This is a genomic window from Enterococcus sp. LJL120, assembly GCF_054871765.1.
Genome location: NZ_JBTXLV010000007.1, coordinates 230686 through 283654, shown reverse-complemented (window position 1 = coordinate 283654; position 52969 = coordinate 230686). Strand labels below are relative to the sequence as shown.

Sequence of the window (52969 nt, the reverse complement as noted above, 5' to 3'; positions counted from 1 at the left end):
GATTGCGACCATTGGCATCATGTTTGGACATCATAGGCTTTCTCTCCTTAAATTCGTTTTCATAATTCTATTATAAAAGAAAAGACTGTAGACTTCATCCAGAAGTTGGACTTTGTCTACAGTCTGAGCCTCTTCTTTCCAGAAGAGTTTTTTTTTTCGCTTTAAATGATAATAATTATCGTTACGTTTTTTCGGAAATACGACTAAAAAAGGATTTGTTCCTTGAGTGATAATCACTTTCATTCTCAATTACGATATTTTATTATCAATTAGACTTTTTATATGATATGCTTTATGTGTAAAGAGGAAATTGAAAAATTTATTGCATAAGGAGGAAAATCATCATGGGAAAAGCAGAAAAGCAAGCTGTGTTTTCGACAGTCAGCTGTCTAGTTTTTATGGTGTTGGGATTTATTTTAGAAAAGTTACAAATAGGTATTTATCCCCTGTTTTTCGCTGTGGCGATTTTTTCTGGAGGTTGGAAACAAACCACTGAAGGCATTAGTGAAATCATTCATGAGAAAACCTTAAATGTCGATTTATTAATGGCGCTAGCTGCAATCGGAGCCTGCATCATCGGCAATTGGTTTGAAGGTGCGATGCTGACCTTTATCTTTTGTCTCAGCGGCGCTTTAGAGGAGTATACAACCAATAAGAGCAAAAAAGAAATTACCGCCTTAATGCAATTGAAACCAACGAAGGCCTTAAAATTATTGGCAAACGGTCGTACTCAAGAAGTGGAAGTTTCTGAGTTAAATTTGGCTGATCAAGTGGTAGTACCTAAGGGCGCGGCGATTCCAATTGACGGTGACATTATTCAAGGTCGAACAACGATTGACGAAGCAGCCATCAGCGGTGAGTCTGTGCCGGTTGAAAAAAGTATTGGAGCAGAAGTTTTTGGCGGTACCACCAACACAGGAAACGCCTTTACCATGAGCGTTTCAAAAACTAGCGAGGATACTTTATTTGCAAAAATTATTCGGTTAGTCGAGGATGCCCAAAATACTCCTACGCAAACCGCTTCCTTCATTGAAAAAATTGAAAATATTTATGTTAAAGCCGTGTTAGTTCTGGTTCCCCTATCAATTATCTTAAGTCATTTTTTATTAGGCTGGAGCTTCCAAGAAAGTTTTTATCGGGGAATGGTGCTGTTAGTCGTAGCTTCGCCTTGTGCTTTAGTTGCGGCGGCAACACCAGCAACACTGGCGGCCATCTCGAATGGCGCCAGAAACGGTGTGCTCTTTAAAGGCGGCACCTATCTAGAAAATCTAGCCCAATTAAAAGCAATTGCCTTCGATAAAACAGGAACCTTAACCAAAGGGAAACCAACTGTCACTGACAGTCTCTTTTTAGGGGATAAAAAAACTGCAATTGATGTGCTAGTTGCCTTGGAATCTAAAACGACCCACCCACTGGCCGAAGCAATTGTTGACCACTTTATCATTGACCTGCCTGAAGACTTAAAACAAGTTGATGTGTCAGAGATTGCTGGCTTTGGTGTTCAAGCTGAAATCGACGGTCATTTATGGAAAATCGGTAAACATGCCTTTGATCCAAAAAGCACTCAAGTCTCAGCAGAAGTATTAGATAAGATTACTTATTTTCAAGATTCCGGAAAAACAGTTATTTACTTAGCTAAAGAAGATCAACTACAAGCTGTCATCGCCCTCTTTGATGTGGCTAAAGCTGAAGCTCGCCAAGTCGTTCAGTATTTTAATCAACAAGGTGTTCACACCACCATGATGACAGGTGACCATCAAGGTACTGCTAAGGTTATCGCTAAGGAAATCGGGATTCAAAAATATTACGCAGATTGTCTGCCGGAAGATAAAACCATTTTAATAGCTGCTGAAAAAGAAAACTATCAAGTCAACGCCATGGTCGGCGATGGTATTAACGATGCCCCTGCGCTTGCAACCGCCTCAATCGGAATTGCTATGGGAGAAGGAACCGATATAGCGATGGATGTGGCCGATGTTGTCTTAATCAAAAATGATTTAAGCAAATTACAAATGAGCCACCAGCTGTCAAAAAAATTGCAGCGAATTGTAAAACAAAATATTGCGTTCTCTTTAGTAGTCATTTTGTTGTTGGTGCTGTCAAACTTTTTCCAAATTATTAATCTACCCCTTGGTGTCGTCGGTCATGAAGGCAGCACAATTTTAGTTATTCTAAACGGACTGCGCCTGTTGCGGACAATTAAAACGCCCGACTATCAAGACAAACAACCTAAAAATATGCAAGATTGTCAAAATTGTGAGCTCTATAAACTAGAAAAATGTGCAAATTTCCACTGTTAAGGAAAAAAACTTGTCACATGTATTGCAAAGACATCAGCCTTTAGGTATAATGATTACTGTTGATTATGCCACGTGCATAAGATCCTACTTATCGGAGGTGAAAAAATGCCAAACATTGAATCTGCAATCAAACGTGTTCGTACAAGCGAAATCGCTGGTGCGAAAAATTCATCTCAAAAAAGCGCAATGCGCACTGCAATCAAGAAATTTGAAGATGCAGTTGCTGCTGGAGCTGACAACGTAGATGCACTATATAAAGATGCTGTTACAGCAATCGACAAGGCTGAGACTAAAGGATTAATCCATAAGAACAAAGCTGGTCGTGACAAATCTCGTTTAAGCAAACAATTAGCTAAATAAGGTTTAAAAAAAAGCAATCAATTTTACTTGATTGCTTTTTTGCTACCCTCAGCTATTCAAAAATGATTAACGCTACCTAAAAAAATTGAATAATTTTTAGTTGCCAAGAGTCATACGCCACTCTCCGCAACTAAATCATTTTTCTATTAGTTTTCAATTTTTTTCTGATTTACATTTTCAGCCGCAAGCACAAGCTCCTTTAAAACTTCTGTGAAGGTCCAAGATTCATTAAAGGGATGCAGATAGTCAAATAGTTCGCCACCATTCGCTAGAAAATATTGGCGATTCTCTTCTTCAATTTCCTCTAAGGTTTCCAAGCAGTCCGCCACAAATCCCGGGGTTACCACCAGCACTTTTTTAATCCCTTTTTTCGGCAGTGCCATCAATGTTTCGCTAGTTGCTGGTGTCAGCCATTTGGCAGGACCAAATTTTGATTGATAGGTTAATTGGTAGGGAATGTTTTTGACCAATTCCATGACCGCTTCAGTCGTCTTTTGGCATTGCCGTGCATACGGATCGCCTTTTTGGATGACGGAAACTGGCACGCCGTGATAGGAAAATAACAGCAGGTCGTAGTCAGTCCGACTTAATTCACCTTGAATATTCGCTGCTAATAAAGAAATGTACAGTGGATTGTCATGAAAGTCTTTGATTTTATTTAATTGATCAACATCCAATCCTCCAATCGTCGCCAATTGATCATAAATTGGCGCTACTGTCGTATCAGAATACTGCGGATACAGTGGCAATATCGTAATATCAGAACAATTCTTCTGCAGCTCGACAATTTTTTGGGCAATTGACGGCTGGCCATAGGTCATTGCGTAGGTTACCTGATAATCCGGCAAAAGCTGCTGCAAATTGTCAGCCTGAGCTTTTGTGTAAATTGCCAAAGGAGAGCCTTCTGGTCGCCAAATTTTTTTATAGAGCTTTGCCGACTTTTCTGGGCGAACCTTTAAAATAATGCCATGTAAAATTGGCAGCCAAATAAATCTTGGATAGTCTATCACCCGCTTGTCGCTTAAAAACTGCGCCAGATATTGTTTAACCGCTGGCGCCTCCGGTACTTCTGGTGTTCCTAAATTTACCAACAACACACCTTTTTTCATCTTTTGTCCCTTCACTCCTAAAAAATCGTTTGGATAGCCGCTTCTTTAATTTCAATCAAAAATCATTTTTTATAGCAACTAAACTTCAACTTACATGGTGTCTAACTGACTTTTTTCGCAGTATTTAAGACAAATAATTGAAACAGGATTTCCTTATCCCCCTGCCCTGTTTTAAATCGGTAGTCATTTTCCACCAATTGATCAAAGATAGTTTCCAAAGTCTCTAATTGAAACCGCCGCACTTCCTGCATCGCCAATTTCACTCGATAAGGATGAATCGCCAATGTGCTGGCAATATTTCCCTGCTGATAGCCGATGCCGACTAAAATTTTGGTTTGCAGATACAATCGAACCTGACTAATCAAAATGCTGTTAATCTTGATTGTTTCTTCCCCCTGTAGCAATAAATCATCGTAAAGCCGCAGAGCCGCCTCTGCTTTTCCCTGCAAAACAAAATTGGTCATATCAAAAATATTATGCTCCAAAGTTTTAGGAATTAAATCTTGGATAATTTCGCGAGTGATTTCACCATTGGCACCAACATTAGTGACTAATTTTTTAAATTCTCCCATGATTTTAGATAAACTTAAATCAGTCAGACGCAATATCAGCTCCAAATTTTCCGAACTGATTGAAATCTTTTCTGTGGCGAACAGCTCCTGCAGCTGTTTTTTCAATTCTCCTTCAGTCGGCGGTTTAGTCTCAATTAAAGTGGCGGCTTTTTTTAATGTCTTAGTGACTTTTTTGCGTTCATCAAGCTTTTCATAAGGAGCAAATATCACCAGCACCGTTGATTCCACCGGCTGCTGTAAATAGGCAATAAATTCTGCTAAGTTTTCCTGTTCTTTTTGATTTTTGGCCCCTGTTAAAAAATCAGGATTTTCAACAAAAACTAAGCGGTTATCGCCAAAAAAAGGCATGCTCTCTACTTCATTCATGACCTCAGCCAGCGTGTCTTCCCTTAAATCAAAGGCCGCAAAGTTTAAATCTGCTCCATCTGCAACTTGGGTCTTCTTTAAAAAAGCCTGTCGCACTTCATCCTGCAAATATTTTTCAGTTCCTAAAATTAGATAAACCTGCGCCAGCTTATCATTTATGGCCTTGATACCTTGTTGTGCATTCACATTAGTTCACTTCCTCATGTGTTATCCTATCATGACGACACAGGTTTGACTAGCTGTTAAATACCTTGACTTTATTCCTGTTGCACAACTGTTTGAATATCCTTTATACGAAAGTTTCGTCCAGAAAAATAAATCATACCATCACAATCGGTACGCAAGACCTTACTGTCTGTAAGAGTTGTTAAAATCTCCGGATGAGGATGCCCAAATCGATTATCTTGACCACAGCAAATAATTGCTAATGTTGGCTCTAGCTGATCAATAAATTCTGAAGTGGTTGAGGTCCGACTACCATGATGACCGACTTTTAAAATATCAGTAGACAAATTTGGATAATTTTTCAAAAGCTCCTGCTCTCCCTCAGCCTCAAGGTCCCCCGTTAAAAGTAGCGAATGCTCATGCAACTTCGTCCATAAAACTAATGAATCGTTGTTTTCTCCTAAGACATTTTTTAAGGGATACAGTATCTGAAATTTGAAATAATCGCCAATAGCGTCGCCAGCTTTAACCAACTTCAATTTTCCGTTTTGTTCTTTGAAGCTTTTTAAAAACTCTTGTAGTTTTTCATTATTTTGAACACCCTCTGCTAAATAAAGTTCATCCACAGAGAAGTTTTTTAAAAGATTTCCCGTTTCACCCATATGATCTTCATCAGCGTGGGTAATAATCAATTTATCGATGTTTTTCACACCTCGTGATTGGAGAAACGGGATTAAATTGTATTCTGAGGGGCTTTGGTTATGGCGCTCTTGCCAGCTTTCCCGAGAAAAATCCAGCCGCCCACCCGTATCAATTAGAATCGTCTCCTGCAGAAAAGGCGCTTCAAAGTAAATGGCATCTCCCTGGCCGACATCAACAAACGCAAAAAAATAATCGGTTCTGAAATAATGTTTGTAAGTGGGTAAAAGTAATACTAGCAAAATTGGAATAACAATTTGCCAATTAGCTTTTTTAATTGCAATTATGAAAAACAGACTGCATATCAACAAGAATAAAAGCGTTAGCGAGCTGATGTTACTCAAACTTAGCGAAAAACCAGAGAATACTTTTAAAAAACTTTCTATAATAAAGAGTAAAAGCTCCAAAAGTCCCTGAAAAAGCTCAAAAACTAAAAAATCTTTTAAAAGACTAAATGGCAAGCAGAATAGAAACGCCGGAAACAAGATAGTTTTAAATAGCGGAAAGAAAAGAATACTAAAAAAGGCTCCTAAAATTGGAATTTGATAGAAGCTTGCTGCAAAAATTGGGATTAGACAGGCTTGCAGAATCAAGTTTCTCTTTAACGGAGCATAAGCTTTGAATTCAATTTGGTTAAGCTCCAATAATAGAAAACTCAACGCAAATGAAATAATTCCTTATAGTGAAAGAAAGGCTAGCGGACGAAGCAATAAAACAAGAAAAAGTGTGATACTAAATGAATCCAACTTTGACAATTGCCAATTAAACAACTGTTTCAATCTTTGCAATAAGAAGGCGATCCCACCTCTCAAAACGGGAATACCAGCACCACAAAGGATCATAACTGAAAAGCCTACGATACATAAAGGAAAAATCGAGGCTTCTAAGGTCAAGTGACAACGACGCATAACCCAATAAAAAAGATTTAAGATCATGACAATATGGATACCCGACATACTGATTAATTGCGCCAAACCAACACCAGAATAAACCGCCCTCAATTCCTGAAAGCTTTGCTGCCGATAACCTAAAATTAGCGGTTCTAGATAGCTCCGGATTTTTTCTGAGAAGGTTTCTTGGACATATACTATCAATTGTCGTCGGATTTTACTTAAACCAATAGAATCTTTTTCTCCCTTGATTTGGTACGTCTCTATCGTTAAAATCCCAGCCTGCCCCATCGTCTTTAAATAATCTTGGTAATTAAAGCCACCTAAATTGCGCTGACCATCAGCCTTACTGAGTTCTCCTTCAACAGTTAAAACACTGCTTTGAGTGTGTCGCTGCCATTGTTCTTTTTCAGCTTCACTTTTAACCAACAGCCTTGTCAGATACTTTTTCTTAGTTGAGAAATCCTGACTAGTAAAAGTTATTAAATCACCGTTTACTTTGATGCTATCTGATTGAATTTGAACCACAAAGTAATTGGTCGCTAACTCTTTTTCAGACAAATGAGTTTTAGTCAAAGCGTTAGTTGTCAAACTGCACAAAAAAAAGCTGCAAACAATCGCAAGAAGCCATAACTTCCTGCTGTGTTTACAGCATAAATGTATCAATAAATAACTAGTGACTACAGCTAGCCAAAGACTTGGGGTAATTAAAAGGCCAGCTAAAGCAGCCGAAAAAATCACAGGAAACAGCCAATAATTTGTCAGCTTATTCCCCAAAAAAATCCTCCTCAACCCCTAAACGGATTTTTGAAAAGTATTTCTTGTCCAGTTGAACTTGATTGACCTCTGCTCCGACTTGCCGAATTAATTCCAGAGCATAGGGATCATTGTGATAATCATGGAGATAATGAATTTTCTTGATGCCAGCCTGTAAAATGGCCTTTGTACAAGGCAAGCAAGGAAAATGCGTGACATAAATTTCAGCACCCTCAGTGGCAATGCCGAATTTGGCACATTGCAAAAGAGCATTCATCTCAGCGTGAATCGTTCTTAAGCAATGCCCTTCCACCATATAACAGCCTTCATCAATGCAATGGACATCTCCTGAAACCGAGCCATTATAACCTCCGGCAATAATCCGTTTATCACGAACTAATGTTGCGCCGACTTCAAGGCGCTTACAGGTACTGCGCAAAGCTAACAGAATTGCCTGGGCCATAAAATATTGGTCCCAGGGTATTCTCTGTTCCTGTGATTTATTTACAGATTCATTTTCTTGTGTCATAAAATTCCTCTTTTCAAGTAGTAATTGAATAACAATTTATTACCATTATCCTATCAAATTTTCAATTGTTTGAACATCCCTTTTACAAATTCATCTTAGGAAGTTTTCCGCTGTTTAGTTTTCAAGGAACAGGCTGTTAAGGGCGACTGAAGTTGGCTGGCTATTTATAAATACGTAATTTTGTTAGAATTTCAAAAAAAGAGGCTGTGACATTAGTCTTTTTAACAGATGAAATCCCGAACTATATTATATTTGCTCCTGCGGTCCAGTAGGTCCTCGTCGCAAATCAGCAATATTCAGTGTCTTTACTAGATATTGTTCGTAAAGTTCGGCTCTGTTCTAACTAATTTCACAGCCTCTTGCAGATTTATTTTTCAAATTGAATGTCAAGCTTTTAAAAGTCTCGTAATCAAAGTTCCCACTATCACAAAGAAACCCAAAAGGACAACTGCTATGAATCCAACAATCAACACTAGAAATGCCCAAGAGCTTTGAAAAAGATTCTCTAGAGGGTCGATTAGAAATGTTTTTGTAAAGGCTGGAATAGCTTCAAACTGAAGGCTTTGCAAGGCTTGACGGATCTCAGATAAACCAAAATCAGGTCCTAAATCATAGGACCAAGGACCAGCGCTTTGATTTCCTAAAGCAAAAAAGCCCAACTCAAAATTACCTAGACTAAAATAACCAATAGCTAAATTACCAAAAGCTAGAAGTGCCAAAGCAAAGTTACCAAAAGAAACTATACCAGCTGCGAAATTGCCTAAAGTAAGGATTCCGACAGCTGCGACTCCACCTGCGACAATTCCAATTGAGGTAATCCCGAAAGAAAAAATCCCGCAGCTTAAAAGGCCAACTGAAAAAATCCCTTTTGAAATTAGACCAGCACTAAAAATGCCTTTTGCAGTAGGAAGATACCGGCTGCGCTTCTTAAAGTCCAACTGGCGATTAACAAACAGCAAACGATAACGCAACAGTTCCCCTAGATTGGGAATCACCAGATGTAATAGAGGCAACCCCCAAAGTAAAATTGAACTGCGGTATTCGTAATAAAAATTTGGTTCCCGCTCTTCTAATAAATCATCGACTGATAAATTTAGTAAGTCAGCCACGTTTTTCAACGTATCGATATCTGGCTTGCCTGCTCCCCTTTCCCACTTGGAAATAGTTTTATCCGATACAAATAATCTATCGGCTAATTGCTTTTGGGTTAATTGCTGCTCAAGTCGATAGCTGCGTAATTTTTCACCTAAGAAATTTTCCATATTTTCCGCCTCATACACCGTCATTTTTTTATTTCAAGCATAGCATTTTTTTAGGAAATAGAAAGAAAATTTAGCGGTTCTGTTCTCTACGCTGAGTAGAATACCGATGTAGCGGGCTTTATCTGAAAAGTAAAAGCCGCTATATCAGACAGTAATAAAGTCCTTGAGCTTTTCTAAAGTTTTTTCACCGATACCAGAAACCTTCGTCAGGTCGGCAATTTCGGCAAAGCTACCGTTAGCTTGCCGATAATTAATAATATCCTGAGCCCTTTTTTCGCCAATACCTGATAGAGTTTGCAATTCAGCTAAATCGGCCGTATTGATGTTTACTTTGTCAGCTTCACCAGAGTGGCCATTATTATGATCAAGTGATTGAAATGTGTGAGCAGCCTCTTCGCCAACTTTAGGAACATAGATTACCTGCTGATCCGTCAGTTTAAGAGCAAAGTTCAGCTGGCTCTGGTCGGCCTCTGCTGTAAAGCCTCCCGCAAGCTCAATCGCTTCAATCAATCGACTTTCTGGAGCAATTTGATAGAGTCCCGGAGTAAGAACTGCCCCTTTCACATCAATATAAATGGGGCTGCTAGAGGACTCTACGGTACTACTCTCTTTTTCAATCAGCTGAGAAAAATCGGTCTCGTAGCTAAGCTCTTCCCGTTGATTTCGAAGAATCAAAAAGCCGCCAATCGCTGCCAAGCTTAAAAACAAAAAAATATACAGTCTGAATTCTTTGATTTTCTCCCAAATTGCTGACATTTTTTTCCTCTGCTTTCTTTTTAAAATTTTAATATAGCTAAAAATATGTTTTTCTATATCGTTGCTCTTTAACAATAAATACGCAAAATTTTAAAATCCTGACAGAATTTCAGCAACTGCAACGTATAATAAAGTGAATAAGCTAAAAAGGAGGTGAGCTGTATGTCAGATGAGGAAATTATCAATGGTTTATTACAAGAGGATTACGCAGCCCTCGACCAATTAATTGATCGCTATAGCCGGCTCATTCTTTGGAGTATCCATAAAATTTTGAATCAGCCAAAGGAGTTTTTCTATCAAAAGGAAGCTGAAAATGAGACCTTTTTCAAGATTTGGCAAAATATTGCGGCTTACAATCCAGAAAAATCACAGTTTTCAACCTGGTTAGTTCAGATAAGTAAAAATGTTGCATTGGACATCAAAAGAAAATTGGTGCGCCTAAGAAAAGTTGAACCGGTTTTGTCCGTGGAAGACTTAACTTTACTCTACGATGAAGGAGCGCCTTTACTAAAGGAAAATTTTCTCGATTTACTTGCTTGTTTGACTGCTGAGGACCAATTGATCTTTCTACAGCGCTATTTTTATCAAGAGGCACCGGCTGACATTGCAGCAAGTCTAGATTTGAGTATTGAGACTATTTACAATCGTCTTTCACGGGGACGCAAACGATTAAAGGAGGTCCTACACAATGAAACTAACCTATCGTAAACTGATGCAGGATGTAAGTGCGAACCAACTAAATAATGAAACAGCCAGTAGCTCTTTAGATGGATTAAAAAAACGAACAAAACAGTACATCTTTTTGCAAAAAGTTCTCAGTCGTGTGGAGGAACTTTTAGCGCCAGATGAAACGATTCAGGCTTATTTGCCGCTAGGAAATAATCGAAACTCTGTGGTTGCTAGTAGCGGTTGGGCTGGTCTCGCATATGCCAGAAAAGATATCAGTAAAGAATATATTGCCATATTCCATGATACCCGTGGTAATCGCTTGTTAATTTTCACAAATCAGCGGCTGATTTTTTTAACGATTATTGATTTTTTAGAAGAAGATAGTTATTTTAGTCATCCCTATGCTGACATCAAACAAATAAAATTGGCACCTTATGAGCTGCGTTATTTTGATTGGCAAAAGAAACCAAAACGGCAAAAAATGACGTATTATATTTTGGACTTTCAAGCTGGCCAGCAAATTTTCCAAGAAATATTAAGCGAAGAAGATGCTCAAGTTTTTCAAGACAATCTGAAAAAAATTCCTTTATTAAACTTAGTTCCTGTCTCGAAAAAAGTTCAGCGGGAAACCATTTTTGACTATTTTTTTAGTAATACTAGTTTGGCCTACAAAATATTATTTGCAGTCTTTACAATTGGTCCCTTCTGTCTGTTGGTTCTCTTCATCATTCTTTTACTACAGGGGGCCCTTGGTGGCTCAGGTCCCTATGCTGAAATTTTTCGATATCTTCAGCCTTAAGTGATGAATATTTTTATTATGTAAACCAAGAAGTTCAAATAAAAAAATTCTCCAAAAAAAACTGCTACTCAGCCTCTTGCTTACACAAGGTGTTGAGTAGCAGTTTAGTTTAATCTGTTAGTCCATTTAAATAATCCAGAGCATCTTGGACAGTTGTTACTGGTACGATTTTCATATCTGTACCAATTTTTTCAGCAGCGGCTACGGCATCTTCATAGTCCTCGCCATCTGTTGGGGCAAAGAAAACCGTGGCACCACTTTGGCTCGCACTGACAACTTTTTTATCAATGCCGCCAATTTGACCGACATTCCCTTCACTGTCAATCGTGCCAGTACCAGCAATTTGTTGGCCGTGGCGTAAATCCCCTTCTGTCAATTGATCATAGATTTCTAAAGTAAACATCAGGCCAGCAGAAGGTCCGCCGATTGAGCCTGTGTCAATTTCAACAGTCGTATCTGATTCTAATTCAGTATCTTCAACAAGCGTGATGCCGATGCCGGCAGTCTCTGTACCATCTTCTGCTGACAAAGTAATCAATTCCTCGGTGGCAGTCCGCTCCTCGCCATCGTGATAATATGTGATAGTTAAATCGTCTCCGATATTTTTAGCTTTTACATAGGCCATAAAATCCTCTTGACTTGTAAAGGTCTGACCATCAGCTTGGGTAATCGTGTCACCAACTGCTAAATCACCATAAAAATTCGAGCTGTCCTGCACGCTCATCACATAAATTCCTTTATAGGCAAACGTGTAGTCGACTCCCGCTAAATTGAAAGCTTCTTGGATGGCGCTATTTTTAGCCGCCGTCATTAAGTATTGCTGCATTTGATTGTATTCTTCTGAGCTGGCGTCCCCGCGCATTTCTTGGACCGACTCCACGTCTGCAAACTCATTAAATTGAGCCCACAGCAAGAGCACCGGTGTCGCACGCCGATAAGCGACGGAGGTTAATGAAAATGAGCCCTCTTCCGTGTCTTCTTCGCCATTTATGGTAATCATTGATTTCAAATCAATGGTTGAACCCGGTGACTGGACATAATACGGCAGCGGCAAGCCCACAAAGGCTAAGGCTAATAAAAATAAAAGGACGAATGAGCCAATTTTGACTTGCTTTTTTTTGAAAAAATTCTTTATTGCGTTGTTCTTTTCTTTCATGCTTCTTCATTTCGCTTTCTTTGAATTGCTTGATTAATGACTGGCGGCAAGTATTTTTCAACATTTCCACCAAATTGGAGCACTTCTTTTAACATACTGGAACTGATATGGGCATATTCTTCTGATGACAGTAAAAAAACTGTCTCTAATTCAGCAGAGAGATGTTTATTAATTGCGGCAATGTCCCGCTCATATTCATAATCTTTGACGCTACGGATACCCCGCAACAAGAAATTTGCCCCTAATTCTTTAGCTGAATCAACCGTTAGTTGACGACTTTGAGCGATTACGCGGACATTTTGAAAGTCCGCTAAGGCTGCACTTGTTAACTGAAGCTTTTCTTCAGGGGTAAAAAAACTTTTTTTAGACGTATTGACAAAAACTCCAACGATTACTTCATCAAAAATCAAGGCACCTCGGCGGATGGTATCCACATGACCATTTGTTAGAGGGTCAAAACTACCGGGAAACAATGCAATTTTTTTCATTCTTCAACCTCTTTTCTAAAAATAGTCACAGCGGTAATCCCATAGGTTTGGCGGCGATGTTCCATAAGGCCGGCAACTGGTTCTAATTCAACTGTTTTATCTGTCTCGCAGACAATCAGACCATCTGTCGCTAGTAAATTATTTTCAACTATGTAGGTCATCTGCTGGGCAATTTTTTGCTTAGCATAAGGCGGATCTAGTAAAATTAAATCAAAAACCAAATCATCGGCTTTAAATTCAGCTAAGGCTTGATCAGCATCCCGCTTGATAACTTGAAATTTTTGCGGTTCTTTAGTGATGGCGATATTTTCGCGAATAATCTTAAGGGCTTGAAAATTTTTATCAACTAAATAAGCTATCTCCATGCCCCGAGAAATGGCCTCGATTCCCAAGCCGCCACTACCGGCATATAGATCCAAAACCTGACCACCATCAAAATAAGGCCCAATCATATTGAAAATAGATTCCTTAACTTTATCTGTTGTGGGGCGAGTGTTGTCGCCGCTTAAAGCCTTTAAGCGCCGCCCCCGATACTCTCCTGCTACTACCCGCATCTTATCCTCCTGCAAACTTACTTCAATATCTTAACATGAAAAAGGATGAAAAACACCTGAGATACTCAAGTCCTTTCATCCCCGTTTTATACGCCTTCTGCTAGGCGTATTTCTGTACTTAACTCTTCCACTTCAAAGCCTTCATCATCATCCATTTGATAAGCGGCTCTAGTACCAATTTTTTCAGCAAAATTCATTTCCACATCCGGCCGATAAGATGGCTCGACACTGCGGACGAAATGCAATTTTTCAATGCGTTCTTTGATATCTGCTACATCTTCTTCGTTGACATAAAGCAAGACATATTTCATTCTTCTCGATAGATAATGAACTAAGCCAAAACGCTTGAGATTTTTTAATTGTTTAAAGCTATAGACCCAGACAATTAAGCCCCGTCGTTTTTGAACTTCAAATTTCGGTTCAACTATTTCGCTTGTTTCATGTGTCTCATGTTCAACTGGCATGACAATTCCCCCCACAACCTGCGTGACTGCCGCCTTCAAAGAAGGGATTGCCGGCATCCACTTTAATATTTTTTGAAATATGACTGGCCACCGCCAAACAAATCTCGTCTAAAGCTCCTTGAAAAGCAGTTTCGGCTTCTCGAAAGTCTGCGACCTCCGAATTTAAATCTAGAGCCCGCTTGCTCTTTCTAAGCGCGCGATTTTTTTCGCGATAATCAGGCGCATAGATTCCATAATCGGCAATTTTATCAAAAGCATTTTTCTTCTGCTGAAAATCCAGCAATAACGCTTGAGTCTCTTGATTGGCCAGCTGTTTTTTATTTTGTAGATAAGTATCATATAGGGAACTCTCTAAAAGTTCAGCGACAAGTTTGTCGCATTGATCTTCTAAAGCGAATAATTCTTCATTAATAATCACTGCTATCACTAACCTTCGTCTCGATTTGTTGCTGTAATAAGACTACCATATCTTCTTGATTAAATGCAATCGCTAATGATTCATCTTCACCGACAAAATGATTGTGAAGATAAGGATCACTATACCAATTGAGGATGCTAAAGGTTACATCCGGAACAGGCTTGGCTGCTAATAACCATTGTTCGGAAGTAATGCTAGTTTCTAAAAAGTCGCTTTGATTCAATAGCTGTTGCTGTAGATAGGGAACCCCTGGTTGTAATTCCTGCCATTCCCGCAGTGCAGTATCCTCTAATAAAGTTTCCGGCTGCAGTTTTAACTGCGCTGCCAATTGGCTCGTCTGGTCATATAACAACCCGTCTGTTTGATAGCTGCTCAATTTTTCTAAATTTCGCAAATAATTTACTAAATTAATTCCCCGAGCACTGTTGGCCGTATCGATTGCCGCCCATTGCTCATCAGCAAGTTCAGCCGTTTGATAGCCGGTAAGTGGTTCGCTATTCCATTGGTAAGGCATAATTTGCAAAAGCATTTCTTGATTGAGATAGGCCATCCCGTACAACTGGCCGTTTTGTTGACCAAAAAATAAAATGGCAAAGGTATCATTATCGAAGGCCACTAGCGGCCGATAATTCATATCTTCTTCAGAAAGCTCTACGGACACTGGTTGTTCATTGTAATCAAAATCAAAATTTGAAAATAAAGTCGTTACTGAGGTTAAATCAGTTAAATCCATGCCAAAATGAAAAGGCGCAATCCGGTCGCTGGAATCACCGGCAACTTTAATGGCCATCACCGTTTCGTTTTTAATATTGGCTTCTATGAAAATATTTCTTACTGGGTCTTCATACGTAGCAATGCTATAACCAAAACCTGTGTCCTGCGTGGCAATCGGTGCTCCAAATTCTTCATTTAAACGGCTAGTCCCTTGATTGACATAAATAGCAAATCCCTCAGTTGGAATCGTTTCATAACTAAGGGATTGGTTGTAGGTTAAAGTATCGGCTGCTTCGTCTGTTGGACTAGCTAAGTCAGGTGGGAAAAAGACGGGTTCCAGATAAAAAGCAATCAAGACTACGACAAAAATTGCTAGAAATCCTAAAAACTTTTTCATCTTTTTCCCCCTTAACTTTAACTATTTTTCTGTTATTTCAATCAATAAATCACCGGAAGCAATCGCTTCACCGTTTGCTACATAAATATGTTTGACTTCGCCGTCAAAGCGGGCTTCAATGGCCGTTTCCATCTTCATCGCTTCTGTAACCATCAAAGTATCACCCTTTTGAACATGGTCGCCCTTTTTAACGTGGACCTCCAAGACAGAGCCCGACATGGTGGCACCGATTTGTTCTTTGTTAGTCGGTTCAGCTTTGCGCTTCGTTTGAATAGAGCTGACGATTGAACGGTCTTTGATGACAATTTCCCGGCGTTGGCCGTTTAAATTAAAGAAGAGCGTCCGATTGCCTTCGATGTCTGGTTCGCCGATTTCATCTAGACGAATAATCAAGGTCTTCCCTTGCTCGATAGTGACCGGTACGGATTCTCCTAAACGCATGCCGTGGAAGAAGGTTGGTGTATCTAAAAGCGTTACATCGCCAAAATTACTATAAGAAGTTTGATAATCCAAAAAGACTTGCGGGTACATCAAGTAGCTTAAAATCTCTTCTTGATTCGGTTCAAAACCGATTTTCTCCTGTAATTCCTTTTTCACCTGCTCAAAGGAAACCGGTTCAGCTAATTCTCCTGGACGTTGGGTGAAGGCTGGTCGGCCCTTCAAAATAATCCGTTGTAGCTTTTCAGGGAATCCGCCAGTTGGCTGACCTAAAGCCCCTTGGAAAAAGGTGACCACAGAATCTGGGAAGCTAAGCTCTTCCCCTTTTTCATAAATATCGGCTTCACTCAACTGATTTTGGACCATGAATAATGCCATATCGCCGACGACTTTTGAAGAAGGCGTCACTTTGACAATATCGCCAAACATCAAGTTTACTGTATGATACATTTCCTTGATTTCATCCCACTTAGCGCCAAGGCCAACTGCTTTAGCCTGCTGCTGTAGATTCGAATATTGTCCACCAGGCATTTCATGGAGATAAACCTCTGTTTGTGGAGCATTTAAACCATTTTCAAACGGTGCATAATACTGGCGCACATCCTCCCAATAATGATTTAATTTTTGGGTATTTTGAATGTTGATTTCTGGTGCACGCTCACCGTAAGCTAAAGCGTAATAAAGACTGCTCATGCTCGGCTGACTCGTAGCCCCGCTCATGGAGCTCATAGCCACGTCAACAATATCTACTCCAGCATTAACGGCTTCAGCATAAGTCATAATGCCATTTCCGCTTGTGTCATGTGTATGAAGATGGATTGGCACATCAACAGTTGCTTTCAGCTCGCTAATTAAGCGATAAGCGGCTTGTGGTTTTAATAAGCCTGCCATATCCTTAATCGCAATCATATGCGCTCCCATACCTTGTAAATTCTTAGCCATCTCTTTATAGTATTCAACATTGTATTTTGCTCTTTGAGGGTCTAATAAATCGCCTGTATAACAAATGGCGGCCTCGGCAATTTTACCGGTGTCCCGAACGGCTTGAATACTTTTTTCCATTTGCGGCAGCCAGTTTAAGCTGTCAAAAATCCGGAAAACATCAATTCCCTGTTTGGCTGCTTCGTTGATAAATTCGACCAGCACATTATCTGGATAATTTGAATAACCAACCGCATTTGAACCTCTAAAGAGCATTTGTAGCAAAATATTCGGCATTAATTTACGGATAATCCGCAGCCGTTCCCATGGATTCTCATTTAAGAAACGATAAGCCACATCAAAGGTTGCTCCACCCCACATTTCACTTGAAAATAATTCTGGCAAAGCCTGTTCAGTCAGGCTGCTGATTTCTTTAAAATCCTGCGTTCTGACCCGAGTTGCCAATAAGCTTTGATGGGCATCTCTAAAGGTGGTGTCCGTCAATAATAAATTTGGTTGCTCTTTGACCCAAGCAACAACTGCTTCGGCCCCTTGTTGATCTAAAATATTTTTGGCAGTTTGATAGTCTTCTTTTAAGACTAAATCCGTTGGAATCCGTGGTTGATCAAAATATTTTTTAGTAGTTTTTTCAATTCCTGGAAACCCATTGATGGTAATTTCACCGATATACTTCATAGTCTTGTTGCCCCGGTCTCGCAACCGAGGAAACTGGAATAATTCCGGCGAATTGTCAATAAAGGTTGTTTTTGCATCACCGCTTCTAAAAGTTGGATGCATAATCACCTTTTGCAGGAAAGGAATATTGGTTTTGACACCACGAATGCGAAACTCAACTAAACAGCGGCGCATTTTTTGAATGGCGTCTTCTAAAGAATGCCCGTGAGTACAAACTTTTACCAATAAGGAATCAAAGAAAGGTGTTACAATAGCGCCAGAATAGGCATTGCCGACATCTAAACGCACGCCAAAGCCGCCTGGTGAACGATAGGTATCAATTTTTCCAGTATCTGGCATAAAATTATTTAAGGGGTCTTCCGTGGTAATCCGGCACTGAATCGCTGCCCCTTTAATTTTTATCTCGTCTTGTTGCGGTAACCCAATTTCAGTATGCAAATCTTTCCCTTGAGCAATTTGCAGTTGACTGGTGACAATATCAATATCCGTAATCATCTCGGTAATGGTGTGTTCTACTTGGACCCGGGGATTGACTTCAATAAAATAGAAGTGATCACCTTCAACTAAAAATTCAACGGTGCCGGCATTGACATAGCCGACATGTTTCATTAATTGAACGGCGGCATCACAAATGGCTGTTCTTTGAGTTGGCGGTAAAGATACACAGGGAGCTACCTCGACAACTTTTTGATGGCGACGTTGAACAGAACAATCCCGTTCAAACAAGTGCAGCACATTCCCATGTGTGTCCCCTAAAATTTGAACTTCAATATGTTTAGGATTGCCGATATATTTTTCGACATAGACTTCATCGCTGCCAAAAGCCGCCTTTGCTTCACTTTTTGCCCGCTCGTAGCCTTCTTTGGCGCCCTTTTCATCAAGGGCCACCCGCATACCACGACCGCCGCCGCCTAATGCAGCTTTAATCATAATCGGATAGCCGTGGGTGTTGGCAAAGTCCAGCACTTCAGAAATATCAGCCACCGGACCATCCGTTCCTGGAATGGATGCAATTCCGGCTGCAATCGCTGCTTCTTTGGCTTTAATTTTATCGCCAAAAATATCCAGCTGATGCAGCGTCGGGCCAACAAAAGTCAGGCCCTCTTCTTGGCAACGTCTGGCGAAGTCAATATTTTCCGATAACAATCCATATCCCGGATGGATGGCATCTGCCCCACTCATTTTGGCAATGCGAATAATATCTTCAATATCCAAGTAGGCGTCAATCGGTTTGCGGCCAACGCCCACCAAATAGGCTTCATCGGCTTTAAACCGATGAACCGAGTATTCATCCTCTGCTGCGTAGATTCCCACCGTTTGAATTTGTAATTCCGTACAGGCCCGAAAAACACGAATCGCAATTTCACCACGGTTTGCAACAAGAACTTTTTTCATCAGATCACTCCTTCAAAATTATAACAAGCTTCATTTTATTTCACAGCAATTGCTTGCTGTTGGATGTCTTCCATAAAGCGTTGGCGTTTTTCATCTGCACTAATATTTAAGGCGATGCCGACACAAATTGACAGACATAATAAACTCGATCCCCCTTGACTAATAAAAGGGAAAGTAATCCCAGTCAGTGGAATGATACCACTGATACCGCCAAGGTTAATAAAAATTTGAATGATAAACAAGCTGGCAATTCCGATACACATCAAAGAGTTAAAGGAACTGCGGGCACGAATCCCTACTAATAAAATCCGAGCAATCATAAAAATAAGCAATCCCAAGACTAATAGAGCAACGATTAAGCCTAATTCCTCCATTAAAATGGCAAAGATGTAGTCCGTTTGGGCCGCACTTAAGAAGCCTCTTTTTTGAATACTATTGCCTAAGCCTAAACCAAAAAGTCCACCATTAAACATCGCATAGTAGCCATTGGTTAATTGATGGCCATTATTTAACTCATCGACAAAGGGATTGGTAAAAATCGCAAAACGATCATAGACATATTGGAAACGCTGAGGAATAATGCTTTCCCCGAAATGCAAAATAAATTGGATAACCCCCACACTGGCAAGAATGCCGCCGAGGCCGATAATAATCGAATACCAGTAATTTATTCCACTGGCTAAAACCATAATCATCATCAGTAATACGATGATGGCGGTATTTCCTAAGTCTGGTTGAATAACAATCAGCAAAGTTAAAGCACCCAGCATTAACAGTGGTCGGTTAATCGATTGCTTGAAGTCTTTTTGAATCATCTCTTGTCTTCTAGATAAGACAAAAGCCAAATACCAAATGACAACTACTTTAAAATACTCCGCCGGTTGAATCGTTCCCAAACCACCAGGGATGGTAATCCAACCACGGGCTCCGTTTACCGGATCCATAAACAATACTAGAACTAATAGAAAAACCATCACGGCAATCGCCAAAATAATCATCCGCTGATTTTTCAAGACATCAATTTTTAAGCGATAAATAAAGAAAATCGCAATTAAACTGAGAATCCAAAAAGCCAGCTGCTTGAGAGCTTCTGAAGCACTGGCGGCACTTTCTGCCGAAGTCGAAATTGAAGTGGTACTGTAAACCATTAATAATCCTAAAACACATAGAATAATATAAGGAATCAAGATACCATAATCTAAAAAATGGCGCTTTTTAATCTTAGACAAGTATTAACCCTCCTTACCTAAGTCAACCTTGTCTTGGGTTTCCTCATACACTTCATTATATAATTGATTCAATTCGCGTTCTAAATCGCTCATTAGCTGATTGCCCCGCTCCCGGTTCACAATTCCTAAACGAATCGCATACGTCACTTGCCGGGAAAAGCCGTACATCTGGGTATCAACGACTTCCTCGAAGGCTTTGCACTGGGCAATACATAAACTATTTTTCTGATTGCGAATTAACATTTTAATCCGTTCGGCATCTTCTAATAACAGCTCAACAGCGTATTCTGAAGAAATATTTTCCATCAGCTTCGACCTCCTATCTTAATAACACATTATAGCACAACAACTGTGAAAATAATTGTATCTTTTCTATGGTTTTGTTGAGAAAAACCTATAGAGACAGTCTTTCAACGTTTCGTTAAATTTTTAAAAAGAAATTCATTTCGTGAAACATCGGCATTTTGTGAAACTTATTGTGGTTCGTTTTTCCGAATAAAAAAACTAAATAGTGTTATAGCAATCTTTTGGAAATCTTTTTTTCCACAGTTCGTCTTTGAAGCGTTTGCATTTTTGCGTAAAAAAAGACTGTGATACAAGTCGTTTACAGATAACTCTCCGAATGGTGTAAGTTTGCATCTGTGGTCCAATTGACCTCATTGCAAACTTACCTTACATCATGGCACTTGCCACGTTTATTCGGAATCATTATTCTGTACGAACTTACATCACAATCTTATTAGGCTAAATTATTGAGCAACTTTTTTCTTTTTAGAAGCTTTTTCCCGTTCGTTTTTGTTTAAGATATGTTTTCTTAAACGAATGCTTTCAGGCGTCACTTCACAATATTCATCATCATTTAGAAATTCTAATGATTCTTCTAGGGTTAAAATTTTCGGACGTTTAATGACAGAGGTTTGGTCTTTGTTGGCAGAACGCACGTTAGTCATTTGTTTTGCTTTAGTGATGTTAACTGTTAAGTCATTGTCACGGGCATTTTCGCCGACAATCATGCCTTCATACACTTCAGTACCTGGTTCAACAAAAACGGTTCCCCGTTCTTCAATACTCATAATTGAGTAAGTTGTCGCTTTACCTTGGTCAATTGAAACCAACGCACCTTGATGGCGGCCGCCGATTTGTGCTTGAATCATCGGTAAATACTGGTCAAAGGTGTGGTGCATAATACCATAACCACGAGTCATTGATAAAAATTCAGTTGTGAAACCAAGTAAGCCACGAGCTGGCGCCAAGAAAATAATTCTAACTTGACCATTGCCAGTGTGAATCATATCTTGCATTTCGCCCTTACGCAGGCCAAGGGATTCAATTACAGAACCCATGTATTCTTCAGGTGTGTCAATTTGGACCCGTTCAAATGGTTCACATTTGACGCCGTCAATTTCTCTTTCAATGACTTGCGGACGAGAAACTTGTAATTCATAGCCTTCACGACGCATGTTTTCAATTAAGATTGACAAATGCAATTCACCACGGCCGGAAACGATCCATTGATCTGGGCCAGTTGGTTCAACTCTTAAAGAAACGTCGGTTTGCAATTGGGCCATTAAACGTTCTTCAATTTTACGAGCAGTTACGAATTTACCTTCACGACCGGCAAATGGTGAGTTATTCACCAAGAAAGTCATTTGTAAAGTTGGTTCGTCAATGTGTAGAATCGGTAGGCCATCTTGATGGTCAATTGGTGTCACTGTTTCACCAACGAAGATGTCTTCCATCCCAGAAATTGCAATCAAGTCGCCGGCTTTGGCTTCTTGAATTTCTAAACGCTGTAAACCGAAGAAACCAAATAATTTAGTCACTCGGAATTTTTTGACTGTGCCGTCTAATTTAAGTAAAGCAACTTGGTCGCCAACTTTAATTTGACCACGGAAAACGCGGCCAATACCGATACGGCCAACGTAGTCGTTGTAATCCAATAGAGAAACTTGGAATTGCAATGGTTCATCGCTATTGTCAACTGGCGCAGGAATATGTTCGATAATCGTATCAAAGACTGGTGCCATGCTGGCTTCTTGGTCTTCTGGATTATCTGACAAGCTAGAAGTACCGTTGATTGCTGAAGCGTAAATCACTGGGAAATCCAATTGATCGTCGTCAGCGCCTAATTCGATAAATAGTTCTAATACTTCATCGACAACGTGTTCTGGTCGTGCAGAAGGTTTGTCAATTTTATTTACGACAACAATCGGTGTTAAATGTTGTTCCAAAGCTTTTTTCAAAACAAAGCGGGTTTGTGGCATTGTCCCTTCATAAGCATCAACAACTAATAACACACCGTCAACCATTTTCATGATCCGTTCCACTTCACCACCGAAATCGGCGTGTCCAGGAGTGTCCATGATATTGATACGGGTACCGTTGTAATCAACAGCTGTATTTTTTGCAAGAATGGTAATTCCCCGCTCTTTTTCTAAGGCGTTGGAATCCATTGCACGTTCTTGTAATTGGGTATGGGAATCTAACGTTTGGGATTGTTTCAATAGTTCGTCAACCAATGTCGTTTTACCATGGTCAACGTGGGCAATAATCGCAACATTGCGGATATCATTTCTTAAATTCAATTTTTTTGTCCCCTTTTAATTATAAAACTTGATTCGACTGCTTATTATACCAGAAAGAAACTATGAAATATAGTAGAAAGTTTCCGAAAACTTCCATAAAATCATTTTTACAGATTTTTTAAGCTTTTTTCTCTGCCATCAAATTAAAAATATCGTCATAGCAAGCCGGCGTCGCAATAATAAACGGTTCCCGCTGTGAAAATTTAACAGGCCCTCCATCTGCGTTGGAATATTTAAAACCAAAGACTGACAACAACACAATCCCGGCAGCATAATCCCACGGAGAGAGATTGGATACATAGGAATGATGGGTGCCCTTTAGCATGGCAATCATTTCCATCCCGGCACAGCCGCTGACTCTGACCCCCATGCTAGCCTCGCCGATGTCATAGGCATTAAAGCGGTTATGAGCGTACATATAGGCGTTCATTCCGACTAACCCTTCCGACAATTTCAAATTAGTTACTTTTTTTATTTGACGGTCATTGCAATAGACTCCGACTGACGGGCCGCCCCAATACAATTCACCCCTCATGACGTCATAGATAAAACCTAATTGTCCGACGCCTTCTTCAAAAATGGCTAGCATAATGCAAAAATTTTCTTTTTCCAAAACAAAATTCAAGGTGCCATCAATCGGATCAATCACATAGACGCGCCCTGTGCCAATTGATTGGTCAGAATAACCTTCTTCTTCGGCTAAAAAAGTCGCTGAAGAATCTACAGCCGCTATTTTATCAATTAAAAAGCGTTGCGTCGCCTTGTCCATATTGGTCACTAAATCTTTGCGATCACTTTTTTCTTGAATTGTTAATTCAGCGGTCAAAGAGGCCTTAATTGTAGTGCCAGCTTCTTTTATCCATGCAGAGATTTCTTTTACAGATGGTGTCATTTAACGAGTTCCCTTCATTCTTAAAATTTTTTGCGGATTTTGTTTGGCTGCTTGAACCGTTCGATATAGGGAATAGCCAGACTCACCTTCAAATTCGCGGCCTAATTTTTTTTCTTCGCCGATGCTCGGAACAACCTGCTTAAATTTTTGATACTTCATTAAAAAGAGTTTATTTTCAATGCCTTTTTCATACGCCAATTCAACAGCCTGCCATAAATCAATCACCGTGACCATTTCGGTAGTCTGCCAATCTAAATCTAGAGGGTATTGATAGTCCTCCATAGAGCACCTCGTTTCATAAAATTCTTTTTGTAAAATAAAATGTGGAGAAAATGAGCAAATTCATTGACCTCTCATAATGCCTGCGCTATACTCAGAAAATAGAATTTTCAGAAAATTCTCAAAGTCGTTTTTAATTAAGGAGTAGGAATTATGGAGACAGAAACAAAACTAACAATAAAAGATTATGTGTACAAGGTTTCATTAGGAATTTCTAATGCTGTGTTGGTTGCTTTAGGGATTGGTTTATTATTTGATACAATCGGCGATTTTACAGGAATTGTCGCCTTTAATAATATTGGTACGATTGCACAACTATTATTAGCACCAGCCTTTGGTGCGGGCATTGCTTTTCAATTGGGCACCAATACATTAGTTGTCTTTAGTTCAATGATTGCCGCAACTGTCGGCAGCAATGCGGTTTTATTTTCGCAAGCAAGTACAGATGCTGTTGCTGTGACCGGGCAAGTTGCTACGCAGGCGGCTGGTTTTGGAATTTTTACAACCGGTCAGCCCATCAGTGCAGTGCTAGCTGGATTAATTGCCGCCCTTGTCGGAAAATGGTTAACTGGCAAAACGCCTTTAGATATGGTTCTTGTGCCCTTCGGTAGTCTTTTTGTCGGCGGTTTAGCTGGTGTTGGTTTGGCTTACGTCACCACACCGTTAATGTTAGCGTTGAGTCAGTTTATGGCCAACTCCATCACTATTTCACCGATTATTGGTTCAATCGTCATTTCAGTGGCTTGGAGCGCTCTTTTGATGACACCAGCTTCTTCGGCTGCTTTAGCGATTGCTCTACAATTAGATCCGACCTCATCAGCTGCGGCCTTAATCGGTTGCACGGCTCAATTTGTTGGCTTTACTGTCATGTCCTTTAGAGAAAATAAAGTGGGCGCCAACATTGCGCAAGGCTTAATTACTCCAAAAGTTCAATTTGCGAATTTAACGAAAAATCCACAGCTGGTGATTCCACCATTTATTTCAGCAGCGATTTGTGCGCCAATCGCCACAGTTGTCTTGAATCTGCGGGTTGGCTATCAATTGGCTGGCTTAGGCTTGAACTCACTGATTGCACCATTGAATCTTTTGGCTAATGACACAACTGGTTTTATCGTTTATATCGCAGTCGGTGTCTTTCTATCCGGAGCTATCACCTATGTCGTTTATCGCTTGATGAAAGCAGCTGGTAAAGTTCAAACCGGTGCTTTAACGATTGAAATGCAATAACTCAAACCTAAATCGACAGTCGCTTCTTAGCTACCCTCAGCTGAGCAGCGACTTTTTCTAATTACTATTATTTGCGTTACTGTGATTATTTTCTTCAGATTTTACGTAATCTAAAGCTACTACAAAGCAGATAATCAATTCCTCTAGCTCTTCTTTAAGAATGGTCACCTCATAGGAGTCGCCCCAACTGACCCATTTTTTATTGACCGTTGCCACCTCAGTCCCTTCTTGCATCATACTGAAGTTCATATTCCAAAGATCCCCTTGGATGCTTAAATTTTCGCCAGTAATGTCATACTTGGCCTTTAAAAAACTTAATTTCTTTTCAATCACCACTTCTTTTGAGCCGACAGTGACAAAAAATTTCGGCAGCAGACTCACGACTTTTTTAGTAATGACGCCGACTTCTTTTCCTTGAGTGTCGGTGATGCGAAACTCTTTGGGAATTTTCATAAAGCTACCTTTGACAAAGTAGCGATCATTAGCAGCTTCATCTTTAACAGTAAACTTTTCGCCAAGGCTGAAAACTTTTTGCTTGATGTATAATTTTTTCATAAAGTCCCCTCATTTCGCTTTTTCTGGAATCTTCTCTTCTATATTAATAGAAGAGATTTCTTTCAACAAGAAAAAAGCTATGGTTTTGACAGAAAATAAAGTTTTCATGGTACACTCTTTTTATAGGGGGGATTTACATGAAAGTAAATAAAAATCGTAAAGTGTTAATAGGCTCGATAATTATTTTAGTGGCGATTGCAGCACTGATTTTATTTTTAGTATTTGGGACCGCTGGTGGTAAGCGCTGGCAGAAAAATCTCGAATCGAGTCTTAATGACGGGTTAAACCGAGAAATATTAGTCTATAACGCTGACGGCTCTGTGATTTATTCTGAGACGGGTAAATTTGATATTAGCTATGGTGACGGTCGTTTAGAATACATCGATGCAGATACGGGACTGAAAACTAATATTTATATCGGCTACAATGCGACTGTGATTGTCAATGAATTAGAATAAGTGCAAAATAAAAAACCGGGTATGGCGACCCGGTTTTTTTGTGTGACAAAATGCTATTAAATATGAATTGGTAAACCTAATGCCAACTCAGAAGCATCCATAGTAATTTCACCCAAAGATGGATGAGGATGGATTGTAAGAGCAATATCTTCAGCGTTCATGCCTGATTCAACGGCTAAAGCTAATTCAGAAATCATATCGCTGGCACCAACACCGGCAATTTGAGCACCGATGACAACATTGCCATCAACAGTTGTGACAAGACGCAAGAAACCTTCCATTTTGTTTAATGAAATGGCCCGACCGTTCCCAGCAAACGGGAATTTAAAACCTTTTGCTTCGATACCAGCCGCTTTTGCATCGGCAACAGTCATTCCGACAGAAGCTAATTCTGGATCGGTAAAGGCAACTGCTGGCATTGCTTTGTAATCAACAGCCACTTTTTTACCAGAAATTGCTTCAGCAGCAATTTTTGCTTCATATGAAGCTTTATGAGCCAATGCAGCACCAGGTACGATATCGCCAATGGCAAAAATATTCGAAATATTGGTGCGACCTTGGTTATCAACTTTGATTAAGCCACGTTCACCGACTTCAACGCCAGCTTGTTCCAAACCTAAATCGTCAGTGTTTGGACGACGACCAACTGTAACCATGACATAGTCAGCAGTTACGGATTCTTCTTTGCCGTCAACTTCGTATTTAACTGTTACGCTGTCGCCATTGTCAACGGCTTCTTTAGCCATTGCAGAAGTAACAACTGTAACGCCTTTTTTCTTGAAGTCATCAGTCACAAGTTTAACCATATCTTTTTCATAGGTTGGTAAAATTGAAGGAGTCCCTTCAATAATCGTTACTTCAGCACCAAGGTTAGCATAAGCGCCACCAAGTTCAGCACCGATAACGCCGCCACCGATAATCACGAATTTTTTAGGAACTTCAGGCAAGTTCAAACCGCCTGTTGAATCTAAGACGCGACCGCCAAATTTAAAGCCAGGAATTTCAATTGGACGAGAGCCTGTTGCGACAATCGCATTATTAAATTCATAAGTTTGAGCTGAATCTGGGTGGATTACCCGTAAAGTATGATCATCAACGAAGAAGGCTTCCCCCATCAAAATTTCAACTTTATGTTTCTTTAATAACATGCCAACACCAGAAGTTAACGTATTGACAACTTTATTTTGTTTCCAGTCTTGTGTTTGTGCAAAGTCTAGCTTAACGCCTTCTGCAGAAACACCGAAAATATTTGAGTCTAAAGAATCTTGGTAATGGTGACCAGCGGCAATCAAGGCTTTTGAAGGAATACAGCCGACGTTTAAACAAACGCCGCCGATAAATTCTCTCTCCACAATTGCAACTTTTTGTCCCATTTCAGCAGCCCGGATAGCGGCAACATATCCGCCAGGGCCTGATCCGATGACAACTGTATCTAATTCAATGGCAAAATCTCCTACTACCATTTTTTAATCATCCTTCCATCAATAATAGTTCTGGGTCAGCTAATAAACGTAAGATATTGTTCAAGGCTTTTTGAGCAGTCGCACCATCAACGATTCGGTGGTCAAAACTCAATGATAATTTCATCATGCGGCCTACAACAATTTCGCCATCTGCATTGACAACTGGAGTTTGCGCAATTGTACCGACTCCTAAGATAGCTACTTCTGGGTAATTGATAACTGGTGTAAACCAGCCGCCACCAACAGAACCAACGTTACTAATTGTAATTGAACCATCACGCATGTCAGGTCCAGTTAATTTGCCATCATGAGCTAGTTGAGCTTTTTCGCTGATTTCATCTGCAATTTGGAACATGCTCTTATTGTCAGCATTTTTAATATTTGGCACATATAAACCATTATCTGTATCTGTTGCGATACCAATATTATAGTAATGTTTGTAAACAATTTCTTGTTTTGCGTCATCAATTGATGCATTCAAGATTGGGAATTTTTTAGCTGTTGCAACTAAAGCTTTAACAACATATGGCAAGAAGGTTAATTTTGTGCCGTTTTCTAAAGCAACATCTTTAAATTTCTTACGGTGATCCCATAATTTAGATACTTCAATTTCACCAAACATTGTAACGTGAGGTGCAGTATGTTTAGAGGTAACCATTGCTTTAGCAATTGCTTTACGAGTTGGTGTTAAAGCAACTCGTTCTTCTAAATCACCTTGAGTTGAAGTGAAGGCTTGTGGTTTCGCTGCTGGAGCACTAGCAGTTGTTGCTTCTGCTTGAGCAGGAGTTTCAGTAGCTGCTGGAGCTTGCGCTTGACCGCCACCAGAAATAAATGCTTGCACGTCTTCTTTTGTAATGCGACCGCCTTTACCACTTGCAGAAACTAATGAAATATCGACATTGTTTTCTCTTGCAAATTGACGAACAGATGGCATTGCCAAAATTTGTTTGTTTGGATCAGAAACTGCCACTACGCCATTGCTGCTTGGTGCAGCCGTTTGAGCTGTTTCAGCTTTGGCAGCCGGTGCCGCTGGTGTACTTGGAGCAGCAGCTGGTGCAGAATTATGTCCCGGTGCATCGATTTCAACTAAGACGTCACCAACATTGGCTACAGTACCTTCTGGAACAACAATATTTTTAACCGTTCCAGTTACAGGAGAAGGAATTTCTTCTACTGATTTATCATTTTGAACTTCTAATAAAGTATCGTCTTCATTGATTGTGTCGCCAGCTTTGACGAACCATTTAACGATTTCGCCTTCCGCAATTCCTTCACCAATATCTGGTAATTTGAATTGGTAAACACCGCCGTCAGCAGCCGGTGCTGCTGCAACAGGTTCTGCAGCTGGACTAGCAGGTGTTTGGGATTCAGCCGCAACGCCACTGTCGCCTTCATTGCCTTCAAAGCCAGGTGCGTCGATTTCGACTAAAACGTCACCGACATTGGCTACAGTGCCTTCAGAAACGATAATATTTTTCACCGTTCCGGTTACAGGAGAAGGAATTTCTTCTACTGATTTATCATTTTGTACTTCTAATAAAGTATCATCTTCATTGATTGTATCGCCGGGTTTAACGAACCATTTGACGATTTCGCCTTCAGCAATCCCTTCACCAATGTCAGGTAATTTAAATTGAAAAGCCATTTTTTATTTCTTCCCTTCTGTCTGATTAAAAGTTTGCGATTTCTTTGACTTTATCTTCGATATCTTTTGCGTTTGGCAACCAGATATTTTCAGCTTGACCGAATGGGAAGATAGTATCAGGAGCAGATACCCGACCAATTGGTGCTTCTAATGAAAGAATCGCTCTTTCAGAAATTTCAGAAACAACTTGAGCAGCTACGCCAGCTTGTTTTTGCGCTTCTTGAACGACAACCACGCGATTTGTTTTTTCAACTGATTTGATGATTGTTTCAACATCTAGCGGTGCGACTGTTCTTAAATCAATAATTTCAACGCTGATATTTTCTTTCGCTAAATTATCGGCTGCTTTGACTGCTTCACGAACCATTGCCCCATAAGTGACAACTGTGATATCAGTTCCTTCACGGGTAACGGCTGCTTTGTCCAAAGGCACTTCGTAAGCTTCATCCGGCACTTCCTCACGGAAAGAACGATACAGTTTCATGTGTTCCAAATAAACAACTGGATCATTGCTGCGGATGGCAGAGATTAATAATCCTTTGGCATCATAAGGATTTGATGGAATAACTACTCGGATACCAGGAGATTGTGCAATCAAACCTTCTAAGTTATCTGAGTGCAATTCAGGTGTATGCACTCCACCACCAAATGGCGCACGGATTGTGATTGGTAATTGACGAGTACCGCCCATACGATAACGGGTGCGGGCCATTTGACCAACAATTTCATCCATAACTTCAAATACGAAACCGAAGAATTGAATTTCAGGAACTGGACGGTAACCTGTTAGCGCTAAACCAAAAGCTAAACCACCGATACCAGATTCAGCTAGTGGTGTATCGAAAACTTTATCTTCACCAAATTTAGCTTGTAAACCTTCTGTTGCCCGGAAAACACCACCGTTTTTACCAACGTCTTCACCGAAGACTAAAACTTCTGAATCATTTTCCAGTTCAGCAGCTAGGGCATCTGTGATAGCTTGAATCATTGTTTTTTGTGCCATGATTATTTCGACTCCTTCGCTTCGTAAATTGCAATTTGTTCTTTAATGCTTTGTGGTTGAACTTCAAACATATTTTTTAAGAAATCAGAAACTTTTTGCTTCGGTGCTTTATCAGCTTCAGCAATCGCATCTTTAATTTCTTCTTTTGTTTTTTCAATAATTTCTTCTTCTTTGGCTTCGCTCCATAAACCTTTTTCAGTTAAGTAGTTACGGAAACGAATCAAAGGATCTTTTTGTTGCCATTCATCATCCATTTCTTTAGAGCGGTAACGGGTTGGATCATCACCTGATAAAGTATGCGGACCATAACGATAAGTTAAGGTTTCAATTAAGACAGGGCCATTTCCGGCAGCAGCCCATTCACGAGCGGCTTTAGTTACAGCGTAAACTGCCAATGGATCCATCCCATCAACTTGAATACCAGGAATTCCTGCTGCTGCTGCTTTTTGTGCTAATGTTTCAGCTGCAGTCTGCACTTCCCGTGGTGTTGAGATTGCAAAACCATTATTTTGAATAAAGAAGACAGCGTTACCGTGGAAACTTCCAGCAAAGTTAATTCCTTCGTAGAAATCACCTTGAGAAGAACCGCCATCACCTGTATAAGTGAAGACAACATTTTTGCTACCGCGTTTTTTCAAGCCTAAAGCTACGCCGGCTGCTTGTACATATTGCGCACCGATAATGATTTGTGGTGGCATTGCTGTCAATGTTTCAGGATATAAGTTACCAGCCACATGGCCCCGAGACCATAAGAAAGCTTGGCTTAAAGGTAAACCATGTTGAATTAATTGAGGGACATCACGATAGCCTGGGAATAAATAATCTTCTTTTTCCATTGCAAAATTACTTGCAAGTTGGCTGGCTTCTTGACCAGCTGTTGGGGCGTAGAAACCTAGACGACCTTGACGGTTTAATGCGGTTGAACGTTGATCTAGAACCCGCGCCCACACCATTTGACTCATCAATTCCACTAATTCATCATCAGATAAATCTGGAACTGCTGCTTCGTTGACGATTTTCCCTTCTTTATCCAAAATTTGGAAAGTTGGAAAATCTGCATTGACTTCTTTGAGCAATTTTTTAAAATCAATAGCTGTTTGCTTCTTTGCCATTTTGTCACACATTCCTCTCTGTAATAAAAAATCCTAAACCGCGAATGAAACAGCACAAGAATCTGTACTATTTATTTTCGCTTTCGATATAAAACTACCATCTTTAGAAAATAAACACAAGCAATAAGCTTCTTTTTCGCAATTTTTTTCACTTTTAAAAAGCCTTTTAAATTAAGACTTAAAAGTGAATTATTTCACATTGTAACCCTTTTCGTCTTTCGGGAAGCGCCTTTTCGTAAAAAAATTAAACACTGTGTGGTACAAAAATAATACAGTTTCAATCGGTGTATTCTTTTTAAAGTTGTCAAATCAAGGAAAAGCTTCTGTATTACTTTTATTTGATAACAGTTTGTAAGTGTTCTCTTATCATTAAAATAAATAATTTTCTCCGCAAAAAAAAGCTGTGACACAAGTGAAATCAGAAATAATTTTACCAAAAGAATATTTAATAGAAACTACTAAATATTCTACGGTTATTATTTCTAAAAACTTGTCTCACAGCGTTAAATTTTTAAAGCCACTCTTTGGTCAAGCGGATGTAAATTCTTTTGGCAAACTCAACGGTAATCAGATAGGCAATAATAATGCCGATAAACCAAGGCCAGTAGCTGGCTGGTAATGGGCTAAATTCGAAAATTTCGCGAATCGGAGCAATTAAAATAATACCTAAGCCAATTAAAATACCGATAGCACTGCTGATTAGAACTTGCGGTGCCGCCATGCTTTGAATAAACGGCACTTTTTTTGTACGGACCATTTGTACAACTAAGGTTTGGCTGACTAAGCCCACCATAAACCAACCGGCTTGGAAGATACCTTGTGTCGCCAAGGAATTAGCGCCAAAGACATTCCACATAATCAAGAAGGTCAAAATATCAAAAATCGAGCTGACCGGACCGATACAGACGGTGAATTTTAGCAAACCATCAATTTGCCAACGAACGGGTTTTGCCAATTCTTCTTCATCAACATTATCCCAAGGTATGGTCAATTGGGTCATATCGTAAATTAAATTTTGAACTAATAATTGAATGGAGAGCATTGGTAGAAATGGTAGAAAGGCACTGGCAACTAAAATTGAAAAGACGTTTCCAAAGTTTGAGCTAATAGTAATTTTAATGTATTTCATCATATTGCTGAATACTTTGCGGCCTTCAATCACGCCGGCCTCCAGCACATTCAAACTTTTTTCTAACAGAATAATTGAACTGGCATCTTTCGTTATATCGGCGGCGGTATCCACTGAGATACCGACATCGGCTTTTCTTAAAGCCGGTGCATCGTTGATGCCATCCCCCATAAAGCCAACAGTGTGACCATTGCTTTGCAGATTTTCAATGATGCGAGATTTTTGCATTGGGTTTAATTTAGCAAATAAGTTCGCAGATTCAACGATTGTTTTCATTTCTTCATCACTGGCTTCATCAATTTGTGAGCCGAGGACCACAGTGCCGACTTCGATGCCAACATCCCGGCAGACTTTTTTTGCAACAATGTCATTGTCACCAGTTAAAACTTTAACGTTGACGCCGTGTTCATGTAAAGACTTGATCGCAGTGATTGCTGATTCTTTAGCGGGATCTAAAAAGCCCATGAACCCAATCAAGGTCATGTCGGCTTCGTCGCCGACGTTATAAATGGCATCAGTATGGGCATCTCGTCGAATAGCAACGGTAATTACCCGCATGCCTTGTTCATTCATTTCACGATTTAATTGGCGCATCGTCGCTTTACGTTCTTCAGTTAAAGGTAGTCTTTCACCATCAATTTCGACAAAGCTGCAAATGCCCTCCATCTCTTCAACGGCCCCTTTAGTAATCATAATTTGATGATCATCAGCCTTTACGACAACTGTTAAACGGCGCCGGGAAAAATCAAAGGGAATTTCATCAATTTTTACGACATCGTGATAAGGCAATTGGCGTTTGCCGTCTTCAAAATAATTAATCACGGCAATGTCCATTAAGTTTTTCCAACCTGTTTGATAATGGGAATTTAAAAAGGCTAAGTTTAAGACTTGATCATTTGGCTGGCCGGTCGGGTCTAAATGTTGGACCAAGACTACCCGATCTTCGGTAATTGTGCCAGTCTTATCAGTACACAGCACATCCATGCTGCCGAGATTTTGCATTGAAGCCAGCTCTTTAACAATCACTTGATGTTTGGACAAGCTTAAAGCACCTTTGGCTAAGTTGCTGGTGACAATCATCGGCAGCATTTCAGGTGTCAGTCCAACGGCCACAGCAATCGCAAAGAAGAAGGCATCGCCCCAGTTGCCTTTGGTCAACCCGTTAATCAAAAAGACAATTGGGAATAAAATCATGACCATTCGTAACAGTAATTTCGAAATTTTGGTTAGGCCGACATCAAAACTAGTTTTGCCCCGTTGGGAAGTCGCACTTTTGGCAATATCACCGAAGAAAGTATTTTGGCCAGTTTTTAAAATAATGGCTTTACCTTGACCACTGAGGACATCGGTTCCCATGAAGACTAAGTCTTGCATATCCAACGCTGAAAGCTCATCGGTTTCTGTGAGCTTGGCATCGACAAATTTTTCCACCGGCATGGATTCTCCGGTTAGAGACGATTGATTGACAAATAAATCTTTAGTCCAAATTAAGACTGCATCGGCGGGAATCATATCGCCGGTGGCTAAAGTAATTAAATCCCCTGGCACTATTTCATCCATTGGAATTTCTCTGGTGCTGCTGTCTCTAGTAACGGCTGAAGTATTTTCAATTAATTCTTTTAACTCTTGGCTGGCTTTTTGAGAACGATATTCCTGAATAAAGGTAATAATGACACTGGCTAAAATCATAATCCCCATCACCACTGCTGCTTCAATATCGCCAGTGGCTAAAGAGACAATTGCTAATAAGACTAACACGAAAACAAAGGGATCATTAAAAGCTTTTAAAAATAAAAGCACAGCTGGTACTGGTTTTTGCGCAGAAACGACATTGGCGCCGTATTCTTCTAATCTTTCTTTGGCATCTGCTTCAGTCAAGCCGTTGATGGACGTTCTTAATTCCATCATTAGTTCCCGTTCTGAAAGCAGGGCTAATTTTTTTAGTTCTTGGTCCTTGGTTTGTTTTAAATTACTTTTTCTAATCATGTTCTTTCCTCCTATTGCACTGGAGGAAAGTCCTCCAAATGCAGAATATTGTACGGCCTCTGTCCTTCAGGGTGATCCATAACGCCTCAATCCTTTCTGTCATTTTTTAATTAAATTAATTTATAGGAGGTTTTTTAGACAAAAAGAAACCCACACTCAACGAGAGCATGGGAAAAATTTGATTTCATGACCATCGTTGAGCTTTAGCACTATAGAGCGTAATTAATCAAGATTGATTACAGCTACTTTAGACTCGCCTTCACGACGAAGTCTTGTTTTACCAACTAAGAGTCTCTCGATTCTTTCGCGGCAGCAGCATATGTCCATATAGGAGCCTCACCTAACAATTATTTAATTTTGTTTACATGTTGATTTTATGCCGTAAAAATAAGAAAGTCAACCCAAAAAGCCGTTAATCATTTAATAAGCGATGTTTTTTAAAATACTCATCGACCTTTTGATTTGCGGCCGCTTCGTAATAATCTTTAAATTTGACTGTCCACAGTTTGGTTTCTCTGGCTTCGGCAAATTTTTCCATCGTCTGGTCATACTCTGCTAAAACCGGATAGTCATAATCTTTAAAGCTATCGTAAAAAACGACGGCCTCTTCTGGTAGTCTTGGCTTGACCTTCATGGCAACGTTCGGTTTGCCAATACTTAAGCCGCATAGAGGAAACATCTGCTCTGGCAAATGCAGCAACTCGGCTAGCTCTTCAATATTTTTGCGGACGGAACCCACTGGAACACAGCCTAAGCCTAGTGCTTCGGTGGCGACAATTGCACTTTGGAGCGCCATCGCCGCATCAGTCGTTGCCACTAAGATGTGATCTAAGCTTTCACCAACGGTCGAAGCCGTATGATAATGTTCGCTAATCATTTTAGCCCGATGCAAATCGCCGACAAATAATAAAAAGACTGAACTATTTAGCATATGGGGATTTCCCGGGTTCCATTCAACTAATTGCTCACGAATTTTTTTATCTTGGATAACTAAAATGCTGTAGGCTTGACCATTCATCCAGTTCGCACTTTGACGAGCGGCCGTTAAAATCGTCTGTAAATCCTCTTGGGGCAATTGATAATCGGCATCGAAATCCCGATAAGTCCGATGGTTTAATAAAATATCAAGGGTGTCACTCATAATATCATCTCCATTCTTAATAAGTTTAGCACAAGTTTTAGCTTTTTTTCAGCGTATCGGTGATTTCAGAAAAAATCTCAAAAAAATTGCGGTAATCCTTTTCTTCTAACCGACTAAAATTAATGCGTAGAGCATTTTTTTCATTGGAGAAAAGAAAACTCGGAGCAATTAGCAGCCCTTTATCTAAAAAAAGCTGCCAATTTTTTTTAGCTATATCCCCTCTTTGCCAGGTCAGCCAGACGTAAAACCCACCTTTAATCTCACTAATTCGCCAGTTTTTTTCAAAGGGGGCTACTAGCTTCAGAAAAGTTGCGGCTCGTTTAGCTAAGGCATCTACTAATAGCTGTCGCTGATTTAAAAAAGTCTGATCACTTAAAGCAGCTGTGGCAAGGACTTGCGGAAAAATACTGACGGTAGAATCCATCACCTGCCTAGCTTCAATTAAGGGCGCCATAAGGGAATGGGGAGCTAAAAGCCAACCGATTTTAGTTGAGGCGCCTAATATTTTTGAAAGTGAACCCAGATAGATGACTTGCTGCGGGGCAAGTGATTTTAATAAAGGAATTTTCTTGGTGAAATTAATCTCACCAAAGACATTGTCTTCCACAACAGGAATTTGATATCTGCCACAAAGCTCTAAAACTTCTTGACGACGCTTCAAAGACATCACAATACCAGTAGGATTTTGGTAGGTCGGATTTAAAATCAGCATTTTAATTTTTTTTGTGACAATTAATTGCTTTAACTCGTTTAGTTTAATGCCCTCTCGGTCCAAGCCAACGCCAAAAAGCGAAATTCCGGCAGCCTGAAAAATTGGCAGGCCATAAAGAAATGAAGGATTTTCAATTGCCACGCTATCTCCGGGTGCCAATAACACTTGCAGCAATAAAAACAACCCTTGTTGAGCCCCAGAAGTAATTAATATATCCTCAAGGGAAACCTCTAATTGATGGTCTTTTTGCAATTCTTCTTGAATAGCTTTTTGCAACGGCAAATACCCCGCTGCTGATAGTTGAGTCTCTTCAGCTAAAAAATCCTCCCAACGAAAACTCGGCAGCTGGAAATTCGGAATCAGTTGATGAGGCAGTTCCCCGGTAAATAAATCTAGTACCTCCGAGTCTGCTAATCGCTTTTTTAAATTCAGCAAAAAAGGATGCTGGCGATTATAAGCCGTTTGTTGTAAAATTCCCTGCCAATTTGTGCGGGGCAAGGCTTGGCGTCCCCAATTTCCTTCATTTACCCTCGTGCCGCTACCCTGTTTACGTATCAGCCAGCCTAAACTGGCCAATTCATCCAGCGCATGGACGACTGTCGTGCGATTGACAGCAAATAATTTTGCCAGCTCCCGTTCAGTCGGAATTTTTTCGCCGGCTTCCAGTTCGCCCTTTTGAATGCTTTCAATAATTAAATCCATAATTTGTAGATAAATCGGTCCCGTTGATTTTTGTAAGCGCCATTCCATAGCTTTACCTTCTTTTTTGTAATTGGATGACCTCAAAATAAACCAATTGGCTGTTTCTGTCAAATCAGCCTTCCCTTATACTAAGTTACATTAAAAGAAAATTTGAATGGAGGAGGAAATTGATTAAAAAAGTGTTGACCGTGGCCGGCTCTGATTCGACTGGCGGAGCAGGCATTCAAGCGGATTTAAAAACATTTCAAGAATACGGCACTTTTGGTTTTTCAGCGATTACAAGTGTGATGACAATGGACCCAGATCAAAATTGGTCCCATGAAGTCACCAGCTTTTCACCAGAGCTAGTGGCTAAACAGCTAAAAAGTATTTTTACCGGCGGACAGCTAGCAGCCATGAAAACTGGTTTATTGGGAGATGTCGGGACAATTGAGGTTGTCAAAGATTATCTTGAAAAATATCAGATGCCAAATGTTGTGATTGACCCTGTCATTGCTAGTAAAGGCACGCAGGATTTATTTCAAAGTGAAAATGTGGTGGCGATTAAAAAAAACCTCTTACCTTTAGCAACAATTACCACGCCGAATTTAGTGGAGGCGGCCATCTTGGCAGAAATGCCGCCGTTAGAAAATTTAGCTGAAATGAAAATTGCGGCAGAAAAAATTTATCAGCTGGGTCCTAAGAATGTCATCGTTAAAGGTGGCCATCGTCTCGGCGGAGAAAAATCGCTGGATGTGTTCTTTGACGGCCGTAATTTTGAAATTTTGGAAAATCCTCTGTTTAAAACAGATTTCAATCATGGCGCTGGCTGTACTTTTGCTGCCGCAATTACGGCGGGCTTAGCCAAGGAGCTTTCTGTCTTTGAAGCTGTCGTCTTAGCCAAAGACTTTGTGGCGGCCGCTATTCAAGAAGGCTTAGAAATTAATCAGTATTTAGGTCATGTCTGGCATGGTGCCTATAATCAAGCCCAAAACCGGGTGACTTCTAAAAATAATCAACCATCAATTAAATAAAGGAGTAAATTATGATAAAAAATTCACGTTTAAGAAGTATTATTTTAGTGGCGCTGTTTGCTGCGTTGACCGTTATCGGCACTAATATTCGGATTCCGATGCCGACAGGCGCCTTTGTCCATCTGGGTAATGCCGTTTTATTATTGGCAGTGCTTTTAATCGGCTATAAAAGAGGTGCGTTAGCTGGTGGTTTAGGTTTTTTCATTTTTGATATTCTCAGTGGCTATGCAACTGAGGCGCCTTATTTTCTTTTGGAAAGTTTTATCGTCGGTGGAGCAGCAGCCTTAGCAATTCTATTTTTCAAAAAGAATTTGACGAATGTCTGGCAAGTAATGGGTGTGGGTGTCGTCACCGGGATTGCCAAGCTAATCATGACGCAGCTGAAAAATACTGTTACCTTTTTAATTGCCGGATCTTCTTTGCCGGTTGCCTTCACCAGTGCTGCCACCAAACTCCCAGCCTCACTAATCAATGTGATTATGACAATTGTGATTGTTTCGTTAGTTTATTTTCCCTTGAAAAAAATTATGGGGACAGTCTTAGGGTCATCTGATCGACCTGCCCATGATTCTAAATAAAAAAATTACTGGATAGTTGTAAAAGCCCTGTCAACATTAGATTTTTAGTCTAATGTTGACAGGGCTCTTTATTATCTAAAAGTAAATTGCAAATTTTAACCGTGGCGGCGATTGCGGCCGGACATCCACACCTCTTTTGTGAGGTAGCGGACCCGTTCCATAATCCGTTTGGCTTTAATTGGTTCCTCATCGCCTTTTTGCGAGACGCTGAGGTGTTCTTCAAACTCCGTTAAGTTAAAGTTGGAGGAAAAGAAAGTTGGCAATTGCTCCTGCATCCGATGCTGCAAAATGACACCAAAAACTTCATCACGAATCCAAGGGCTCATCGAATCGGCTCCCATATCATCCAGCATTAAAATCGGCGCTCTTTTTACAGCGTCTAATTTTGGCCCAACAGAATCATTGCCGATTGCCTGTTTCATCTCTACTGTAAAGGTCGGAAAGTGAACTAGCGTTGTTTCAAATCCTCTGACGGCTAACTCATGAGCTATTGCACCTAATAAATAGGTTTTGCCAACACCAAAGTCGCCCACCAGATACAAGCCTTTATGAAAATCTTTAGGTGTAGCGACAAACTCATTGATAAAGGTCATCGCTTCAATTAGTGCAGCACTTCTTTCGGTGTCACGATCAAAGTTGGCGATGGAGGCATCTTGAATATCTTTTGGCATATCCACTGCCCGCACGCGACTGCGGATTTCTTCCTCCCGCTTACGGGCCATCAAGGCTTCCGTTGGCACATAAGTCACATCGATAAAATGAAAATTCATCGCCAGCTGCGGCTCGTAGCCTGGGGCAATCATTGTGGGATCATTTAATTGGTATTTGCGTTTTTCTTGAACAAATTCATAGAGTTTTGCGTAACTTTTTTCGATATCAGCATCGGTCAGCTGATATCGATGCTCTGCGATAAAGGCTGCGACATCTGGATCTTGTAAAACTTTTTGAACCATTTCCGCTAATTTGTCCTGGTAATTTCCTTTGCGAATAATCTGTGACAATTCTTTTCCCATATCCTCCATGGCTAGTCACCTTCCTTCAAAAAGTCTTTCAGCATTTCATCTAATTCCGCTTGGCGCTCTGGGGCAATTTGCGCCTCAGGTAAGGTTTTTTGATTCATCCACTCTGGCACTTTTTCCCTGCGCACTTTGCGATTAGTATTGCGATAATTTTTAGTTTGTTTTGGCTTATTATTCAAATCCCGGGCATGTTTTAAAGCCGCTTCCGGCGTTTTAATGCCGCTTTGGGCCCATTCATTGGCAATCGAATTGACATAGGTGCCGTTTAAAACCGGCGCATTTTTGGCGACCAATACGTAATGAATTAAAATATTGACGACAGCGGCCGGTAAACCGGAGCGATCCACTAAATTTTTAACAATCCAAACCTCAGGATCGCCGATAAAACCGCCTTTGGCTTCCTTCAAAGCTTGAAAATAGGTCATCGGCGGATAGAGTTCTGCCTCTTTGATTAATTCGATATCTTGTGGTGAAAAGCCCTCTGCTTTGAGAGTATTTTCCCGGCGAAGTTTCTGGTCTGCCTCACTTAGCTTGGTTTGCGGCTCAGTTGATGGAGTATCATCAGTAGTTTTTTTTGTGACAGGCATTGTTTGGGCTGCTTGACGGACAGCCTTATGAAAATCTTTTAAGGAAATTTTTTGTTCCGTTAAGTTAGAAGTTCTGGCTAACAGTTCACTAAGCTCGATTTCTTCATAGCCATACATCACATGATGGACAAAAATATCTTGTCTTTCTTCAGCCGTTAAAGAAGTGGTCACACCCAAACGGGCTAAGTTGGCTTCGATTAACTGCCAATCCAAATCCTCACCCTGATCAATTCCCGGTGGATTCTCCAGTGAAAAATCAGCGGCGCTTTCTTCAAGCCTGCCAAAGTTTTCTGCGAAACGGCCTTCATTGAAGGAAAAAATTTGTTTGAATTTTTTAGTGACTTCCTGAAAACCTGAGATATCCAAAGTTTTTGGCTTGAAGCGCTGCAGGAGGCGCTCGTATTTTGTCTCACTGACATATTCCTTTAACAGAAAATGCAAGAGACTATCTTGTAGAAAAGCTTCTGGTGCTAAAGGTTCCTGCAACTCATAAAGATACTTGCGACCCAATTGAGCATCTTCTTGGTAATAGCTTTTTAATAAGCCAATCGCTTCTAATTTTTGGCGGTCTTCAAAAAATAATTGTAAACCAACATTTAAATCAGTCAGTAAATCGGCATGGATGGCAATCTCACTTAGACCATACTGCCATTTGATTTCCCCTAAAAAGGAGAAGTACAAAGCTAAGGCTGAGGCACCGATAATCGGTTGATACAATTGCACAAGGGTTTCCTGACTGCGATCGCCTAGGGGCAATTGTTTGCCAACTTGAAATAAATATTTTGGTAAGACTTCATCCCAAGCATTTTCCACGGCAACCCCTCCTTACTCTTCACCATTTTTGGCTTTGTCGACGATTTCTTGTAATTCCTTCAAAAATACCGACATATCTTTAAACTGCCGATAGACACTGGCAAAACGGATATAGGCGATTTCATCTAGATTGACTAAATTTTCCATCACATATTCGCCGATTAAATTGGTCGAGACTTCATTTTCACCAAGCGAACGAACCCGATTTTCAACATCATCGACAACCTGTTCCATCTGTTCCATCGCAACTGGGCGCTTTTCGGCAGAGCGAATCAAGCCCCGCAAGATTTTATCACGATTAAATTCTTCTCGAGAACCGTTTTTCTTCACCACTAGTAAAGGTGTTGCTTCAATCCGTTCAAAGGTAGTAAAACGAAAGCCACAGTTTTCACATTCACGGCGCCGGCGAATCGTGCGGCCATCATCTGTTTGACGGCTGTCTATAACCCGTGAATTATTATGTTGGCATTTTGGACAACGCATCCGATTTCCTCCTCAAATTGAGTTTGAAAAATGCTCAAGCAAACTAGCTCTGCAAAAAATTCAATCAGATTTTTTTTGCATCAAAATTTGCTTTTGCTGATTTCAATCCCTCAATAATATAACAATCATTTCTTTCTTGTCTATTATTATAACATGATTGAATCAGCGGATAAAGTCGTTGTTTTTTAGCCAATCGATAACTTGTTTTTCCGTTTCAGCGGGTGTACCTTGATTATCAAAAATAATATCCGCTCGCTCTTTTTTTTCGGCAATTGACATCTGGGCATGGATTCTAGTTTCGGCGGTTGCCAAATCAAAACCGTCTCTGAGCATTAGTCGCTGCACTTGGAGTTCTTCTGGTAAATAAACTACCGCCACCGCATCCATATAATGTTCGTAATTGCCTTCGTATAATAACGGCACATCGACAATCACCAATGGGCTGCTTAGCTTTCCAGCAGCAATTTCCGCTAAAATTTGTTTGCGGATAAAGGGATTTAAAATTTCGTTTAACCGCCGGCGCCGCTGGTCATCGGCAAAGACAATTCTACCTAAGGCTTTGCGATTAAGGCTGTGGTCGGCATTTAAAATTTCTGTACCAAATTCTGCAACAACTTCCTGAAGCCCTTCGGTTTGCGGCTCCACGACTTTTCTAGCGACTACATCCCCATCAACAATCGGAAAATCAAACCGGCGAAAAATATTGACCACCGTACTTTTTCCGGTAGCGATGCCGCCCGTGATTCCTAAAACAAAGCTCATTTTCTGCCCCTCACTTTCAAAACTTGGCAATGGGGGCAAAAGTGCGTGCCCCTTTGAGCGACTTTAATTTTGACAATCGGCGTTTGACAACGAGGACAAGGCTGACCAGTTTGCCCGTAAACATTTAATGACAATTGAAATTTTCCGGCTTCTCCTAATGCATTGAGATAAGAACGAATCGTAGTGCCGCCAGCTGCCACCGCTCGACCTAAAACATCAATGATGGCTAAGCGCAAAATTTCAATTTCTTTTTTCTTCAAGGTGTTGGCCGGCTGCTCTGGATGAATCTGTGCTTCCCAAAGCGCTTCGTCCACGTAAATATTGCCTAAGCCAGTAACCAATTTTTGATCCAGCAGCAGCGGTTTGATTGCTTTGCTGGATTTTTTTAACCCGGTTGTAAAATCAGCTAAGGTAAATAAATCCGGTAAAGGCTCTGGCCCCAACTGCATAATACCTTTATAAGTATTACTTTGATCCTTGGCTACTAGGGTCATACGACCAAACTTACGAACATCATGATAGTGCAGCTGGCTGCCGTCTGTAAAATGAAAAACAACATGGGTGTGTTTTGTCAGCGGTGCTTCAGCTGGGGAAAATTCGTACTTGCCTTCCATTCTTAAATGGGAAATCAAATCCCAATGGTCCAATTTGAAAATTAAAAATTTACCTCGTCGCTGCACGTCGTGGATTGTCTCCTTGGCTAATTCAGCTGCAAAAATCGGCACCTCGGGATTTTCAATAATCCGTGGCCAAAAAATTTCGACCCGCTGAATGGTCTTGTCCTTGACTAACTGAACCAAACCTTTTCTGACGGTTTCAACCTCTGGTAATTCCGGCATCCTCTGCACCTTCCCCATTTAAAATAAAAACTATTTTGCTTCGTACCAAGTCTTGCCCCAGTTGCTATCGGCTAAAAGTGGTACTGACAATTCGACTGCGTTTTCCATCACGTTGTGGACTAATTTATCTAATTTGTCCAATTCCTCTTCAGGAACTTCAAAGACCAATTCATCATGCACTTGTAAAAGCATGGTCGCCTTTAAGTCTGCCTGTTGCAATTCTTTTGCCAGCTGGACCATCGCAATTTTTAAAATATCGGCAGCACTACCTTGAATCGGCGTGTTGATGGCAGTCCGCTCGGCAAAGGAGCGCAAATTATAATTGCGGGAATTAATGTCTGCCAAATAACGGCGGCGATGATATAAAGTTTCGACATAGCCCTTGTCTTTGGCTTCTCTGACAATTTCTTCCATGTATTTTTTAACTCCTGGGTAACGGTCAAAATACGTATCAATATATTGTTGGGCTTCTTTACGGGAAATTCCTAGATTTTGCGATAAACCATAATCGGAAATGCCATAAACAATGCCAAAGTTGACCGCCTTGGCTTGGCGACGCATGTTAGCTGTCACCTCTTCTGGTTTTTCAATCCCAAAGACCCGCATCGCGGTACTCGTATGAATATCTTGCCCCTCCACAAAAGCCGCCTTCAAATGCTCGTCGTTTGAAATATGGGCCAAGACCCGCAGCTCAATTTGCGAATAATCGGAAGAATAAATTAGCCAATTTTTTTCACTCGGAACAAAGGCTTGACGAATCTTGCGGCCTTCTTCTAGACGAATCGGGATATTTTGCAAATTCGGATCCACTGAACTCAAACGACCGGTTTGGGTCAAGGTTTGAATGTAGCGGGTGTGCACTTTGCCGTCAGTAGCGATTACTTTTAGCAGGCCTTCCACATAAGTCGATTGAATCTTGGCAATCTGACGATAGGTCAAAATATCATCAACGATGGGCGCTTGTTCCCGCAACTGTTCTAAAACATCGACCGCCGTGGAATAGCCGGTTTTGGTTTTCTTAATGACCGGCAAGCCCATTTTTTCAAAGAGAATCACACCTAATTGCTTCGGCGAATTCAAATTAAATTCTTCGCCGGCTTCCGCAAAGATTTTTTCTTCGATTTCTTTTAAACGTTGACTAAATTCGACCCGCATTTCCTGCAGGCGGCTAGCATCAACAGTGATGCCGGTCATTTCCATTTCGGCTAAAATTTTTGATAAGGGCAATTCCATTTCCGTAAAGAGCTGCCACTGATTTTTTTCTGTTAGCTCCTCTGTCAGCTTAGGCGTTAAAAAGTGAATGGCACCAATCTTGCGGGCCAGATGAGCGAAAAAGACTTCATCATCTGCTGGCAGTCCTTTTTTAGCGCCTTTGCCATAAACGGCGTCGTCTGATTCAATTTCTGTGTAGCCATAGTGATGGGCGACACCCTCAATATCATTGCTGTTGTCATTTGTATCTAACAAGTAGGCCGCTAGTAACACATCAAAATCCAAGCCTTGAGCTCGAGCAGCCATGCGGGTCAGTGAGACATAGGTCCGTTTGGCGTCATAAACAAATTTCAACTGATTTTCATCTGTTAACCACTTTAAAAAATGCTCATTTTCATAAAGTGCTGGATTGTTAGTCACATAAACTTTCTTCTTGGTGCCCCAAGCAACACCGACAATGTCAGCGGTGTGATAATTATCCGTCAGCATTTCAACGTACAAGGCCTGTTCTGAGGTAAACATCTCAGCAGAAAATTCATCGACCACTTCAAATAGAACATCTTCTAAATCCTTCGCCTCTTCAGGAACATCTAGCTTGGTCAAAAATTGTTTGAAGTCCATTTCCTTAAAGAAGGGCACTAATTTTTCTAAGTCTTTGCCTTGATAGACTGTTTCATCAAGGGTAACCGTCACTGGTGCATCGACATCAATCGTCGCCAGTTTTTTTGAAAGCAGGGCCTGTTCTTTATCATGAATGAGATTTTCTTTCATTTTACTCGGCTTTAGTTCATCGATGTGCTGATAAATGCCTTCGACTGTTCCAAATTGATTCAGCAATTTGATTGCGGTCTTCTCGCCAACTTTAGTCACACCAGGAATATTGTCTGAGGCATCACCGGCTAATCCCTTCATGTCAATAATTTGCTGAGGCGTCAATCCATCATATTTTTCAGCGATATGTTCTGGCGTGTAGGATTCGATTTCACTGACACCTTTGACTGTCACCTCCACACGAATATCATCGGTGGCTAGTTGTGTTAAATCTCGGTCACCGGAAACAATGACCACTTCAAATTCCTCCTTCGGCGCTTGAGTTGCCAAAGTGCCGATAATATCATCCGCTTCATAATTAGGCAGTTCATAATATTTAGCACCAAGACCAGTCAGCATTTCTCGAATATAAGGCAGCTGCTCTTTAAATTCACCTGGCGTTTTGGCCCGCCCCGCTTTGTACTCGCCATACATTTCTGTTCTAAAGGTGGTCTTGCCTGCATCAAAGGCGACTAAAACATGGGTCGGTTGTTCTTTGGTCATAATATTGTCAAACATATTACGGAAGGCATAGATGGCATTTGTATGTAAGCCGTTTTTATTTACGAAACGATCAAGTGAATTATGCAGAGCAAAAAAAGCGCGAAATGCGACACTGTTGCCATCCACTAATAATAATTTTTTCTTTGTCATTTGGTGAACTCCGTTTCTGATAAGTTATTTCAAGCTTGACTGAAAGTGCTAGCCATATTCTTCACTATTTTAACAAAGATTCTCAGGCAATGGGAATAAATTGACTGGAAATAGCCATTTTTAAAAGAAAAGCTGGGCTTCATTTTTTTCTTGACGTAAAAAGAGCCTAAGAAAGTTTCGTTTTAACAAAACTTTCCCAGACTCTTACTGCTAGTTTATTTTTGGTTTTCCATCATTTTGAAGTTAGACCAAGGTTTTAAGAAGTCTAATAAGAATAATTCATCCTCGGCAATCCGACCGACAACATTGACGCGGCCATCATTTTTCATGGCTTTTAAGGAAATTTGGGTTTCCCCTTTGTATTGACCATAGCCGACATTGTCGATTAAGACATCGCCTTTTTCCATATCACGGGTATTGTGAGCCGGAAATTCTTTGTCTTTGTAATACACCCGCGTCATCGTTGAACGCAAAATATATGCTGAGCGATCACCACGATAGCTGTGAAGATTATCAAACAAGCAAATCCGTTCGTTTTCAGTGATATCGTCATAGACATCCACTTTAATCGTTGGGTAAGGTGCAAAGAAAGCTTCATTCATCGCCTTTAATTCTGCTTCTGAGGCATAAGCATTTCCGACTAAAATATCATCGATTAAACCAGTTAAAACTAAATGTTTCACCTGTGTCGCAATTTCCAATTCACGATGGTCTTCTAAAGAGCACAGGCCGTCTTGGGTTGGCCAAGGTCCAAATGTTGCGGCATGGGAATTAACAAAAGCCATTGTATTTAAATTGTACTTGCGGAATTTTTCAGAGCAATATACAAAATGTTCATAGCTCAATCCTGAATAGCGATGCGGATAAAAATTATGGGAGCCTAATAAATTATCGGTATTAGGTGAATAACTCATAATATTGTCAACGTAATTTGTACCAGAACTCATATTGATTTCAATTTTAATTCCATAAGGATTTCTTGTCATGCGAGCTTCTTCGGCACCGGTAAACCCGACATCCAGACGAACGCCGTATGCCCCCATTTTATGGAAGAAAGATAAGTCATCGTAAGAAATGCCTAATTGTTCAAATAAACTTGGGTTGATGTCCACCATCACTTCCATACCCAAAGAATTTGCATAAGTGACCACTTCAGTAAAATCAGCCAAAACTTTTTCTTGGTCATCATTGATTTGTAAGAGACTTGTAAAAACCCGTTTAAAGCCATATTTATGCGCTAAATCTAAATACGCTTTATCCTTTTCAAATGTTGAACGCTCTGGATAAATTGAAATACCTAATTTTCCCATTCCTGTTGCCTCCTAGTAAAAGATACTTTATTATAGCATTGGAAATTTAATTGGTCTACACCTTTGGTAAGGCTTTAAAAATTTTTCTGGAAAAAAATTAGATGTTTGTTATCATATTATTTGTAGAAAGAAAGGATTGAAAGAATGAAAAAGCAAACAGTAATGAAATTTGGGTTAGTCGCAGCCCTGACTCTATTTTTAGGCGCCTGCGGTTCAACAAATGAAAGCAGCAGTAGCTCCAGCACGTCAGAGACCACTGCCAGCTCCTCTGCCACAACCAGTAGCTCAAGCAGCACAGCCGCTAGCAGCAGTCAAGCTGTTGACTTGGACTCTTTGGAGTTGCCGCAATTGACAACTGAAATTGCTGCCAATGAAGATGTTGTGGACATGGTGACCTCCATGGGAACAATCAAAATGAAACTTTTTCCTGATTTAGCACCGAAGGCCGTGGAAAACTTTATGACTCTGGCAAAAGATGGATATTATGATGGCATTATTTTCCATCGAGTTATCAATGATTTCATGATTCAAGCTGGTGACCCAACCGGCACTGGTTCCGGCGGTGAAAGTATTTGGGGCGAAGGCTTTGGCGTTGAAAAATCAAATCAACTTTATAATATTCGCGGAGCTTTGGCGATGGCCAATACCGGCGCTGCTAACAGTAACGGCAGCCAATTCTTTATTGTCCAAAATAGTGATGATGTCACGAAAGGGTTATCTTCTTCCTCTAAGCCAGCGGCAATTTTTGAAGCCTATAAAAACGGTGGCTATCCGTATGGAGATGGTAAATATACTGTTTTTGGTCAAGTAATTGAAGGCATGGATGTTGTCGATGCCATCGCGGCTTTAGATGACGGTTCTGATAATGGCACGAAAACGGATGTGACGATTGAGCGAATTGATATTATTCAAGAAGCAGAATAAACAAAAAAGATTACTTTTCAAAATTTCGAAAAGTAATCTTTTTTTCTTGGTAAAAATTTAAGGAATTATTTTTGCTGGGCTTCTTGACCAACGATAAAGGTAAATTGGCACTCCGAAACTTTTTTGCCATCCACATAGGCATTAGCATCGGCGGTTCCGACTTGCCCTTTGACTTTCGTGATAATAAATTCTAATTTTAAAACATTTCCTGGAACTACTTTCTGGCGGAATTTGGCCTTATCAATGCCACCGATATAAGCCGTTTTACCGATAAATTCCTCGGTTTTTAAAATTAAAACAGAGCCAGCTTGTGCCAAGGCTTCTAAAATTAAAACGCCTGGCATTACCGGATTTCCCGGGAAATGACCATTAAAAAATTCTTCGTTAATCGTAACATTTTTAGTAGCTAAAATGCGTTTGCCGGGTTCAAGTTCGTCAACGTAATCAATATAGTAAATGGGATAGCGATTGGGAATAATTTCCATCACTTCTACAGCAGTTAATACAGGTGTCAAAATTATCGACCTCTTTCTGAATTTCATTGTGGTATTTAGTTTTATTAAATACTTTGATATTCAAAGTATCATAGAATAGTTGATTTCGCAATAATTTTTTAAATTTCAAAAAAATAGTTTGACAATCAAAACATTTTATCTAATAATAGTTATTCGTAGAGGAAACCTATTTTGAACTTATTCTTTTTTTATTTCTACAATTATCTATTATTTTTCTTGGTTGAAAAAGCCAAAAGTTTTCTAAATGAAATGAAGGAGCGCAATTAAAATGACATTTTTAAAAGGAAAAAAAATCTTGGTGATGGGAGTTGCCAACAAAAGAAGTATCGCATGGGGTGCGGCTAGTGCGATGATTGCCCAAGGTGCTGAAATTATTTATACGTATCAAAATGAACGCATGAAAAAGCCTTTGGAACGCTTAGTCGGTGAAGAGCCTTTATTAGTGGAATGTGATGTGGCCAGCGATGAGAGCATTGATCAAGCCTTTACGGAAATTGAAAACAAAGTCGGCAAAATTGACGGAATTTTACACGCAATTGCCTTTGCCAAAAAAGAAGAACTTTCTGGAGATGTCACTGATATCAGTCGTGACGGCTACGCACTAGCTCAAGACATCAGCAGCTTTTCTCTAATTGCCGTGACGAAACGGGCACTGCCTTTATTAAATGAAAACAGCGGGATTGTCAGCTTGTCTTATTTAGGGGCTGTTCGGGCGATTCCTAATTACAATATGATGGGCATCGCTAAAGCGGCTTTAGAAGCTGGTATTCGCTATTTAGCGGCCGAGTTAGCACCAAAAGGCGTACGGGTTAACGGCGTTTCCGCCGGGGCCATTAAAACTTTAGCTGTGACTGGCGTTAAAGATTATCAAAAATTGATTCAGTTATCTGAAGATCGCACTCCTGATAAAGTTGGTGTGACGATTGAAGAAGTCGGCAATGCCTGTGCCTTTTTAATCAGCCCCTTAGCTTCTGGTTGTATTGGCGACATTGTTTATGTTGATAAAGGTGTTCATTTAACGTAAAACATTAAATCCCTCATTTTTGAGGGATTTTTTTATATCGTTTTTCTGAACTTAGATAGGCGAATGTTTGATTCTTACCCGAATTAAAACTAGTTCGTAATAAAAAAACTCTGCCCTTACCTTTTAATTGAAGGAATACTATCAAAGGCAAAAAATTTTCAATCAAGTTTAGCCTTTTACATTTATTGATTCAAATAATTAAAACTATCCTACATCACGGGAATTTTTGTAAATTTTTCAACTCTACTTATTATCTCCCCACTTCCTCAGCCTTTAATTTAAAATCAGACCAAAAAGTAACCTCAGCAGCTTTGCTTTTCCCCTTCTGAGAAGGCTCTTTTGAACTTGTGAAGTGTAGTTCAAGAAAATCAATAAAATTTTCTTCGATGCTAATTTCACCACCTGCTACTTGAATGACTGGCAGATTTTCTTCTGAACTCTCTGGTAAATAAAAAGTGCTGTAAAAAGGCAAGAGTTTTGGCGCTTTTTCCAACTCTTGATAAAGGATTTGCTGTTGTTCTAATAAAGTTTCAGGCTGACTCCCCCACGCTCGCTGATTCCAAATAATTTCATCTGGATAATTGGCAATGAGTCTTCTAGTGAGTAGTTCTGGGCGGGCAATCAGTTCCTCGACAATTTCACGATTCTCCCGACTAGTATCCTGCCACTGAATAAATCCCGCTTGTCTTGGCACTCCCAGCTGATAAAAGTCCTTTAAAACCTCCGGAAAGCTGATGTGATATGTTTTTTCTAATTCTGCTAAGATTAAATCAGATAGCCCATCAGAGAAAACGATTTCATTGTTTCGCATACCTTTAACAATTTTTTTCATATCTGCTCCTTAAGATGGCTCAATTAATCCTTGTTCCTGAGAATAATTTAAGTAATGCTTTACTTTGGCCATTTTATTTTGTTTGATAGCGGTGATTTCCGACTCATTTAGTTGCGGCAAAACTGCCAAATCCTGTAATTTCTCAACCATTGCGGCCAATTGATAAAATTCTGTTAGGATTTCACTGGCATTTGTTTGTGAGCCTCGAGCTGGATGCGTATCCTGATAACCAAAGCGTAGCGCTTTTGCCAAAGCCTGTTGGACCTCAGCTGCCTCCTCCATGGCGACAACAGCGTAATATTCTTTTTCTTTCATACAATTTCTCCTTATGGCTACTCAAATCTTTTGTATAACAGCAATTTAAACTCCTGCTAGCATTTTTTTAACAATACCTAATTCAATGATACTTTAATGATCTGAAATTACAATAGTCGTTAGCTAAACCTTTGCCGTAAATTGAAAAATCCTTAAAAGTCAGCGTGTTGAGCCTGACTTTAAGGATTCTTTTTCATAAAAAATTTTTTAGATTATACTTCGACGGTATAAATCCAACCTTCAGGCGCTTTGACTTCGCCAAATTGAATACCGGTTAACTCTTCGTATAATTTTTTAGTCACTGGTCCGACTTCGCTTTCACTATAAAACACGTGGAAGTCCTCACCATTTTGAATTCCGCCGATGGGTGAAATCACGGCGGCTGTTCCACAGGCACCGGCTTCAGCAAATTCTTGTAAATTATCAACAAAAACGTCCCGCTCTTCGGCCTTCAATCCTAAATGATTTTCAGCTAAATACAACAGTGAATATTTTGTGATACTTGGTAAAATTGAAGGAGAAACTGGTGTCACAAAGGTGTTGTCTTTGGTAATTCCAAAGAAGTTTGCCGAACCAACCTCTTCAACTTTAGTATGAGTAGCTGGATCTAAATAAATACAATCGGAGAATTTCTTCGCATGGGCTTCTTCTCCAGGCATTAAACTAGAGGCGTAATTTCCGCCGACCTTAGCAGCGCCAGTGCCGTGGGGAGCCGCTCGATCGTAATCTGAAACATAAAAGTTTGTCGGAGTCAGTCCGCCTTTAAAATACGGACCAACCGGCATGCAAAAGACGGTAAAAATATATTCAGGAGCAGGTTTTACACCGATGGTATCACCGACACCAATTAATAAAGGCCGTAGATATAAGGTTCCGCCACTTTCAAAAGGTGGCACGTATTCGGCATTGGCTTTAACGACATCTTTGACAGCATTAATAAATTTGTCTACGGGAATTTCCGGCATCAATAAGCGGCGAGCACTTCTTTGAATTCGTTTAGCATTTTCGTCCGGACGAAATAAATTAATTCCGCCATCTTTTCGGCGATAGGCTTTCAAGCCTTCAAAACATTGTTGACCGTAATGCAAAGCTGTCGATGACTCACTAATATGCAGCGTATTGTCTTCTGTTAAATGGCCTTCGTCCCAGCTGCCGTCTTTCCATGTTGAAATATAGCGAAAAGGCGTCTTAATATAATCAAAGCCTAAGTTGTTCCAATCGATGTTTACCATACACATAACCTCTTTTTCTAAAAACTGTATTATCATATTAACATTCGAGGAAAACTTTGTCATCATATTTTCATTTTTCTTTTTTTATTTGTGAGACTATTTACATATCCGGCCTTTTTGAGTATGCTTACAATGGAAAAAAACGCGGAGGTGAACCAATGTCGTTTCAAGAAATGCTCTTTACCTTTTTAGGTGGTTTAGGAATTTTTCTTTTTGGAATTAAATATATGGGAGATGGTCTGCAAAAGGCCGCCGGTGACCGGTTAAAGGAAGTGTTAAATCGTTTCACCTCGACGCCATTGCGGGCTGTCTTAGCGGGAATTATTGTAACCGGTTTAATTCAAAGCAGCTCCGGAACTACTGTTTTAACTGTCGGGCTAGTTAGCGCCGGCTTTATGAGTTTAAAACAAGCGATTGGTGTCATTATGGGAGCCAATGTCGGCACAACGGTGACCGCTTTTATCATCGGCTTCAACTTGAGCGCCTATTCGCTGCCAATCATTGGGATTGGCGCCTTGCTTTTATTCTTTACCAAGCGCGAAGTGTTACATAATGCTGGTCAAATTTTATTTGGCTTCGGCTGTTTATTTTTCGGCTTGACATTGATGGGGGATGCGATGGAACCCTTGAAGGATTTGCCACAATTTGAAGAATTAATGATTAATGTTTCTCACCATCCAATCTTAGGCGTCGGCATTGGAACACTGCTGACCATGATTTTGCAAAGCTCCAGTGCGACAATTGGAATTTTGCAACAACTATATACGCAAAACAGTTTGAGTTTACAGGCAGCCTTGCCAATTTTATTTGGCGATAATATCGGCACGACTATCACGGCAATCTTAGCAGCGATTGGAACCAGCATCGCTGCAAAACGAACAGCAGCTTCTCACGTAATTTTCAATTTAGTTGGGGCAATTATTTTTACTTTATTACTGGGACCTTTTACTAGTGTCTTGATTAGAATTACAGATATTTTTGGTCTAAACCCTGCCATGCAGATTGCTGTTGCCCATGGGATGTTTAATCTGGCCAATCTATGTTTGCAAATTTGGT

46 protein-coding genes, 2 pseudogenes and 1 riboswitch (1 of these 49 cut by a window edge) are annotated in these 52969 nt (G+C 40.2%); of the genes and pseudogenes, 11 read left to right on the top strand and 37 right to left on the bottom strand.

Annotation, left to right across the window (positions count from 1 at the left end; genetic code table 11):
* Nucleotides 1-344: 344 nt before the first annotated feature.
* Nucleotides 345-2300, top strand: coding sequence for a heavy metal translocating P-type ATPase (locus ACYSNU_RS13520; RefSeq protein ID WP_461737730.1), 1956 nt, complete (start codon nucleotides 345-347; stop codon nucleotides 2298-2300).
* 105 nt (nucleotides 2301-2405) lie between these two features.
* Complete coding sequence (gene rpsT / locus ACYSNU_RS13515; protein ID WP_265457433.1) at nucleotides 2406-2660, top strand: 30S ribosomal protein S20; 255 nt, start codon at nucleotides 2406-2408, stop codon at nucleotides 2658-2660.
* Between the two features lie 146 nt (nucleotides 2661-2806).
* Here rpsT and hemH read toward each other — a convergent pair whose 3' ends face one another.
* The 6 genes and pseudogenes from hemH to ACYSNU_RS13485 form a co-directional block, all read right to left on the bottom strand.
* Complete coding sequence (gene hemH / locus ACYSNU_RS13510) at nucleotides 2807-3769, bottom strand: ferrochelatase (RefSeq protein ID WP_461737729.1); 963 nt, start codon at nucleotides 3767-3769, stop codon at nucleotides 2807-2809.
* 101 nt (nucleotides 3770-3870) lie between these two features.
* On the bottom strand, nucleotides 3871-4893 hold the full coding sequence (gene holA, locus ACYSNU_RS13505; RefSeq protein WP_461737728.1) for a DNA polymerase III subunit delta: 1023 nt from the start codon (nucleotides 4891-4893) through the stop codon (nucleotides 3871-3873).
* Nucleotides 4894-4964: 71 nt separating this feature from the next.
* Nucleotides 4965-7202: pseudogene (locus tag ACYSNU_RS13500) on the bottom strand (DNA internalization-related competence protein ComEC/Rec2).
* A 25-nt stretch (nucleotides 7203-7227) separates the two neighbouring features.
* Nucleotides 7228-7746 carry a ComE operon protein 2 gene (locus ACYSNU_RS13495; RefSeq protein ID WP_461737727.1) on the bottom strand — a complete coding sequence of 173 codons (519 nt, stop codon included), beginning with the start codon at nucleotides 7744-7746 and terminating at the stop codon, nucleotides 7228-7230.
* Between the two features lie 386 nt (nucleotides 7747-8132).
* Nucleotides 8133-9008, bottom strand: coding sequence for a helix-turn-helix domain-containing protein (locus ACYSNU_RS13490; RefSeq protein WP_461737726.1), 876 nt, complete (start codon nucleotides 9006-9008; stop codon nucleotides 8133-8135).
* A gap of 144 nt (nucleotides 9009-9152) precedes the next feature.
* On the bottom strand, nucleotides 9153-9764 hold the full coding sequence (locus ACYSNU_RS13485; RefSeq protein WP_461737725.1) for a helix-hairpin-helix domain-containing protein: 612 nt from the start codon (nucleotides 9762-9764) through the stop codon (nucleotides 9153-9155).
* 162 nt (nucleotides 9765-9926) lie between these two features.
* On the opposite strand from ACYSNU_RS13485, the gene ACYSNU_RS13480 reads away from it, so the two are divergent.
* Nucleotides 9927-10472 carry a sigma-70 family RNA polymerase sigma factor gene (locus tag ACYSNU_RS13480; RefSeq protein WP_461737724.1) on the top strand — a complete coding sequence of 182 codons (546 nt, stop codon included), beginning with the start codon at nucleotides 9927-9929 and terminating at the stop codon, nucleotides 10470-10472.
* Complete coding sequence (locus ACYSNU_RS13475) at nucleotides 10453-11232, top strand: hypothetical protein (RefSeq protein ID WP_461737723.1); 780 nt, start codon at nucleotides 10453-10455, stop codon at nucleotides 11230-11232. The genes ACYSNU_RS13480 and ACYSNU_RS13475 overlap by 20 nt, the downstream gene beginning before the upstream one ends.
* A gap of 109 nt (nucleotides 11233-11341) precedes the next feature.
* Here ACYSNU_RS13475 and ACYSNU_RS13470 read toward each other — a convergent pair whose 3' ends face one another.
* The 12 genes from ACYSNU_RS13470 to ACYSNU_RS13415 all read right to left on the bottom strand — a co-directional run bounded on the left by ACYSNU_RS13470 (nucleotide 11342) and on the right by ACYSNU_RS13415 (nucleotide 23861).
* Nucleotides 11342-12388, bottom strand: a complete 1047-nt coding sequence (locus ACYSNU_RS13470; protein WP_461737722.1) for a SepM family pheromone-processing serine protease — start codon at nucleotides 12386-12388, stop codon at nucleotides 11342-11344.
* A complete protein-coding gene (gene coaD / locus ACYSNU_RS13465) occupies nucleotides 12385-12876 on the bottom strand; it encodes a pantetheine-phosphate adenylyltransferase (RefSeq protein WP_461737721.1) in 492 nt (163 codons plus the stop codon). The genes ACYSNU_RS13470 and coaD overlap by 4 nt, the downstream gene beginning before the upstream one ends.
* Complete coding sequence (gene rsmD, locus ACYSNU_RS13460; RefSeq protein WP_461737720.1) at nucleotides 12873-13430, bottom strand: 16S rRNA (guanine(966)-N(2))-methyltransferase RsmD; 558 nt, start codon at nucleotides 13428-13430, stop codon at nucleotides 12873-12875. The genes coaD and rsmD overlap by 4 nt, the downstream gene beginning before the upstream one ends.
* A gap of 86 nt (nucleotides 13431-13516) precedes the next feature.
* Entirely contained in the window at nucleotides 13517-13894 is a 378-nt protein-coding gene (locus ACYSNU_RS13455) for a YlbG family protein (protein ID WP_461737719.1), read from the bottom strand.
* Nucleotides 13884-14312 carry a YlbF/YmcA family competence regulator gene (locus tag ACYSNU_RS13450; RefSeq protein WP_461737735.1) on the bottom strand — a complete coding sequence of 143 codons (429 nt, stop codon included), beginning with the start codon at nucleotides 14310-14312 and terminating at the stop codon, nucleotides 13884-13886. The genes ACYSNU_RS13455 and ACYSNU_RS13450 overlap by 11 nt, the downstream gene beginning before the upstream one ends.
* Nucleotides 14302-15423 (bottom strand): CAP-associated domain-containing protein, encoded by a 1122-nt coding sequence (locus tag ACYSNU_RS13445; protein ID WP_461737718.1) that lies wholly within the window; start codon nucleotides 15421-15423, stop codon nucleotides 14302-14304. The genes ACYSNU_RS13450 and ACYSNU_RS13445 overlap by 11 nt, the downstream gene beginning before the upstream one ends.
* A 21-nt stretch (nucleotides 15424-15444) precedes the next feature.
* Nucleotides 15445-18873, bottom strand: coding sequence for a pyruvate carboxylase (locus ACYSNU_RS13440; RefSeq protein ID WP_461737717.1), 3429 nt, complete (start codon nucleotides 18871-18873; stop codon nucleotides 15445-15447).
* A 35-nt stretch (nucleotides 18874-18908) separates the two neighbouring features.
* Nucleotides 18909-20102 carry an FtsW/RodA/SpoVE family cell cycle protein gene (locus tag ACYSNU_RS13435; RefSeq protein ID WP_461737716.1) on the bottom strand — a complete coding sequence of 398 codons (1194 nt, stop codon included), beginning with the start codon at nucleotides 20100-20102 and terminating at the stop codon, nucleotides 18909-18911.
* Between the two features lie 3 nt (nucleotides 20103-20105).
* Complete coding sequence (locus ACYSNU_RS13430; protein ID WP_461737715.1) at nucleotides 20106-20408, bottom strand: DUF1507 family protein; 303 nt, start codon at nucleotides 20406-20408, stop codon at nucleotides 20106-20108.
* A gap of 443 nt (nucleotides 20409-20851) precedes the next feature.
* Nucleotides 20852-22687 carry a translational GTPase TypA gene (gene typA, locus ACYSNU_RS13425; protein ID WP_461737714.1) on the bottom strand — a complete coding sequence of 612 codons (1836 nt, stop codon included), beginning with the start codon at nucleotides 22685-22687 and terminating at the stop codon, nucleotides 20852-20854.
* Nucleotides 22688-22805: 118 nt separating this feature from the next.
* On the bottom strand, nucleotides 22806-23579 hold the full coding sequence (locus ACYSNU_RS13420) for an inositol monophosphatase family protein (protein ID WP_461737713.1): 774 nt from the start codon (nucleotides 23577-23579) through the stop codon (nucleotides 22806-22808).
* Nucleotides 23580-23861, bottom strand: a complete 282-nt coding sequence (locus tag ACYSNU_RS13415; protein WP_461737712.1) for a UPF0223 family protein — start codon at nucleotides 23859-23861, stop codon at nucleotides 23580-23582.
* Between the two features lie 150 nt (nucleotides 23862-24011).
* Between ACYSNU_RS13415 and ACYSNU_RS13410 the strand changes: the two genes are divergently transcribed.
* A complete protein-coding gene (locus ACYSNU_RS13410; RefSeq protein ID WP_461737711.1) occupies nucleotides 24012-25085 on the top strand; it encodes a PTS transporter subunit IIC in 1074 nt (357 codons plus the stop codon).
* A 57-nt stretch (nucleotides 25086-25142) separates the two neighbouring features.
* On the opposite strand, the gene ACYSNU_RS13405 is transcribed toward ACYSNU_RS13410, so the two are convergent.
* Nucleotides 25143-25640 carry an LURP-one-related/scramblase family protein gene (locus tag ACYSNU_RS13405; RefSeq protein WP_461737710.1) on the bottom strand — a complete coding sequence of 166 codons (498 nt, stop codon included), beginning with the start codon at nucleotides 25638-25640 and terminating at the stop codon, nucleotides 25143-25145.
* 137 nt (nucleotides 25641-25777) lie between these two features.
* On the opposite strand from ACYSNU_RS13405, the gene ACYSNU_RS13400 reads away from it, so the two are divergent.
* Complete coding sequence (locus tag ACYSNU_RS13400; RefSeq protein ID WP_461737709.1) at nucleotides 25778-26098, top strand: hypothetical protein; 321 nt, start codon at nucleotides 25778-25780, stop codon at nucleotides 26096-26098.
* 56 nt (nucleotides 26099-26154) lie between these two features.
* Here the strand turns inward: ACYSNU_RS13400 and lpdA are convergent, their stop codons facing one another.
* From lpdA to ACYSNU_RS13365, 7 genes are all read right to left on the bottom strand, one after another.
* Complete coding sequence (gene lpdA, locus ACYSNU_RS13395; RefSeq protein WP_461737708.1) at nucleotides 26155-27561, bottom strand: dihydrolipoyl dehydrogenase; 1407 nt, start codon at nucleotides 27559-27561, stop codon at nucleotides 26155-26157.
* 7 nt (nucleotides 27562-27568) lie between these two features.
* Nucleotides 27569-29206 (bottom strand): dihydrolipoyllysine-residue acetyltransferase, encoded by a 1638-nt coding sequence (locus ACYSNU_RS13390; protein WP_461737707.1) that lies wholly within the window; start codon nucleotides 29204-29206, stop codon nucleotides 27569-27571.
* A gap of 25 nt (nucleotides 29207-29231) precedes the next feature.
* Entirely contained in the window at nucleotides 29232-30209 is a 978-nt protein-coding gene (locus ACYSNU_RS13385) for an alpha-ketoacid dehydrogenase subunit beta (protein ID WP_265457388.1), read from the bottom strand.
* Nucleotides 30210-30211: 2 nt separating this feature from the next.
* Nucleotides 30212-31321, bottom strand: coding sequence for a pyruvate dehydrogenase (acetyl-transferring) E1 component subunit alpha (pdhA, locus tag ACYSNU_RS13380; RefSeq protein WP_265457386.1), 1110 nt, complete (start codon nucleotides 31319-31321; stop codon nucleotides 30212-30214).
* A 511-nt stretch (nucleotides 31322-31832) separates the two neighbouring features.
* Entirely contained in the window at nucleotides 31833-34436 is a 2604-nt protein-coding gene (mgtA, locus tag ACYSNU_RS13375) for a magnesium-translocating P-type ATPase (RefSeq protein ID WP_461737706.1), read from the bottom strand.
* Nucleotides 34437-34618: 182 nt separating this feature from the next.
* A riboswitch (M-box (ykoK) riboswitch) is annotated at nucleotides 34619-34791 on the bottom strand.
* A 57-nt stretch (nucleotides 34792-34848) separates the two neighbouring features.
* The gene (locus ACYSNU_RS13370) at nucleotides 34849-35577 is read right to left on the bottom strand and encodes a nitroreductase family protein (protein ID WP_461737705.1); all 729 of its coding nucleotides are present in this window, start codon (nucleotides 35575-35577) and stop codon (nucleotides 34849-34851) included.
* A 37-nt stretch (nucleotides 35578-35614) separates the two neighbouring features.
* Nucleotides 35615-37039: an aminotransferase-like domain-containing protein gene (locus ACYSNU_RS13365; RefSeq protein WP_461737704.1), complete on the bottom strand. Its 1425-nt coding sequence runs from the start codon at nucleotides 37037-37039 to the stop codon at nucleotides 35615-35617.
* Between the two features lie 119 nt (nucleotides 37040-37158).
* Between ACYSNU_RS13365 and thiD the strand changes: the two genes are divergently transcribed.
* The gene (gene thiD / locus ACYSNU_RS13360) at nucleotides 37159-38004 is read left to right on the top strand and encodes a bifunctional hydroxymethylpyrimidine kinase/phosphomethylpyrimidine kinase (RefSeq protein WP_461737703.1); all 846 of its coding nucleotides are present in this window, start codon (nucleotides 37159-37161) and stop codon (nucleotides 38002-38004) included.
* A gap of 11 nt (nucleotides 38005-38015) precedes the next feature.
* On the top strand, nucleotides 38016-38582 hold the full coding sequence (locus tag ACYSNU_RS13355; protein WP_265457378.1) for an ECF transporter S component: 567 nt from the start codon (nucleotides 38016-38018) through the stop codon (nucleotides 38580-38582).
* Nucleotides 38583-38677: 95 nt separating this feature from the next.
* Here ACYSNU_RS13355 and dnaI read toward each other — a convergent pair whose 3' ends face one another.
* The 7 genes from dnaI to ACYSNU_RS13320 all read right to left on the bottom strand — a co-directional run bounded on the left by dnaI (nucleotide 38678) and on the right by ACYSNU_RS13320 (nucleotide 47071).
* Nucleotides 38678-39604, bottom strand: a complete 927-nt coding sequence (gene dnaI / locus ACYSNU_RS13350) for a primosomal protein DnaI (protein WP_461737702.1) — start codon at nucleotides 39602-39604, stop codon at nucleotides 38678-38680.
* 2 nt (nucleotides 39605-39606) lie between these two features.
* Complete coding sequence (locus tag ACYSNU_RS13345) at nucleotides 39607-41001, bottom strand: replication initiation and membrane attachment family protein (RefSeq protein WP_461737701.1); 1395 nt, start codon at nucleotides 40999-41001, stop codon at nucleotides 39607-39609.
* Between the two features lie 12 nt (nucleotides 41002-41013).
* Nucleotides 41014-41484 carry a transcriptional regulator NrdR gene (gene nrdR / locus ACYSNU_RS13340; protein ID WP_461737700.1) on the bottom strand — a complete coding sequence of 157 codons (471 nt, stop codon included), beginning with the start codon at nucleotides 41482-41484 and terminating at the stop codon, nucleotides 41014-41016.
* A 162-nt stretch (nucleotides 41485-41646) separates the two neighbouring features.
* On the bottom strand, nucleotides 41647-42246 hold the full coding sequence (coaE, locus tag ACYSNU_RS13335; RefSeq protein WP_461737699.1) for a dephospho-CoA kinase: 600 nt from the start codon (nucleotides 42244-42246) through the stop codon (nucleotides 41647-41649).
* The gene (mutM, locus tag ACYSNU_RS13330; RefSeq protein ID WP_461737698.1) at nucleotides 42243-43085 is read right to left on the bottom strand and encodes a DNA-formamidopyrimidine glycosylase; all 843 of its coding nucleotides are present in this window, start codon (nucleotides 43083-43085) and stop codon (nucleotides 42243-42245) included. The genes coaE and mutM overlap by 4 nt, the downstream gene beginning before the upstream one ends.
* 30 nt (nucleotides 43086-43115) lie before the next feature.
* Nucleotides 43116-45761, bottom strand: a complete 2646-nt coding sequence (polA, locus tag ACYSNU_RS13325) for a DNA polymerase I (protein WP_461737697.1) — start codon at nucleotides 45759-45761, stop codon at nucleotides 43116-43118.
* A gap of 215 nt (nucleotides 45762-45976) precedes the next feature.
* Nucleotides 45977-47071, bottom strand: coding sequence for a DUF871 domain-containing protein (locus ACYSNU_RS13320; RefSeq protein WP_461737696.1), 1095 nt, complete (start codon nucleotides 47069-47071; stop codon nucleotides 45977-45979).
* Between the two features lie 144 nt (nucleotides 47072-47215).
* On the opposite strand from ACYSNU_RS13320, the gene ACYSNU_RS13315 reads away from it, so the two are divergent.
* Nucleotides 47216-47995: a peptidylprolyl isomerase gene (locus ACYSNU_RS13315; RefSeq protein WP_461737695.1), complete on the top strand. Its 780-nt coding sequence runs from the start codon at nucleotides 47216-47218 to the stop codon at nucleotides 47993-47995.
* Between the two features lie 65 nt (nucleotides 47996-48060).
* On the opposite strand, the gene fabZ is transcribed toward ACYSNU_RS13315, so the two are convergent.
* The gene (gene fabZ / locus ACYSNU_RS13310) at nucleotides 48061-48510 is read right to left on the bottom strand and encodes a 3-hydroxyacyl-ACP dehydratase FabZ (protein ID WP_461737694.1); all 450 of its coding nucleotides are present in this window, start codon (nucleotides 48508-48510) and stop codon (nucleotides 48061-48063) included.
* Between the two features lie 268 nt (nucleotides 48511-48778).
* Here fabZ and fabI point away from each other — a divergent pair, with 268 nt between their 5' ends.
* Entirely contained in the window at nucleotides 48779-49534 is a 756-nt protein-coding gene (fabI, locus tag ACYSNU_RS13305; protein WP_461737693.1) for an enoyl-ACP reductase FabI, read from the top strand.
* Between the two features lie 250 nt (nucleotides 49535-49784).
* On the opposite strand, the gene ACYSNU_RS13300 is transcribed toward fabI, so the two are convergent.
* The 3 genes from ACYSNU_RS13300 to ACYSNU_RS13290 all read right to left on the bottom strand — a co-directional run bounded on the left by ACYSNU_RS13300 (nucleotide 49785) and on the right by ACYSNU_RS13290 (nucleotide 51913).
* Nucleotides 49785-50366 (bottom strand): hypothetical protein, encoded by a 582-nt coding sequence (locus ACYSNU_RS13300; protein ID WP_461737692.1) that lies wholly within the window; start codon nucleotides 50364-50366, stop codon nucleotides 49785-49787.
* Between the two features lie 9 nt (nucleotides 50367-50375).
* Nucleotides 50376-50681: a hypothetical protein gene (locus ACYSNU_RS13295; RefSeq protein WP_461737691.1), complete on the bottom strand. Its 306-nt coding sequence runs from the start codon at nucleotides 50679-50681 to the stop codon at nucleotides 50376-50378.
* A gap of 212 nt (nucleotides 50682-50893) precedes the next feature.
* Entirely contained in the window at nucleotides 50894-51913 is a 1020-nt protein-coding gene (locus ACYSNU_RS13290) for a branched-chain amino acid aminotransferase (protein ID WP_461737690.1), read from the bottom strand.
* Between the two features lie 158 nt (nucleotides 51914-52071).
* Here ACYSNU_RS13290 and ACYSNU_RS13285 point away from each other — a divergent pair.
* A pseudogene (locus ACYSNU_RS13285) lies at nucleotides 52072-52969 on the top strand (Na/Pi cotransporter family protein) (it continues 773 nt past the right edge of the window).

Bases quoted from the DNA above. Each gene is read 5' to 3' on its own strand.
- ACYSNU_RS13315 (WP_461737695.1), top strand. From the start codon at position 47,216: ATGAAAAAGCAAACAGTAATGAAATTTGGGTTAGTCGCAGCCCTGACT.
- mutM (WP_461737698.1), bottom strand. From the start codon at position 43,085: ATGCCGGAATTACCAGAGGTTGAAACCGTCAGAAAAGGTTTGGTTCAG.
- rpsT (WP_265457433.1), top strand. From the start codon at position 2,406: ATGCCAAACATTGAATCTGCAATCAAACGTGTTCGTACAAGCGAAATC.
- ACYSNU_RS13490 (WP_461737726.1), bottom strand. From the start codon at position 9,008: ATGGAAAATTTCTTAGGTGAAAAATTACGCAGCTATCGACTTGAGCAG.
- polA (WP_461737697.1), bottom strand. From the start codon at position 45,761: ATGACAAAGAAAAAATTATTATTAGTGGATGGCAACAGTGTCGCATTT.
- ACYSNU_RS13440 (WP_461737717.1), bottom strand. From the start codon at position 18,873: ATGAAAAAAGTTCTTGTTGCAAACCGTGGTGAAATTGCGATTCGTGTT.
- ACYSNU_RS13385 (WP_265457388.1), bottom strand. From the start codon at position 30,209: ATGGCACAAAAAACAATGATTCAAGCTATCACAGATGCCCTAGCTGCT.
- dnaI (WP_461737702.1), bottom strand. From the start codon at position 39,604: ATGGAGGATATGGGAAAAGAATTGTCACAGATTATTCGCAAAGGAAAT.
- ACYSNU_RS13320 (WP_461737696.1), bottom strand. From the start codon at position 47,071: ATGGGAAAATTAGGTATTTCAATTTATCCAGAGCGTTCAACATTTGAA.
- ACYSNU_RS13405 (WP_461737710.1), bottom strand. From the start codon at position 25,640: ATGAAAAAATTATACATCAAGCAAAAAGTTTTCAGCCTTGGCGAAAAG.
- ACYSNU_RS13520 (WP_461737730.1), top strand. From the start codon at position 345: ATGGGAAAAGCAGAAAAGCAAGCTGTGTTTTCGACAGTCAGCTGTCTA.
- ACYSNU_RS13410 (WP_461737711.1), top strand. From the start codon at position 24,012: ATGGAGACAGAAACAAAACTAACAATAAAAGATTATGTGTACAAGGTT.
- ACYSNU_RS13445 (WP_461737718.1), bottom strand. From the start codon at position 15,423: ATGAAAAAGTTTTTAGGATTTCTAGCAATTTTTGTCGTAGTCTTGATT.
- ACYSNU_RS13455 (WP_461737719.1), bottom strand. From the start codon at position 13,894: ATGCCAGTTGAACATGAGACACATGAAACAAGCGAAATAGTTGAACCG.
- rsmD (WP_461737720.1), bottom strand. From the start codon at position 13,430: ATGCGGGTAGTAGCAGGAGAGTATCGGGGGCGGCGCTTAAAGGCTTTA.
- ACYSNU_RS13355 (WP_265457378.1), top strand. From the start codon at position 38,016: ATGATAAAAAATTCACGTTTAAGAAGTATTATTTTAGTGGCGCTGTTT.
- ACYSNU_RS13480 (WP_461737724.1), top strand. From the start codon at position 9,927: ATGTCAGATGAGGAAATTATCAATGGTTTATTACAAGAGGATTACGCA.
- ACYSNU_RS13295 (WP_461737691.1), bottom strand. From the start codon at position 50,681: ATGAAAGAAAAAGAATATTACGCTGTTGTCGCCATGGAGGAGGCAGCT.
- ACYSNU_RS13365 (WP_461737704.1), bottom strand. From the start codon at position 37,039: ATGGAATGGCGCTTACAAAAATCAACGGGACCGATTTATCTACAAATT.
- pdhA (WP_265457386.1), bottom strand. From the start codon at position 31,321: ATGGCAAAGAAGCAAACAGCTATTGATTTTAAAAAATTGCTCAAAGAA.
- ACYSNU_RS13390 (WP_461737707.1), bottom strand. From the start codon at position 29,206: ATGGCTTTTCAATTTAAATTACCTGACATTGGTGAAGGGATTGCTGAA.
- ACYSNU_RS13370 (WP_461737705.1), bottom strand. From the start codon at position 35,577: ATGAGTGACACCCTTGATATTTTATTAAACCATCGGACTTATCGGGAT.
- lpdA (WP_461737708.1), bottom strand. From the start codon at position 27,561: ATGGTAGTAGGAGATTTTGCCATTGAATTAGATACAGTTGTCATCGGA.
- ACYSNU_RS13430 (WP_461737715.1), bottom strand. From the start codon at position 20,408: ATGGAAAATATTTCTTCAGAATACGCTGTTGAGCTGTTATTAGAAGAT.
- ACYSNU_RS13290 (WP_461737690.1), bottom strand. From the start codon at position 51,913: ATGGTAAACATCGATTGGAACAACTTAGGCTTTGATTATATTAAGACG.
- ACYSNU_RS13485 (WP_461737725.1), bottom strand. From the start codon at position 9,764: ATGTCAGCAATTTGGGAGAAAATCAAAGAATTCAGACTGTATATTTTT.
- ACYSNU_RS13420 (WP_461737713.1), bottom strand. From the start codon at position 23,579: ATGACACCATCTGTAAAAGAAATCTCTGCATGGATAAAAGAAGCTGGC.
- ACYSNU_RS13475 (WP_461737723.1), top strand. From the start codon at position 10,453: ATGAAACTAACCTATCGTAAACTGATGCAGGATGTAAGTGCGAACCAA.
- ACYSNU_RS13300 (WP_461737692.1), bottom strand. From the start codon at position 50,366: ATGAAAAAAATTGTTAAAGGTATGCGAAACAATGAAATCGTTTTCTCT.
- ACYSNU_RS13400 (WP_461737709.1), top strand. From the start codon at position 25,778: ATGAAAGTAAATAAAAATCGTAAAGTGTTAATAGGCTCGATAATTATT.
- coaD (WP_461737721.1), bottom strand. From the start codon at position 12,876: ATGAAAAAAATTGCATTGTTTCCCGGTAGTTTTGACCCTCTAACAAAT.
- ACYSNU_RS13495 (WP_461737727.1), bottom strand. From the start codon at position 7,746: ATGACACAAGAAAATGAATCTGTAAATAAATCACAGGAACAGAGAATA.
- ACYSNU_RS13470 (WP_461737722.1), bottom strand. From the start codon at position 12,388: ATGAAAGAAAAGAACAACGCAATAAAGAATTTTTTCAAAAAAAAGCAA.
- nrdR (WP_461737700.1), bottom strand. From the start codon at position 41,484: ATGCGTTGTCCAAAATGCCAACATAATAATTCACGGGTTATAGACAGC.
- fabI (WP_461737693.1), top strand. From the start codon at position 48,779: ATGACATTTTTAAAAGGAAAAAAAATCTTGGTGATGGGAGTTGCCAAC.
- mgtA (WP_461737706.1), bottom strand. From the start codon at position 34,436: ATGATTAGAAAAAGTAATTTAAAACAAACCAAGGACCAAGAACTAAAA.
- coaE (WP_461737699.1), bottom strand. From the start codon at position 42,246: ATGAGCTTTGTTTTAGGAATCACGGGCGGCATCGCTACCGGAAAAAGT.
- ACYSNU_RS13415 (WP_461737712.1), bottom strand. From the start codon at position 23,861: ATGGAGGACTATCAATACCCTCTAGATTTAGATTGGCAGACTACCGAA.
- hemH (WP_461737729.1), bottom strand. From the start codon at position 3,769: ATGAAAAAAGGTGTGTTGTTGGTAAATTTAGGAACACCAGAAGTACCG.